The organism is Pseudomonas sp. AIG, from assembly GCF_977020205.1.
On record NZ_CDROCK010000047.1, the window covers coordinates 1 to 57,111 of the forward strand.

Annotated in this window: 50 protein-coding genes and 3 pseudogenes; 24 read left to right on the plus strand and 29 right to left on the minus strand. The window is 59.3% G+C overall.

Annotated features, from left to right (window positions below):
• The 3 genes from ACWR1S_RS23250 to ACWR1S_RS23260 form a co-directional block, all read left to right on the plus strand.
• Positions 1 to 122 (plus strand): chlorhexidine efflux transporter (locus tag ACWR1S_RS23250; protein WP_454565182.1); only part of this gene is annotated, 122 nt, incomplete at its 5' end.
• 125 nt (positions 123 to 247) lie between these two features.
• Positions 248 to 1,672: an MFS transporter gene (locus tag ACWR1S_RS23255; RefSeq protein WP_454565153.1), complete on the plus strand. Its 1,425-nt coding sequence runs from the start codon at positions 248 to 250 to the stop codon at positions 1,670 to 1,672.
• 154 nt (positions 1,673 to 1,826) lie between these two features.
• Positions 1,827 to 2,372: a hypothetical protein gene (locus tag ACWR1S_RS23260; RefSeq protein WP_454565154.1), complete on the plus strand. Its 546-nt coding sequence runs from the start codon at positions 1,827 to 1,829 to the stop codon at positions 2,370 to 2,372.
• Between the two features lie 128 nt (positions 2,373 to 2,500).
• On the opposite strand, the gene ACWR1S_RS23265 is transcribed toward ACWR1S_RS23260, so the two are convergent.
• The 6 genes and pseudogenes from ACWR1S_RS23265 to ACWR1S_RS23290 all read right to left on the minus strand — a co-directional run bounded on the left by ACWR1S_RS23265 (position 2,501) and on the right by ACWR1S_RS23290 (position 7,986).
• Positions 2,501 to 3,040: a methyl-accepting chemotaxis protein gene (locus tag ACWR1S_RS23265; RefSeq protein ID WP_224789345.1), complete on the minus strand. Its 540-nt coding sequence runs from the start codon at positions 3,038 to 3,040 to the stop codon at positions 2,501 to 2,503.
• A 3-nt stretch (positions 3,041 to 3,043) separates the two neighbouring features.
• Positions 3,044 to 3,820: pseudogene (locus ACWR1S_RS23270) on the minus strand (PAS domain-containing protein); the annotation flags it as partial.
• Between the two features lie 567 nt (positions 3,821 to 4,387).
• A complete protein-coding gene (locus ACWR1S_RS23275) occupies positions 4,388 to 5,401 on the minus strand; it encodes an ABC transporter substrate-binding protein (protein ID WP_454565155.1) in 1,014 nt (337 codons plus the stop codon).
• On the minus strand, positions 5,398 to 5,925 hold the full coding sequence (locus tag ACWR1S_RS23280) for a sigma-70 family RNA polymerase sigma factor (protein WP_454565156.1): 528 nt from the start codon (positions 5,923 to 5,925) through the stop codon (positions 5,398 to 5,400). Before ACWR1S_RS23280 ends, ACWR1S_RS23275 begins: the two co-directional genes overlap by 4 nt.
• A gap of 187 nt (positions 5,926 to 6,112) precedes the next feature.
• The gene (locus ACWR1S_RS23285; protein ID WP_454565157.1) at positions 6,113 to 6,904 is read right to left on the minus strand and encodes a phosphate/phosphite/phosphonate ABC transporter substrate-binding protein; all 792 of its coding nucleotides are present in this window, start codon (positions 6,902 to 6,904) and stop codon (positions 6,113 to 6,115) included.
• Positions 6,905 to 7,044: 140 nt separating this feature from the next.
• Positions 7,045 to 7,986, minus strand: a complete 942-nt coding sequence (locus tag ACWR1S_RS23290) for a fatty acid desaturase (RefSeq protein WP_454565158.1) — start codon at positions 7,984 to 7,986, stop codon at positions 7,045 to 7,047.
• A gap of 325 nt (positions 7,987 to 8,311) precedes the next feature.
• On the opposite strand from ACWR1S_RS23290, the gene ACWR1S_RS23295 reads away from it, so the two are divergent.
• Complete coding sequence (locus tag ACWR1S_RS23295) at positions 8,312 to 8,719, plus strand: GNAT family N-acetyltransferase (RefSeq protein ID WP_454565159.1); 408 nt, start codon at positions 8,312 to 8,314, stop codon at positions 8,717 to 8,719.
• Between the two features lie 81 nt (positions 8,720 to 8,800).
• On the opposite strand, the gene def is transcribed toward ACWR1S_RS23295, so the two are convergent.
• The 3 genes from def to ACWR1S_RS23310 form a co-directional block, all read right to left on the minus strand.
• Positions 8,801 to 9,340 carry a peptide deformylase gene (def, locus tag ACWR1S_RS23300; protein ID WP_454565160.1) on the minus strand — a complete coding sequence of 180 codons (540 nt, stop codon included), beginning with the start codon at positions 9,338 to 9,340 and terminating at the stop codon, positions 8,801 to 8,803.
• A gap of 2 nt (positions 9,341 to 9,342) precedes the next feature.
• Positions 9,343 to 10,293 carry a YihY/virulence factor BrkB family protein gene (locus ACWR1S_RS23305; RefSeq protein ID WP_077574243.1) on the minus strand — a complete coding sequence of 317 codons (951 nt, stop codon included), beginning with the start codon at positions 10,291 to 10,293 and terminating at the stop codon, positions 9,343 to 9,345.
• 164 nt (positions 10,294 to 10,457) lie between these two features.
• On the minus strand, positions 10,458 to 10,649 hold the full coding sequence (locus ACWR1S_RS23310; protein ID WP_003227408.1) for a CsbD family protein: 192 nt from the start codon (positions 10,647 to 10,649) through the stop codon (positions 10,458 to 10,460).
• A gap of 198 nt (positions 10,650 to 10,847) precedes the next feature.
• Between ACWR1S_RS23310 and ACWR1S_RS23315 the strand changes: the two genes are divergently transcribed.
• The gene (locus tag ACWR1S_RS23315) at positions 10,848 to 11,225 is read left to right on the plus strand and encodes a hypothetical protein (protein ID WP_007917843.1); all 378 of its coding nucleotides are present in this window, start codon (positions 10,848 to 10,850) and stop codon (positions 11,223 to 11,225) included.
• A gap of 187 nt (positions 11,226 to 11,412) precedes the next feature.
• Here the strand turns inward: ACWR1S_RS23315 and fadD1 are convergent, their stop codons facing one another.
• Both fadD1 and fadD2 read right to left on the minus strand, forming a co-directional pair.
• Positions 11,413 to 13,110, minus strand: coding sequence for a long-chain-fatty-acid--CoA ligase FadD1 (gene fadD1, locus ACWR1S_RS23320; protein WP_007917844.1), 1,698 nt, complete (start codon positions 13,108 to 13,110; stop codon positions 11,413 to 11,415).
• A 356-nt stretch (positions 13,111 to 13,466) separates the two neighbouring features.
• Positions 13,467 to 15,155: a long-chain-fatty-acid--CoA ligase FadD2 gene (gene fadD2 / locus ACWR1S_RS23325; RefSeq protein ID WP_454565161.1), complete on the minus strand. Its 1,689-nt coding sequence runs from the start codon at positions 15,153 to 15,155 to the stop codon at positions 13,467 to 13,469.
• 200 nt (positions 15,156 to 15,355) lie between these two features.
• On the opposite strand from fadD2, the gene ACWR1S_RS23330 reads away from it, so the two are divergent.
• Entirely contained in the window at positions 15,356 to 16,300 is a 945-nt protein-coding gene (locus ACWR1S_RS23330) for an alpha/beta hydrolase (protein WP_454565162.1), read from the plus strand.
• Positions 16,301 to 16,342: 42 nt separating this feature from the next.
• Complete coding sequence (locus ACWR1S_RS23335) at positions 16,343 to 16,813, plus strand: MaoC family dehydratase (RefSeq protein ID WP_003227420.1); 471 nt, start codon at positions 16,343 to 16,345, stop codon at positions 16,811 to 16,813.
• A gap of 265 nt (positions 16,814 to 17,078) precedes the next feature.
• Here ACWR1S_RS23335 and ACWR1S_RS23340 read toward each other — a convergent pair whose 3' ends face one another.
• On the minus strand, positions 17,079 to 17,546 hold the full coding sequence (locus ACWR1S_RS23340; protein ID WP_038369175.1) for a ferritin-like domain-containing protein: 468 nt from the start codon (positions 17,544 to 17,546) through the stop codon (positions 17,079 to 17,081).
• A 205-nt stretch (positions 17,547 to 17,751) separates the two neighbouring features.
• Here ACWR1S_RS23340 and ACWR1S_RS23345 point away from each other — a divergent pair, with 205 nt between their 5' ends.
• Both ACWR1S_RS23345 and ACWR1S_RS23350 read left to right on the plus strand, forming a co-directional pair.
• A complete protein-coding gene (locus tag ACWR1S_RS23345) occupies positions 17,752 to 17,988 on the plus strand; it encodes a DUF3820 family protein (RefSeq protein ID WP_003213031.1) in 237 nt (78 codons plus the stop codon).
• A gap of 29 nt (positions 17,989 to 18,017) precedes the next feature.
• A complete protein-coding gene (locus tag ACWR1S_RS23350; protein WP_454565163.1) occupies positions 18,018 to 19,199 on the plus strand; it encodes an aminotransferase class V-fold PLP-dependent enzyme in 1,182 nt (393 codons plus the stop codon).
• On the opposite strand, the gene ACWR1S_RS23355 is transcribed toward ACWR1S_RS23350, so the two are convergent.
• The 4 genes from ACWR1S_RS23355 to zwf all read right to left on the minus strand — a co-directional run bounded on the left by ACWR1S_RS23355 (position 19,196) and on the right by zwf (position 22,901).
• Complete coding sequence (locus tag ACWR1S_RS23355; RefSeq protein ID WP_454565164.1) at positions 19,196 to 19,771, minus strand: hypothetical protein; 576 nt, start codon at positions 19,769 to 19,771, stop codon at positions 19,196 to 19,198. The two genes, ACWR1S_RS23350 and ACWR1S_RS23355, sit on opposite strands and share 4 nt — an antisense overlap.
• 280 nt (positions 19,772 to 20,051) lie before the next feature.
• Positions 20,052 to 20,717, minus strand: coding sequence for a bifunctional 4-hydroxy-2-oxoglutarate aldolase/2-dehydro-3-deoxy-phosphogluconate aldolase (locus tag ACWR1S_RS23360; RefSeq protein WP_454565165.1), 666 nt, complete (start codon positions 20,715 to 20,717; stop codon positions 20,052 to 20,054).
• Between the two features lie 17 nt (positions 20,718 to 20,734).
• A complete protein-coding gene (pgl, locus tag ACWR1S_RS23365; protein ID WP_454565166.1) occupies positions 20,735 to 21,448 on the minus strand; it encodes a 6-phosphogluconolactonase in 714 nt (237 codons plus the stop codon).
• Positions 21,435 to 22,901, minus strand: coding sequence for a glucose-6-phosphate dehydrogenase (gene zwf / locus ACWR1S_RS23370; protein WP_077574250.1), 1,467 nt, complete (start codon positions 22,899 to 22,901; stop codon positions 21,435 to 21,437). The genes pgl and zwf overlap by 14 nt, the downstream gene beginning before the upstream one ends.
• A gap of 226 nt (positions 22,902 to 23,127) precedes the next feature.
• On the opposite strand from zwf, the gene ACWR1S_RS23375 reads away from it, so the two are divergent.
• Complete coding sequence (locus ACWR1S_RS23375) at positions 23,128 to 23,988, plus strand: MurR/RpiR family transcriptional regulator (protein ID WP_171057240.1); 861 nt, start codon at positions 23,128 to 23,130, stop codon at positions 23,986 to 23,988.
• Positions 23,989 to 24,222: 234 nt separating this feature from the next.
• Here ACWR1S_RS23375 and ACWR1S_RS23380 read toward each other — a convergent pair whose 3' ends face one another.
• The 11 genes from ACWR1S_RS23380 to edd form a co-directional block, all read right to left on the minus strand.
• Positions 24,223 to 25,077, minus strand: coding sequence for a D-hexose-6-phosphate mutarotase (locus ACWR1S_RS23380; protein ID WP_454565167.1), 855 nt, complete (start codon positions 25,075 to 25,077; stop codon positions 24,223 to 24,225).
• Positions 25,078 to 25,190: 113 nt separating this feature from the next.
• Positions 25,191 to 26,540, minus strand: a complete 1,350-nt coding sequence (locus tag ACWR1S_RS23385) for a carbohydrate porin (RefSeq protein ID WP_454565168.1) — start codon at positions 26,538 to 26,540, stop codon at positions 25,191 to 25,193.
• 192 nt (positions 26,541 to 26,732) lie between these two features.
• A complete protein-coding gene (locus ACWR1S_RS23390; protein ID WP_454565169.1) occupies positions 26,733 to 27,893 on the minus strand; it encodes an ABC transporter ATP-binding protein in 1,161 nt (386 codons plus the stop codon).
• A 2-nt stretch (positions 27,894 to 27,895) separates the two neighbouring features.
• On the minus strand, positions 27,896 to 28,741 hold the full coding sequence (locus tag ACWR1S_RS23395; protein WP_077574252.1) for a carbohydrate ABC transporter permease: 846 nt from the start codon (positions 28,739 to 28,741) through the stop codon (positions 27,896 to 27,898).
• Positions 28,734 to 29,642 (minus strand): carbohydrate ABC transporter permease, encoded by a 909-nt coding sequence (locus ACWR1S_RS23400; protein WP_007917874.1) that lies wholly within the window; start codon positions 29,640 to 29,642, stop codon positions 28,734 to 28,736. The genes ACWR1S_RS23395 and ACWR1S_RS23400 overlap by 8 nt, the downstream gene beginning before the upstream one ends.
• A gap of 71 nt (positions 29,643 to 29,713) precedes the next feature.
• Positions 29,714 to 31,015, minus strand: a complete 1,302-nt coding sequence (locus ACWR1S_RS23405; protein ID WP_016983700.1) for an ABC transporter substrate-binding protein — start codon at positions 31,013 to 31,015, stop codon at positions 29,714 to 29,716.
• 118 nt (positions 31,016 to 31,133) lie between these two features.
• Entirely contained in the window at positions 31,134 to 32,393 is a 1,260-nt protein-coding gene (locus ACWR1S_RS23410; RefSeq protein WP_454565170.1) for a D-mannose isomerase, read from the minus strand.
• Positions 32,394 to 32,701: 308 nt separating this feature from the next.
• Positions 32,702 to 34,171: an ATP-binding protein gene (locus tag ACWR1S_RS23415; RefSeq protein ID WP_454565171.1), complete on the minus strand. Its 1,470-nt coding sequence runs from the start codon at positions 34,169 to 34,171 to the stop codon at positions 32,702 to 32,704.
• Positions 34,161 to 34,892 carry a response regulator gene (locus ACWR1S_RS23420; RefSeq protein WP_007917879.1) on the minus strand — a complete coding sequence of 244 codons (732 nt, stop codon included), beginning with the start codon at positions 34,890 to 34,892 and terminating at the stop codon, positions 34,161 to 34,163. Before ACWR1S_RS23420 ends, ACWR1S_RS23415 begins: the two co-directional genes overlap by 11 nt.
• A gap of 154 nt (positions 34,893 to 35,046) precedes the next feature.
• Entirely contained in the window at positions 35,047 to 36,000 is a 954-nt protein-coding gene (locus ACWR1S_RS23425) for a glucokinase (protein ID WP_454565172.1), read from the minus strand.
• Positions 35,997 to 37,823 (minus strand): phosphogluconate dehydratase, encoded by a 1,827-nt coding sequence (gene edd / locus ACWR1S_RS23430; RefSeq protein ID WP_454565173.1) that lies wholly within the window; start codon positions 37,821 to 37,823, stop codon positions 35,997 to 35,999. The genes ACWR1S_RS23425 and edd overlap by 4 nt, the downstream gene beginning before the upstream one ends.
• Positions 37,824 to 38,043: 220 nt before the next feature.
• Here edd and gap point away from each other — a divergent pair, with 220 nt between their 5' ends.
• From gap to ACWR1S_RS23475, 9 genes and pseudogenes are all read left to right on the plus strand, one after another.
• Complete coding sequence (gene gap, locus ACWR1S_RS23435) at positions 38,044 to 39,045, plus strand: type I glyceraldehyde-3-phosphate dehydrogenase (protein ID WP_077574258.1); 1,002 nt, start codon at positions 38,044 to 38,046, stop codon at positions 39,043 to 39,045.
• A 198-nt stretch (positions 39,046 to 39,243) separates the two neighbouring features.
• Positions 39,244 to 39,762: an RNA polymerase sigma factor gene (locus ACWR1S_RS23440; protein ID WP_242208191.1), complete on the plus strand. Its 519-nt coding sequence runs from the start codon at positions 39,244 to 39,246 to the stop codon at positions 39,760 to 39,762.
• A gap of 125 nt (positions 39,763 to 39,887) precedes the next feature.
• On the plus strand, positions 39,888 to 40,853 hold the full coding sequence (locus tag ACWR1S_RS23445) for a FecR family protein (RefSeq protein WP_454565174.1): 966 nt from the start codon (positions 39,888 to 39,890) through the stop codon (positions 40,851 to 40,853).
• Positions 40,854 to 40,974: 121 nt separating this feature from the next.
• Positions 40,975 to 43,560, plus strand: a complete 2,586-nt coding sequence (locus ACWR1S_RS23450; protein WP_454565175.1) for a TonB-dependent receptor — start codon at positions 40,975 to 40,977, stop codon at positions 43,558 to 43,560.
• A 111-nt stretch (positions 43,561 to 43,671) separates the two neighbouring features.
• Positions 43,672 to 44,268 (plus strand): biliverdin-producing heme oxygenase, encoded by a 597-nt coding sequence (locus tag ACWR1S_RS23455; protein ID WP_454565176.1) that lies wholly within the window; start codon positions 43,672 to 43,674, stop codon positions 44,266 to 44,268.
• Between the two features lie 167 nt (positions 44,269 to 44,435).
• Positions 44,436 to 44,846, plus strand: a complete 411-nt coding sequence (locus ACWR1S_RS23460) for a YbaN family protein (RefSeq protein ID WP_064119128.1) — start codon at positions 44,436 to 44,438, stop codon at positions 44,844 to 44,846.
• Between the two features lie 463 nt (positions 44,847 to 45,309).
• A pseudogene (locus ACWR1S_RS23465) lies at positions 45,310 to 46,317 on the plus strand (PDC sensor domain-containing protein); the annotation flags it as partial.
• 327 nt (positions 46,318 to 46,644) lie between these two features.
• Positions 46,645 to 47,175: pseudogene (locus ACWR1S_RS23470) on the plus strand (methyl-accepting chemotaxis protein); the annotation flags it as partial.
• A 172-nt stretch (positions 47,176 to 47,347) separates the two neighbouring features.
• Positions 47,348 to 48,694: a CoA transferase gene (locus ACWR1S_RS23475; RefSeq protein ID WP_454565177.1), complete on the plus strand. Its 1,347-nt coding sequence runs from the start codon at positions 47,348 to 47,350 to the stop codon at positions 48,692 to 48,694.
• 126 nt (positions 48,695 to 48,820) lie between these two features.
• On the opposite strand, the gene ACWR1S_RS23480 is transcribed toward ACWR1S_RS23475, so the two are convergent.
• Together ACWR1S_RS23480 and arcD (ACWR1S_RS23485) are read right to left on the minus strand one after the other, a co-directional pair.
• A complete protein-coding gene (locus ACWR1S_RS23480) occupies positions 48,821 to 49,684 on the minus strand; it encodes a DNA-3-methyladenine glycosylase family protein (RefSeq protein WP_454565178.1) in 864 nt (287 codons plus the stop codon).
• Entirely contained in the window at positions 49,681 to 51,108 is a 1,428-nt protein-coding gene (gene arcD / locus ACWR1S_RS23485) for an arginine-ornithine antiporter (protein ID WP_454565179.1), read from the minus strand. Before arcD (ACWR1S_RS23485) ends, ACWR1S_RS23480 begins: the two co-directional genes overlap by 4 nt.
• A gap of 439 nt (positions 51,109 to 51,547) precedes the next feature.
• On the opposite strand from arcD (ACWR1S_RS23485), the gene arcD (ACWR1S_RS23490) reads away from it, so the two are divergent.
• From arcD (ACWR1S_RS23490) to ACWR1S_RS23510, 5 genes are all read left to right on the plus strand, one after another.
• Positions 51,548 to 52,975, plus strand: coding sequence for an arginine-ornithine antiporter (gene arcD / locus ACWR1S_RS23490; RefSeq protein ID WP_095121300.1), 1,428 nt, complete (start codon positions 51,548 to 51,550; stop codon positions 52,973 to 52,975).
• 33 nt (positions 52,976 to 53,008) lie between these two features.
• Positions 53,009 to 54,265, plus strand: a complete 1,257-nt coding sequence (arcA, locus tag ACWR1S_RS23495; RefSeq protein ID WP_150774425.1) for an arginine deiminase — start codon at positions 53,009 to 53,011, stop codon at positions 54,263 to 54,265.
• A gap of 69 nt (positions 54,266 to 54,334) precedes the next feature.
• Positions 54,335 to 55,345, plus strand: a complete 1,011-nt coding sequence (locus tag ACWR1S_RS23500) for an ornithine carbamoyltransferase (RefSeq protein WP_008086805.1) — start codon at positions 54,335 to 54,337, stop codon at positions 55,343 to 55,345.
• A 141-nt stretch (positions 55,346 to 55,486) separates the two neighbouring features.
• Positions 55,487 to 56,416, plus strand: a complete 930-nt coding sequence (gene arcC / locus ACWR1S_RS23505; protein ID WP_454565180.1) for a carbamate kinase — start codon at positions 55,487 to 55,489, stop codon at positions 56,414 to 56,416.
• A 62-nt stretch (positions 56,417 to 56,478) separates the two neighbouring features.
• A complete protein-coding gene (locus ACWR1S_RS23510) occupies positions 56,479 to 56,841 on the plus strand; it encodes a DUF5064 family protein (protein ID WP_454565181.1) in 363 nt (120 codons plus the stop codon).
• The last annotated feature ends 270 nt before the right edge of the window (positions 56,842 to 57,111 follow it).

Genomic DNA, 57,111 nt, shown 5'->3' on the forward strand with positions numbered 1-57,111 from the left:
TTCTGCTGGATCTGGCGTTGATCATTTTCATTCCGTGCTACACGTTTGCCTTCAATTGGTTGTTCGACCGGATCTTCGGCTTGCCAGCCTCTGCGCTACCAGATTCGGCGGCTGCGGCATAAATCGTTAATTCGTAAGCAGATATTGCGAGAAATCAGCGGTTTACCCGGATAAACCGCCGATATTCACAACCCGTGAACTCCGATAGCAGGCTAAGCTTTTCCATCAATAAAAAATGGATCAGCCCATGACTGCACACGCCCCCGCCGCCGCGCAAAGCGACGGCATCGACCCGATCCGCGCCGCCCACGTATCCGCCCGCATCGATCGCCTTCCGGCGGTCGCGACGATTTGGCGCTTGGTGGCGCTGCTGTCGATCGGTGGCTTCTTCGAACTCTACGACCTGTTCCAGACCGCCTACATCAGCCCCGGGCTGATTCGCGACGGCATCTTTGCCACCGGCAATCAGGGTGTGTTCGGTTTCTCCGATCAAGCGGCGTTTGCTTCGGCGACATTCCTCGGTCTGTTCCTCGGTGCCAGCCTGCTCAGCCCGTTGGCCGATCGCTTTGGCCGCCGCGCAATCTTCACTTTCGCCCTGGTCTGGTACACGGTGGCGACGGTGTTGATGGGCATTCAGAGTTCGGCGCTGGGCATCATTTGCATGCGCTTTCTGGTCGGCATCGGCTTGGGCATAGAGTTGGTGACCATCGACGCCTACCTCTCGGAACTGGTGCCCAAACGCATGCGCAGCTCGGCGTTTGCCTTCGCGTTTTTCGTGCAGTTCCTGTCGGTGCCGGCGGTGGCGCTGATGTCATGGTGGCTGGTGCCGCAAGCGCCGTTCGGGGTGTCCGGCTGGCGTTGGGTGGTGTTGGCCAGCGCGGTGTTTGCGCTGTTTATCTGGTGGCTGCGCAAGCGTCTGCCAGAGTCGCCGCGCTGGCTCGCGCAGCATGGTCGCTTTGATGAGGCCAAGCGGATTCTCGATGGCATCGAAGCACGGTGCGAAAAGGATCACGGCAAACCCTTGGATACGCCGGAAACCGTAGCGGTCGACGTCGAGGGCAAGGGCCGCTTCGCCGACATCTGGCAGCCGCCGTATCGTCGTCGCGCGCTGATGTTGATCGTCTTCCACATCTTTCAGGCGATCGGTTTCTTCGGCTTCGGCAACTGGCTGCCGGCGCTGCTGTCCGGTCAGGGTGTCAGCGTCACCCACAGTTTGATGTACGCGTTCATCATCACCCTCGCCTACCCGCTCGGGCCGCTGCTGTTCGTGAAATTCGCCAACCGTTTCGAGAACAAATGGCAGATCGTCGGTTCAGCCCTCGGCGCGATGACCTTCGGCACCTTGTTCGCCCTGCAGACCAGCGCCTTCGGGCTGATCTTCTGCGGGGTGATGATCACGTTCTGCAACGCCTGGCTGAGCTTCAGTTATCACTCGTACCAGAGCGAACTGTTCCCGACCAACATCCGCGCGCGGGCGGTGGGTTTCTGCTATTCGTTCAGTCGCTTGTCGACGGTGTTCAGCAGTTTGTTGATCGGGATGTTCCTGGATAATTTCGGCACGCCGGGTGTGTTGGCATTCATCGTCAGCAGTATGCTCATCGTGATGCTGACCATCGGCTGGTTCGGCCCGCGCACACGCAATCTGGCCCTGGAGAACATTGCCCATCGCTGAGGGAGCAACGGTCATCCTCTGCCGCTTTTCGGCAAGGGATGACCGCTGGAAGATTTCTGTCGCTGGCCACCCCGTTGAAATCAAAGGGTTCACCTGACAGGCACGGTAATTGCTCCACTACAACAGTCTGCAATTACCTACAGGTCCAATCATCATGTTGGTCAGTGCCAAACAACAGCCAATCATTCACCTGCCCAAAGCGCTGAATGACGATGCCACCACCACGGCCGCCGCCGGTCTGCAGGGTGGTCTGCACGGCGCCATGCTGCAAACCCTGCAAAACCAGACCCAGGCGCAAACCGCTGAAGCCACCGCCAAGGTGCAGGACTCGGCCACGCAGATCGCCACCCAGCAAGTCAGCGAAGCCACGCGCATCAGCGACAACGTCGACGAAGCGTTCGCCAAGACCCGCGTGAACCTGCAAGCCACCGATGCCACCACGGCCTCGGCAACATCCGCCACCGATGAATTCAAGGACTACATGAGCAAGACGCCGGAACAGCGTCTGCGCGACAGTATCCTGCAGTCGATGGGGCTGACCGAAGACGACATCAAAGCCATGCCGCCGGAGAAACAACTGGCCGTCGGCAAGGAGATCGCCGAGCGCTTGCAGGACAAGATGAAGTTGGCGCAGGCTGAGAAAGACAACGATGTGAAGGACAGCGACAAGCAGGCGGACAAGTTTCTCGCTGCGCTGTGATCTCGGGTCTAAATGAAAATCCCTTGTAGGAGTGAGCCTGCTCGCGATTGCGGCTAGTCAGTCACCGAAGATGTCACTGATATACCGCTATCGCGAGCAGGCTCACTCCTACAGGTTTGGCTGCGTTTTCAGTTCAGTTGCAGGGTTTCGTTGAACTGGCTGATCGCATCCACTACATGCCGCGATCCCTGCTGAATTTCCAGAATCACCTCCCCTGCCTCGTTCGCCAGCTCAACCCCGAGCCCGGTGCGACTCAAACTCGACTGCATGCTCGACACCGCGCTCAGTGACAGGTCGTGGTTCTTGCGTACCACATCGACAATTTCCAGGGTCGCCTGACTCGTCCTTGCCGCGAGGCTGCGCACCTCATCCGCCACCACCGCAAATCCGCGCCCGTGCTCCCCGGCCCGCGCCGCTTCAATCGCAGCGTTGAGCGCCAGCAGGTTGGTCTGATCGGCAATGCCACGAATGGTCTGGACGATGGTGCCGATGATGTCCGACTGCTTGCTCACCGCATCGATACTCGCTGCGGCTTCGTTGAGGTCGCGGGAAATGTCCTGAATGATCTGCACCGTTTGCTGCACGACTTGTGAACCTTTTTGCGCGCAGGCGTCGTTTTGTACCGAGGTGCTGTGGGCCGATTCGGCAGCGTTCTGCAACGTGGTCATTTGATGGGTAATGTCGCTGGCGAACTTGACCACTTTGTACAGCCGGCCTTTGGCATCGAATAACGGGTTGTAAGACGCTTCGAGATAAACCATCTGCCCGGATTTATTCTTGCGTTCGAAACGGTGCGAGTGATATTCGCCGCGATTGAGTGAGGCCCAGAATGCCTTGTACTGCGCAGACTCGGCTTCGGCACGATGGCAGAACAGGCTGTGGTGATGGCCAACGATTTCGTTGAGCGAGTACTGCATGGTTTGCAGAAAGTTGTCGTTGGCGGTGATGACATTGCCTTCGGGCGTGAACTCGATTACTGCCATGGAGCGACTGATCGCTGCCAACATGCTTTCTTCTTCGTGTTCTTTGTTCACCCGAGCGGTGATGTCGGCGGCCACTTTGATCACACTTCTGACTTGCTTGTCCGGGCCATACACGGGCATGTAACTGGCTTCGAGCCAGACTTCCTTGCCAGCCTTGTTCAAGCGCAGAAAAGTGCCGCTGATCGGCTCACCGCGGGCCAGGTCGCGCCACAACTTTGCGTATTCCTCACTGCGGTAAAACACCTCTTCACAAAAAATCCGATGGTGTTTGCCGCGTACTTCATCGGCGCTGTAGCCCATGGTCTTGCAGAAGTTTTCATTGGCATCCAGAACGATGCCGTCAGGGCTGAACTCGATCATTGCCATTGAACGGCTGATGGCGGCCAACTTGGCGTTGGCTTCGGTCAGGGCACAGCTGAATCGCTCGATTTCCTGCAGGTCAGCCTTGTGATGTAGGTTGAACATGGTTGTATCACCTTCCGCGCGGACTTTTGATTTGATGAAAGTTCAGTTCTTTCAAGATCCACCACTACGTTCCACAGAACAGGCACACGCATTCCTCCACGGGAGGAAGTTGTCAGGTGATAAATGATGATCAATCGGAGCGTCCATGCAGCGACGCTCTAATCAAGACATCCTTCTCTTGATAGCCCGCACGCGGGCCAGCCCTAACGCGTTGAAGAACTTCCATGTAAGCGACGCTCCTTGTTGGTTCAGTGTCGGTGCCTTGGCTTGCGCACTCTGGCAGCATGAATTCACGGACTAACGCTGTACAACCAGCCTGTTTTGACATGACGTGTCGACATAGTTAGTTACAGGAAGCATAGCCAGCGGCAAGCCTTGCGCAAGGCCACTAGTCGGCCAGTATCTGGCACTTTTTGCACAAGAAACGGTTCAGCGCGGGGAGAATTGTTGGCGGGGCGGACGTTTTCGCGAGCAAGTTAGCTCCCATAGGAGAAACGCATTCTAATGTGGGAGCGAGCCTGCTCGCGAAGGCGACATAAGAAGCACTGCAAAAACAACAGAAACGACTTACAGACTTCCAGTCACTTTGGTCGCCACCTCAGCAGGCACCCAAGGCTTCCAGACCTGCGGCTGATCACGCAAAAACGCCTCAGCCACCACTCTCGGCTGCAAACGTTTTTCGCTCATCCCGGCCAGGGTCTGGTTCAACAGATCAATCGGCAAATCGACCTTTTCAAAGAACGTCACCAGCTCCGGATACTGCGCCTTGAACGGCGCCGACACGCCAATCGCCAGGCTCGCCGGCATCGACCGGGTGCCTTTGGGATTGGGGTTGTTGGCATCGGCCAGGGTCTTCCAGGCCTCGGCATCGAACGGTGGCTCATCCAGTTTGACCAGTTTGAATCGCCCCAGCAGCGGCGTCGGTGACCAGTAGTAGAACAGCACCGGTTTACCGCGTTTGATCGACGACGCCACCTCGGCATCCAGCGCCGCGCCGGAACCGGTGCGGAAGTTGACGAAGCTGTCATTCAACGCATAAGCCTTGAGCTTCTGGCTGTTGACGATTTCCGAGGTCCAGCCAGTCGGGCTGTTGAGGAAACGCCCGCGAGACGGGTCTTCCGGGTCGCGGAACACGTCTTTGTAGCGCGGCAGGTCCGCCACCGATTTCAACTCCGGCGCCAACGCTTTGATGCCGCGCTCCGGGTCGCCCTTGATCACATATTCCGGCACCCACCAGCCTTCGGTCGCGCCTTTGACCGTGTCGCCGAGGCCAAACACCTTGCCCTCGGCAGCGGCCTTGACCCAGGCCGGACTGCGCCCGGCCCATTCTTCGCCGATCACCTGAATATCGTTTTTCGCCAGCGCCGCTTCGAGGCTGACCGTGCTGCCCGGCAGTGTATCGGTCGGGTAGCCGTAGCCTTTCTCAACGATCAGGCGCAGCACTTCGGTGATGAAACTGCCGCTTTCCCAAGTGATGTCACCGAAGTGGATCGGCGCGGTTTTCTCCGCCGCCGAGACAACGCCAACGCTCAGGCTCAGGGCCAGCAGCGACGTGCCGAGCAGGGTTTTGATCGATCTCATGCAGACCTCTTGTCTTCCAGGAATTGGTTGGCACTGTGGCGATCGCACAGCGCTTGGGAACGGCTCATGTAGACGCTGACCGAACGCTGGGAGATGCCCAGTTCGGCGGCGATTTGCGGGTAGGTCAGGCCGTCGATGCGAGCGAGCAGAAACGTCGTGCGGACCTTGCCGGGCAGACGCTGCAAGCTGTGATCGAGGCGGTTGAGGGTTTGCGACAGGTGGACGAGGTCTTCAGGCGAGGCGGCGTAATCGACATCAAGCTGCTGGCGATGGCGACGCTCCAGATCACTGCGTCGCCAGCGCTGATACAGCAAGCGTTGGGCGATAGTCGTCAACAAGGCTCGGGGTTCGCGAATGGCCCTCAGCGCCGGGGCTTCGAGCAGTTGGGCGAAGGTTTCGGCGGCGATGTCTTCGCTGCTGGCAGTGTCATGCAAATGGCCACGCAGGTAAGCACAGAGCCAGCGGTAGTGGGCGCGGAACAGACCTTCCACGGTGTGGCGATGGCAAAGCTCGGCGCCGGACATAGGGGCTCCTGGGTTAGGGGTCGCTGAATGTCCGGTGTTCCGGTGGCGCGATCGTAGCAAGGCGCCTTATTCGTTAAAAATACTTAAATTTCATTTTTATATTCTATTTTGAAATATAAAAACAAAAGATCGCAGCCTTCGGCAGCTCCTACACCGATCCCCTGGAGCTGCCGAAGGCCGCGATCTTTTAGCGCAAGCGGCCATAGCCAAATTCTTCAGCCTCACGCTGATAGTCGAGGAGGATCTGATAATCGCTCTCGCTAGCCGCAAGCACCTCAGGCAATCCCAAGGTCTCCACGACATCAGGGAGTTCGCGCAAGGTTTCATTCATTACCTGTCGGAGCTGCTCGATCTGCTCATCCGTAGCGCTACCGACGGTAATGAACGGCAGGGTCGGGCTCAGGGCACTGCGCGCGACCACCCGCAAGGCACGGACTTCTTCCGGCGCATATTGCGCCAGATAGGCGTAGGTGACGCTGTCGATGGCGGCCAGATCGGCGCAGTTTTCGCGCAGCCAACGCAGGCTCTCGCGATGGCCGCCGCTGATGCCGACCGAGGCAAAGAATTGACCGTCCTGATTCAGTGGCGCCAAGCGCTGACGCAGCAGGTTCATGCCACTGTTGGAGTCCTCACTGTTGATCACCCCGCGACTGTCGCGCAACTCCGTCAGCGTTTTACGTGGGTCGTCAGCGCGGCCGAGGATCAGGCTGCAATGATTGCCGGCGCTGGCGTCGGGGAGTTCGTAACGGGGCCGGCCGACGATGCGCACTTGCCCGCGCAATGCAGTCATCAGCGGATAGCCGCAGGTTTGTGTGAGCAGTAGATCGGGGGATAGCCAGAGCTCGGGTAAAGAAAGCTTTTTCGCATCAAGCCGCGACCGCCCCAAGCGTTCGAGAATGCGCGCAATCCAGCGCTCATTGGCCACGCGGATCGGCTCGGGGGCGACGTACATCAGGAGTTCGGTGTGGTGTTGGGTCATACACATTTTTCCCGAGTTACAAATAGCCAATGTAGGAGTGAGCCTGCTCGCGATAGCGGTGCATCAGTGACAACTTCGCTGCCTGACACACCGCTATCGCGAGCAGGCTCACTCCTACAGGGGTTTGTGGTGTTCTTGGGTTAGAGGTAAGGATGCTCGGGACTGTCGATTGGCTTCAAGCCATGGCGTCGCCAGAATTCGCCATACCCCTGAACGAGAAATCCGCCACTGCGCGCGATCCATTGCTCGCGATGCATCCGGTAAACCGTCGGCAAGTCGTACCACGAGAGCTTCGGCAAGTCGTGATGCACCAGATGAAAATTCAGATTCAGGAACAACCAGCGCCATGGCCAACCCGCTTCGTTCAACACCGTGCGCTGTTCCGGTTGCGTATGCGGGCGATGTTCGTAGTAGGAGCGGATCATTGCGATCGACAGCGCCGGCACGCTGATCAGCAGCAGGTAATGCCAGACCGGCAGCACGCTGAAACGGGCAACAAACCACAGCATCAACAATGTAAGCGCACCATGCGTCAGCCACATCAGCCAGGCCTGGCGCTGACCATTCTTCAGCCGCAGCAACTCTTCTTTGGCCAGCGCCAGCAACGCCAGCGGCGCGCCTATCAAGAAGCGTCCGAGCACGGTTTTGTTCAACCAGTGCAAGCTGCGTTCAAACAGCGAACTGCCCTGCCAGCCCGCGCGGGTCAAATAACGGCTTTCCGGATCGATGCCGGGCACGGTCAGATCCTCATCGCGGTGATGCAGCAAATGACTGTCGCGATACAACGTGTACGGATACCACACGGCAAACGGCGCGTAGCCAAGGATCTTGTTGAAGCGCACCCAGCGTGTCGGATGCCCGTGCAGCAACTCGTGCTGCACCGACAGCCACAACACCAGCAGCGGAATCAGCAGCAACGTGCTCAAGGCACGACCCAGCCAGGGACTGTTGAGCACAATGGCGAACCAGCCGCCGTAGACGCCGATCAGCAACAGCCAGGTCGGCCATTCGGTGCGGGCAGTGAAGCGTTGGCGCAGGGTTTTGATCTGCTGTCGATGGGCGGCGTCAAAGTAATGGGACATGGCATTGCTCGGAACGGGATTCTTCCCCTTCTGTGCAACGACCATGGGCAATCTTGCAGATTATTTTCAGGTGCAGGCAGGAGCCCGAGAACCGGGCTCCGGAAAGGCGTGATCAGTGACCGAAGATGTCGACCTTTTTGGCTTTCTTCTCTGCGCGTTTTTCAATCGCGGTCTTGGCCGGTTTTTTCTTCGCGGCTTTTTTTGAATCCATACCTTTGGACATGATGCGTACTCCACTCACAGGGGATGTAGGCTCAGGTATACACCTATCCTGTTGCGCGCGTTCTTTTATAATCGCCGCTTTCAGCGCCGACAGTCCGATCCCATGCCCGACACCCAATACAGCCTGCTCGACGAGTCGTTATGGCCGTTGATGAACAAGTTTTACCGCAGCCACCAGTCCTCGATGAAAGCGGTTCGCGATGCGCAGCTGTGGGTCGCGCGGCGGGGAGAAATTGTTGCCGCGCTGTGCTTGCGGCCGGTCGCGGGCGGGCATTGGTTGACCGGGTTGTTCGTAGATCCGGGCTGTCGGGATCAGGGGCTCGCCGCGCAGTTGATTGCGGCGGCGGTGCAGGATGTGAGCGAGCCGGTGTGGCTGTTCTGTCATCCGGATTTGCGTGGTTTTTATGAGCGACGCGGGTTCACGTTCGACCCGGCGCTGCCGCAAGCGATGGCAGAGCGCTTGAGTCGGTATGCGCGGAGCAAGCCGATGATTGCGATGGAACTTGTTTAAAGATCAAAAGACCGCTGCCTTCGGCAGCTCCTACACCGATCCCTGTAGGAGCTGCCGAAGGCTGCGATCTTTTGATTCTGGTTAGTCGTCAGCGGTGGGATCGAGATCCGGGAACATCACTTCAGTAAAACCGAACTTAGTGAAGTCGGTGATGCGCGACGGGTACAACCGGCCAATCAGGTGATCGCATTCATGCTGCACAACGCGTGCGTGGAAACCTGAAGCGATGCGCACAACCGGTTCACCTTTCGGATCAAACCCTTCGTAGCGAATCTGCTGATAACGATCCACCGCACCGCGCAAACCCGGGACCGACAGACAGCCTTCAAAGCCCTCTTCCGTCAGCGGACTCAGCGGGGTGATCAACGGATTGATCAGGATCGTCTGCGGCACTGCTTCAGCGTCAGGGTAACGTTCGCTGTGTTCGAAACCAAAGATCACCAGTTGCAGATCGACACCGATCTGCGGCGCCGCCAGGCCGACGCCGCCGACGCTTTCCATGGTCTGGAACATGTCGTCGATCAGTTGCCACAGCTCGGGGCTGTCGAACATTTCGGCCGGCACGGGCGGGGCGATGCGCAGCAGGCGCTCGTCGCCCATTTTCAGAATTTCACGAATCATGATCAGACTTCGTCAGTGTCCGGCTTGAGCGAATGATCGCGCCCCAGGCCCGAGACGTGTTGTTTGGGATGTTCATCGAGTTCGCCGGGGACTTTCTCACCCGCATCCTTGCCCTCGCTGGACATGTGTTCGATCACCGCGTTCATTTCGGCGCCGAGCAACAGCACCGCCGCGGAAATGTAGAAGTACAGCAACAGCACGATGATCGCCCCGATGCTGCCATACATCGCGTTGTAGTTGGCGAAGGTTTTTACGTAAAACGCGAAGCCCAACGAGGCGATGATCCACACCACCACGGCCAATACCGAACCGGGTGTGATGAAGCGGAATTCCTGTTTGACGTCGGGCATGACGTAGTAGATCAGAGCCACCGCGACCATCATCAGAATCACGATCACCGGCCAGCGCGCGATGGTCCACACCGTGACGATGAAGTCTTCCAGCCCCACCTGCGCGGCAATCCAGCCCATGACCTGCGGCCCGAGCACCATCAGCGCGGCAGCCACCAGCAGCATGCCGGCAATGCCCACGGTGTAAACAATCGACAGCGGGAAACGCTTCCAGACCGGCCGGCCTTCGACCACGTCGTACGCGGCGTTCATCGCACTCATCATCAAGCGCACACCAGCGGAGGCGGTGTACAGGGCAATAACAATACCGACGGAAAGCAGCCCACCCTTGGACTGCTGCAGTTGGTCAATCACCGGGTTGACCTGCTCCAGCGCCTGTGGCGGCAGGACCAGTTCCGATTGCAGGCGCAGCCAGGAGAAGAAGTCCGGCAGGTGCAGGAAACCGATCAGGGCAATCAGAAACAGAATGAACGGGAACAGCGAGAACAGCATCTGGTAGGCCAGTGCCGAGGCGTAGGTCGACATCTCGTCGTCGACGAATTCAGTGACCGTGCGCACCATTACCCGATGCAGGGGCAGACCTTTCATGTCCGGGAAAATCATTCGCGTCTCCTTTCGCCGCAATACAGGTTGAAGTCGTGGCGACTCAGGGGCCGTTTTTTACATCAAGGTAGCCTGTTTGGCGAACCTTGCTCGGTGTCAGCAGGATTTCGACACAAAAACGGCCATCCTTGGATGGCCGTTCGTGTCTTTCGTTCAAGGCTGAATTACGCCTTGTCGACGCCTTTCTTGATAGCGTCTTTGGCTTTGCCGACCGCTTGCTGGGCCTCGCCTTTTTTCTCTTGAACTTTGCCTTCGGCTTGCAGCTTGGTGTTGTCGGTGGCTTTGCCGACGCCTTGCTTGACGTTGCCGACCGCTTCGTTGGCCATGCCTTTTACTTTATCGCCTGTGCTACTCATGGTGTTTCTCCTTGGTGCATTAAGGGGGAAAAGTCAGTACGTAATGATTGACTGGCCGGGTTTGCGCCAAGTTTCATTTATTTTCGGGGGTTCATTTCGTCGTGGCGTGCAGGTTGGGCTTTATGTTTGTGTGCGTAGCCCCGAGAATGCGCAACATATGGGCGCTGTGCGCCAATGAACCGATCCCGCAGGAATGTTATGAAACTCGATAAAACGCAGGCCATCGCCCGACGCAATAAGGAACTGGGCGGTGCCGTGCTCGGCACCAACAACTGCCACTTCGCCGAACTGAACCGTAACCGCAACATCTGGTGGTTCGACCTGCCAGTGTCGCGTCTGGCCATCGGTCAGTACGAGTGGATTCACCTGCTGATGCACACACCGGCCACCGACGAGTTGCTGCACCTGAAAGTGCCAACGGTGTTTTTGCGTGAAAAGCTTGAAGGGCTGGTGATTCGTAACGAGGGCAAGCGTAAAGCGGCGTTGAGCCTGGAATTAAGTGCGGACAAGGATTCGTATCTGCAGGACATGCGTCCGGCGGGGACTAACGTGAATTTTGCGCCGTTTCGTCAATAACAGAAAAGCTTCGCGAACAAGCCCGCTCCCACACTGATCGTTCCCACGCTCCGCGTGGGAATGCATCCAGGGACGCTCTGCGTCCCAGCAGTGCTGGACGCGGAGCGTCCGGGGCGGCATTCCCACGCAGAGCGTGGGAACGATCCCCTCACCAACAAAAAGCCCCGCATCTGCGGGGCTTCTTGTTTTAGGCGGCGGACTTGGCCTTGATCTTCTTCAGCTCTTCATCCCGCAGCTCGCGACGCAGGATCTTGCCGACGTTGGTGGTCGGCAGCGCATCGCGGAACTCCACCGAACGCGGCACCTTGTAGCCGGTGACGTTGGCGCGCATGTGCTCCATCACCGTTTCCTTGGTCAGCGTGACGCCCGGTTTGGCGACGATGAAAATCTTGATCGCCTCACCCGACTTCTCGTCCGGCACGCCGATGGCCGCGCACTGCAACACGCCGGGCAGGGTCGCCAGCACGTCTTCCAGTTCGTTCGGATAAACGTTGAAACCGGAGACCAGGATCATGTCTTTCTTGCGATCAACGATGCGCATGTAACCGTCCGGCTGGATCAGCGCGATATCGCCAGTTTTCAGCCAGCCTTCGCTGTCGAGCATTTCATCGGTGGCTTCCTGACGCTGCCAGTAGCCCTTCATCACCTGCGGGCCCTTGACGCACAGCTCGCCGATTTCACCCAGCGGCTGCTCGACACCGGCATCGTCGATGACTTTGCACAGGGTCGATGGCACCGGAATACCGATGGTGCCGATCTGGATGTTCTGGATCGGGTTGACCGTGGCCACCGGGCTGGTTTCGGTCATGCCGTAACCTTCGCAGATAGCGCAACCGGTGACCGCTTTCCAGCGCTCGGCAGCGGCCAGTTGCAGGGCCATGCCGCCGGACAAGGTGACTTTCAGCGCCGAGAAATCCAGCTTGCGGAAACCTTCGTTGTTGCACAGCGCCACGAACAGCGTGTTCAAGCCGACGAAACCGCTGAACTTCCACTTCGACAGTTCCTTGACCATCGCCGGCAGGTCGCGCGGGTTGCTGATCAGGATGTTGTGGTTGCCGATCAGCATCATCGCCATGCAATGAAAGGTGAACGCATAGATGTGGTACAGCGGCAGCGGCGTGATCAGGATCTCGCAACCTTCATTGAGGTTGGAACCCATCAGCGCTTTGCACTGCAGCATGTTGGCGACGAGATTGCGATGGGTCAGCATCGCGCCTTTGGCCACGCCGGTGGTGCCGCCGGTGTATTGCAGCACCGCCACGTCGCCGCTGTGCGGATTGGCTTCGGCCACAGGCTGGCCCTGGCCCTTGCTCAACACGTCGTTGAACTTGACGGCTTTCGGCAGATGATAGGCCGGCACCATCTTCTTCACGTACTTGATGACGCTGTTGATCAGCAGACGCTTGATCGGCGGCAACAGATCGGCGACTTCAGTGACGATCACGTGTTTGACGCCGGTTTTCGGCACCACGGCTTCGGCCAGGTGCGCCATGTTCGCCAGGCAAACAAGAGCTTTGGCGCCGGAGTCGTTGAATTGGTGTTCCATTTCCCGCGCGGTGTACAGCGGGTTGGTGTTGACCACGATCAGCCCGGCGCGAATCGCACCAAAGACGGCCACCGGGTACTGCAGAACGTTGGGCAGTTGCACGGCGATTCGATCGCCGGGCTGCAAATCGGTATGCTGTTGCAGATACGCGGCAAACGCACCGGACAATTCGTACAATTCACCGTAGGTGATTGTCTTGCCCAGGTTGCTGAAAGCCGGTTTGTTGGCGAAGCGTTGGCAGGATTGCTTCAACACTGCCTGAATGTTCGGATACTCGTCCGGATTGATGTCGGCAGCAATTCCAGCCGGGTATTTATCCTTCCAAAAGTCTTCGATCATGGAAGCCCACTCCTCAGCAACGCGAATTCTTCACCGCATTTGATGCGATTATTATTGGTGTGTGTTTGGTATTGGTGAATCTGGCTTTTACATAGGCCGAGAAGTCACAAAGCGCGCCGAGAGTAGCAGCTTTGCCAAGGGTCGACTAGAGCCAAAAGCGGCCCCTACAGTCACTATGATGACTCAAGACTATCTAGCAGTCATTTTAGAGCAAAAATCCTATAACACCTTGAAAGCCCCTGTTTTCGGGGACATAGGCCAAAAAAATTCGCGAGCAGGCTCGCTCCCACAAGGATCACATCTTTCCCTGTGGGAGCGAGCCTGCTCGCGAATGCGCGCAGCGCAGCCGTTGATTTTTACGCGATATCGCGCAACTCACGCCGCAGAATTTTCCCGACAGGCGTCATCGGCAATGACTCACGCAATACGATGTGTTTCGGCACCTTATACGCAGTGAAATTCTCTTTGCAGTAGGCCTTGAGCTCTTCGAGGCTGACCCCGGTTTCCCGCGCCACCACGAACAGCTTCACCGCCTCGCCCGAACGCTCGTCCGGCACGCCAATGACCGCGCAGTTGGCCACTTTCGGGTGAGCCATCACCACGTCTTCGATTTCATTCGGATAAACGTTGAAACCGGAGACGATGATCATGTCCTTCTTGCGATCGACGATGCGCACGAAACCGTCCGGATCGATCACCGCAATATCGCCGGATTTGAACCAGCCCTCGGCATCCAGCACTTCGGCCGTGGCCTCAGGTTTGTGCCAGTAGCCCTTCATGATCTGCGGGCCTTTGATGCACAGCTCGCCGCGTTCGCCCATAGCCAGCTCGACGCCATCGTCATTGATGACTTTCAGCAACGTGCCCGGCACCGGCAAGCCAACCGTGCCCAGCCGCGATTGATCGCCGTACGGGTTAGTGCAGGCCACCGGTGAGGTTTCGGTGAGGCCGTAACCTTCAGTGATGCGGCACCCGGTCATCTGCTCCCAACGCTCGGCGGTGGCCTTGACCAGCGCGGTGCCACCAGAGTTGGTGAGCTTCAGGCTGGAGAAATCGAGGGTCTTGAAATCCGCGTGATCCATCAACGCCACAAACAAGGTGTTCAAGCCCAGCAGCGCCGAGAAGCGCCAGTTCTTCAGCTCCTTGATGAAACCGGCAATATCGCGCGGGTTGGTGATCAGCACGTTGTGGTTGCCGGAAACCATCATGCACATGCAGTTCGCGGTGAAGGCATAGATGTGATAGAGCGGCAGCGGCGCGATCATCACTTCCTGGCCTTCGCGCAGCAGCGGCTGGCCGTCAGGGCCGAGCTGGGCGAGACAGGCGCGCACTTGCTGCATGTTCGCCACCAGATTGCCGTGGGTGAGCATCGCGCCCTTCGCCAGCCCGGTGGTGCCGCCGGTGTATTGCAGCACGGCGATATCGTCGAGGCTGACTTTCAGTGGCTTGATGCCCAGGCCGCGACCCATGCGCAGTGCGCTCTTGAAGGAGATCGCCTGCGGCAACGAATACGCCGGGACCATTTTCTTCACTTTGCTGACCACGGTGTTGACCAGCCAGCCCTTGGCGGTGGGCATCAGGTCGCCCATCTTCGCTTCGATCAGGTATTGAATGTCGGTGTCGGGCAGCACTTCCTGGACTTTCTGGCCGAACATGTTCAGATACACTAGTGCTCGTGCGCCGGAATCCTTGAACTGATGGCGCATCTCCCGCGCGGTATAGAGCGGGTTGGTGTTGACCACGATGAGCCCGGCACGCAGTGCACCGAACACGGCAATCGGATAATGCAGGACGTTGGGCATCTGCACGGCGATGCGATCCCCCGGCACCAGATCGGTATGCGCTTGCAGGTAACCGGCGAAGGCAGCGCTCTGGCGCTCCAGTTCGGCGTAGGTCAGGGTGATGCCCATGTTGCTGAACGCCGGGCGATCCGCGAACTTCTTGCAGGAACGCTCGAACACCTCGATCACCGACTTGAACTCACCCATGTCGATGTCCAGCGGTACGCCGGCCGGGCGTTTATCGTTCCAGAAATCAGGTTGCATTATTCTTGTCCTCTTTACCTGAGCCGATCCGGGGCCGCTTTCTGTCATTTCTGAAAAAGCGGAGCTTCACGGACACTAGCAGTTATGGCCATTGAGGCAAATATGGACAAAGCCGTCATTGATCGTGTGAATCTTCCTGCCGTGGCGTGGGCTGATCAGACGCGCTATACAATGATCCGACTCTGAGCAAAGGAAGCGCCATGATCCACGACACCCTATGGCTGGACGCGAGTGACCGCAGCCGCCTGTTCGTCAATCAATGGCTGCCGGCAGCGCCGTTGAAAGCGGTGATCCTGTTGGCCCACGGCATGGCCGAACACAGCGGCCGCTACGCGCGACTGGCCGACACGTTTTGCGACAAAGGATATGGCGTGTACGCCCCGGATTTGCGCGGACATGGCAAAACCGCCAATCACGGAACACTCGGCCACTTCGCCGATGACGACGGCTGGTGCAAAGTGCTCGGCGATCTGGCCAGCCTCAATCAGCACCTCGGCCAGCAGCACCCCGGCGTGCCGATCATCCTGCTGGGGCACAGCATGGGCAGCTACATCGCCCAAGGTTATTTGCTGCATCACAGCGCCAGTCTGCACGGGGCGATTCTCAGTGGTTCCAACTTTCAGCCTGTTGCGCTGTATCGCGCTGCGCGGCAAATCGCCCGTCTGGAAAAACTGCGTCAGGGTGGCAAGGGCCGCAGTGCGCTGATCGAATGGCTGTCGTTCGGCTCGTTCAATAACAAATTCAAACCGGCACGCACACCGTTCGACTGGTTGAGCCGCGATCCGGCCGAGGTTGACCTGTACGCCAACGACCCGCTGTGTGGCTTTCGCTGCACCAATCAACTTTGGATCGACCTGCTCGGCGGCTTGCAGCAGATCAGCAAAGCGTCCAATCTCGCGCAGATCGACCCGGGCCTGCCGCTGCTGGTAATCGGCGGCGAATGTGATCCGGTGAGTGAAGGCAAGCGTCTGACAGATCTGGCCAATGCGTTGCGCACGGCCGGCAGCCAGCACCTGCAACTGCAGATCTACCCGCAGGCGCGGCACGAATTGTTCAACGAAACCAACCGCGACGAAGTGATCGCGGATGTGCTGGCCTGGATCGATCAGGCCCTGAGCCATCCGCGCCCTCAGCGCAGCGAATAATATTTTGTGGATTCACTGAATCCGTCACAGGAATCGAGACCGATGACCCAGGTTACCAACATCCCTTACGAAGCCCTCGAAGTCGGCCAGACCGCCAGCTACAGCAAGACCGTCGAAGAGCGCGACATACAGCTGTTCGCCGCGATGTCGGGCGACCACAACCCGGTGCACCTGGACGCCGAGTTCGCTGCCGCCAGCATGTTCAAGGAGCGTATCGCCCACGGTATGTTCAGCGGTGCGCTGATCAGTGCCGCCGTTGCCTGCGAGCTGCCTGGGCCCGGCACTATTTATATCGGTCAGCAGATGAGCTTTCAGAAGCCGGTGAAGATCGGTGACACGCTGACCGTGCGCCTGGAAATTCTCGAGAAGCTACCGAAGTTTCGCGTGCGTATTGCGACGCGTGTGTTCAACCAGCGTGATGAGCTGGTGGTGGATGGTGAGGCTGAAATCCTCGCACCGCGCAAGCAGCAGACGGTGACGTTGCCGACTTTGCCGGCGATCAGCATTGGCTGATTGATTGGTGGTGTGTCAAGTACAGTTTTTCCCCCTCACCCCAGCCCTCTCCCCCAGGGGGGCGAGGGGGAAAGGGAGCCGATCTTGATGCTTTTCAGAACCTGAGTTCACCCCAGATCGCTCACGTCGTTGTATCTCCAACATCCACCTCGGTCAGTCCCCTCTCCCTCCGGGAGAGGGCTAGGGTGAGGGGCCCTTGCTTTGGCTCTCTCCCAGACATAAAAAAACGCCAGACTAGCTGGCGTTTTTTGTACCCGGCGAACGCTTACGAACGAGCGCGAGCCTGATTACGCAACGCTTTCACCTGATCGTGATTACGTTGTACGCCGTGGTACTGGCGTTCAACCAGATCACGAATACCCACCAGGTTGTGCTTGTTGATTTTCTCGAGAGCTTCTTTGTAAGCCTTCAGGGCATGGTCTTCACCACGCTCGGCTTCATTCAGCACAGCTTCTTCGTCTTTGCCGGTGAACATGGCTTTGACGTCGACCCAACGACGGTGCAGATCACCGCTGACGCTGGTCGAGGTTTCAGGATCGCCGCCCAACTTGCGAACTTCGGCCTGCAGTTCAGCGGCAGCAGTGGCGCAATCGGCAGAGCGAGTGACAAACAGGGTTTTCAGTTCTGGATGCTTGATGTCTTCAGCGCAAGTCTTGAACCCTTCCTGACCGTCCTTGCTGGTTTCAATCAGGTCATTGAGTACAGAGATGGCTTCTTTATTCATGTCGGTCATTTTTCAATTCCTTGCGATCGGTGGAAGATGCAAGGGATATTGCAGTGTGCGTGCCAGCTTTTTTATTAAGTAAAAACTTTTATTTATCAACAACTTAAATATAAGTGAACTATCTGTATCACGGTTATTTGCATGATCTGTCATTTGGCCTGCATGCAGAATGCCTGTATTTTCCTGATTGTTTTGAAGCCAGACGAAAACCCTGATGAATCCCGAAAAACTCGAATTGCTGATCACCCGCGAAATGCCTTTCGGCAAGTACAAGGGCCGGATCATTGCCGACCTGCCGGGGCCATACCTGAATTGGTTTGCCCGCGAAGGTTTCCCGCATGGCGAACTCGGTGGCTTGCTCGCGCTGATGCAGGAGATCGACCATAACGGCCTGTCGGAATTGCTCGAACCGCTGCGCGCCAAACACGGCAAACCTGCCCCGCGCCATTGAAGCGCCCTCCTCTCTAGAGTCAGCCGACCATGCCCGATAACACCCGCCGCGCCCGTGACGAAGCCTTTTGGCAAACGTTCGCCGACCGTTACGACGTTCAACCCGGCCCCGTGAACCTGGAAAACGGTTACTTCGGGCGCATGTCGCGCACGGTGATCGAGGAGTACCAGCGCAATATCGAGCTGATCAACACCAGCAACTCGGTGTATGTGCGCCAGCGTTTCGAACAGCACGACAACCTCGATATCCGTGCGCAACTGGCCGAGCTGATCGGCGTGCGGGCGCAGAGCGTGGCGTTCACTCGCAATGCCACCGAAGGCTTGCAATCACTGATCCGCAACTACAATCGCCTGCAGCCAGGCGATCAAGTGCTGATCAGTGATCTGGAATACGATACGGTCAAAGGCGCCATGCGCTGGCTGGCCAGACATCGCGGCGCCGAGGTGATCGAGATTGCCCACGCGCACCCGGCGAGCTACGACAGCCTGCTGGAGACTTACCGCGAGGCGTTCGTCGGTCACCCGAAACTCAAGCTGATGGCCCTGACGCACGTCACTCACCGCACCGGTCTGGTCATGCCCGTGCAAGCCATCGCCGCGCTCGCCAAAGAGCATGGCGTCGATGTCATCCTCGACGGCGCCCATGCGCTCGGTCAGATCGAGTTTGATCTTGAAGCGCTGGGCATTTCTTTCGCTGGCTATAACCTGCACAAATGGATCGGCGCACCGCTCACCCTCGGTTTCCTCTACATCGCGCCGCAACGCTTGGCCGATATCGATCCGGACATGGACGAAATGCATTACCCGGGCAATGACATCCGGGCACGCACGTCGTACAGCACGCCCAACATTCCGGCGCTGATGACCTTGCCGCTGGTGTTCGAAGAGCATCGCTCACTCGGCGGTGCACCGGCCAAAGGCGCTCGCGTCAATTATCTGCGCAATCTGTGGGTCAGCGCGGTGCGACACTTGCCGGGCATCGAGGTAATGACGCCAGATGATCCACGGCTGTATTGCGGCATCACATCGCTGCGTTTCACCCGCCACGATGATCAACAGGCGATGGCCGAGCGTCTGCTCAACGACTACAACCTATTCACCGTGGTGCGCAATGGCGCGGCCAGCGGGCCGAGCATCCGCATTACACCGGGGCTGACCACCACCGCTGGCGACATGCAGTTGCTGGTCCGCGCGCTGAACGAGCTGCGCTAAAACACTGTGATCAGGTATTTGTCGTAGCCCGCCACGCCGATCTGCGATGACAGTGCAAAAGTGTCGACGCCGATCGTCAGGTTGCCGAAGTAGCCGTCCTCCGGACCAGCGTCCGTGATCGGGCGCAACGCCAGCCGAACGGCATCGTTATCAACGGCTGTGCAATTGCAGGCACAGGGCAAATGCAGGCGCCCCGCCCAGGCTTCCTGGTACAACTGCGGCTGTTGATCGTCATTGGCGATGGCAACGCTCAGAGCGATGCACGAAAAGGCAGTTTGCCGATCCGGGTAAAGGCTGGTGAAACGAACGATGCCTTTACTGTCGGTCGACTGACTGCCGCACAGTGTGTCAGTGCCAATGTGCTGCTCGATGCGGACCACGGCGCCGCTGACCGGCTCGCCGGTCATGGCATCAACCAGGGTCAGCCGCAATACAAGGGGCAAACCTTCGATGCCGGCGCTGATGTTGCGCACCTTGCCCCTGCTGTTGTGCCAATCGAAACTGCCAACCACGGGCAACTGCCGCGGGCGCAGAGCGTTGATTGATAAAGCGACAGATTGATGGTCGTCCATGAGGCGTTCTCTCTTCCGTAAGATGAACGCAGATTAGCGCCACGCAAACGCGGCTGTGCGGTAACTATGTATCGCGTCGTAACGGTGTCGATGTAGGAGCTGCCGAAGGCTGCGATCTTTTGATGTTGGCGCTCAAGAGCAACGTCAAAAGATCGCAGCCTCGTTTCACTCGACAGCTCCTACATAGCTTCTCCATAGCAATTTTCAGGCAAAAAAAAACGGTGCACCGACCAAGCGCACCGTAAAGCCGTAGAACACACAACGAAGTGTCTGGTAACAATCAATCCAGCAGCGCCAGTGCCTCGGCGGTGCATTCCTGAATGCGCGCCCAGTCGCCGTTCTTGATCCATTCCGGATCAAGCATCCAGCTACCGCCCACGCACATGACGTTTTTCAGCGCCATGTAGCTCTTGATATTGGCCGGACCGACGCCGCCAGTCGGGCAGAATTTCACTTCGCCGAACGGGCCACCGAGGGCCTTGATGGCTGCCACGCCACCGCTGACTTCAGCCGGGAACAGTTTGAAGCGGCGATAGCCCAGACCGTAGCCTTCCATGATGCCGGAGGCGTTGCTGATGCCCGGCAACAGTGGAATCGGGCTATCGACGCTGGCTTCCAGCAGGTCACGGGTAATACCCGGAGTGACGATGAATTGCGAACCGGCGGCTTCGGCCGCCGCAAGCATGTTGCGATCGAGCACGGTGCCGGCGCCGGTCATCAGTTCCGGACGCTGGTCGCGCAGGATCTGAATGGCCTTGAGACCGAACTGCGAACGCAGGGTCACTTCCAGTGCGGTCAGACCACCGGCGGCCAGGGCGTCGGCCAGTGGCAGCACGTCCTGTTCGCGAGCGATGGTGATCACCGGCAGGATCCGCGCCTTGGCGCAGAGGTTGTCGATCAGGGCAACTTTGTCCGCCATGGAAACGGTCGGGGATGGGGTTGTCATAGCGGCTGTTCCTTGGCTCATGGGCACCAGTAAATCTCTAACGTAGGTTGCAGAAACGCGCGCACCGGCATGGCGGCGACGTCGTCGGATGCCAGTGCGGCATTCAGGGTGGTCAGTTTCGATTGACCGGAAATCGACAGAATCTTGTGCTTGGCCGAGGCCAGCAGCGCACGGCTCATGGTCAGGCGCTGCCGCGGCACGCTCGGCGCCAGCATCGGCCAGCAACGGCGGCTGCCGTCGGCCTGCAAGGCTTCGGCGAGGTTCGGGCTGTCGGGGAACAGCGACGCGGTGTGGCCGTCATCGCCCATGCCCAACACCAGCACATCAATCGGCGGCAACTCGGCGAGCAGACGATCAGCCTGTTCCGCAGCCTGCTCGACGTTGGCCGCCGCGCTATAAAGGCTGAGGAACTGCGCCTTGGCCGCCGGGCCTTTGAGCAGATATTGCTTGAGCAGGCCGGCATTGCTGTCGGCGTGTTCAACCGGTACCCAGCGTTCATCGGCGAGGGTCACGACGACCTTCGACCAGTCCAGCTCCTGCTTGGCCAGGTGCTGGAAAAACGCCACCGGGCTACGACCGCCCGACACCACCAGCACCGCGTTGCCGCGTGCAGCAATGGCCTCGCTCAATTGCTTGGCAACGTTCAGCGCCAGACCTTCAGCCAACAACACCGGGCTGTTGAATTCGTGGGCATTTACGCCCACCGGCAGTTGCACATTAGATATCGCCATACCACGACCTCCCGTCCCGCGTGATCAATGCAATGGAGCTCATCGGCCCCCACGACCCGGCCGCATACGGCTTGGGCGCATCACCGGATTTTTTCCATCCGGCGATCAACTGGTCACACCATTTCCACGCGGCTTCGATTTCATCTTTACGGACAAACAGGTTCTGATTGCCGTTCATCACTTCCAGCAACAACCGCTCGTAGGCATCGGGGATCCGCGCGCTACGCCAGGTGTCGGAGAAATTCAGTTGCAGCGGGCCGCTGCGCAGTTGCATGCCTTTGTCCAGGCCCTGCTCTTTGGTCATCACGCGCAAGGAAATGCCTTCGTCCGGTTGCAGGCGAATGATCAGTTTGTTGCTGATCTGCAAGCGCTGCTCAGGGGCGAAGATGTAGTGCGACGGTTCCTTGAAGTGGATGACGATCTGCGACAGTTTCTGCGGCATGCGCTTGCCGGTACGCAGGTAGAACGGCACGCCGGCCCAGCGCCAGTTGCGGATATCGGCACGCAAAGCGACGAAGGTTTCGGTGTCGCTCTGGGTATTGGAATTCGGTTCTTCGAGGTAACCCGGTACCGATTTGCCTTCACTGTGGCCGGCGATGTACTGGCCGCGCACGACCTGAGTGGTGAGGCCCTCCGGGCTGATTGGCGCCAGTGCTTTGAGCACTTTTACTTTCTCGTCACGGATGCTGTCGGCGGATAGATCAGCCGGCGGGTCCATGGCGATCAGGCAGAGCAACTGCAACAGGTGATTCTGGATCATGTCGCGCAGTTGGCCGGCCTTGTCGAAGTAGCCCCAACGGCCTTCGATGCCGACCTTCTCGGCCACGGTGATTTCCACGTGGGAGATGTAATTCTGGTTCCACTGGGTTTCGAAAAGACTGTTGGCGAAACGCAGGGCGATCAGGTTCTGAACGGTTTCTTTGCCCAAATAGTGATCGATGCGGTAGGTGCGGTTCTCCGGGAAGAACTGCGCCACGGCGTCATTCACTTTGCGCGACGATTCGAGGTCGGAACCGATCGGTTTTTCCAGCACCACGCGGGTGTTTTCCGCCAGACCGACTTTCGCCAGGTTCTCGCAAATCGCGCCGTACACCGCGGCCGGTGTGGCGAAGTAGGCAATCATGCGTTGCGTGCTGCCAGCCAGTTCGGCCAGCGCCACATAATCTTCGGATTTGAGGAAGTCGACGTGCAGGTAGGTCAGGCGTGCGAGAAAACGCTCGGCGACGGCCTCGTCCAGCTCTTTGCCTACATAGCGGCGCAGTTCGGCGGCAATGAACGCCATGTGCTGTTGCTGGGAACCTTCTTCACGGGCCAGCGCGATGATCCGCGTGTCCTCGTGCAGCAGGTCGGCGCCATCAAGATGATAAAGGGCAGGAAACAGCTTGCGCAGGGCCAGATCGCCAAGCGCGCCGAACAAGGCAAAGGTGCACGGTTCAACCGTAATCGAAGGCATGATGTTTGTTCTTTTATCAAGTTAAGCTACAAATACCTTTTTTCAAGGCATCACTCAAGGGAAAATGTAGTAATAACCACAACATTTTCGCAAAATACAGATTCCGAGTGGTGGTCGGTCGGAGCCATCAGTAGGATAGGCCACCGTTACGGGCCATTTCAAAGGCCCAATTTGCATAGCCCGGCGCACCTTTGCGCAGGTGAATTAGGAATTCCATATGGACCGCGTGCGAAATTTACTGGAACAGATCCAGAGTCGCCTTGAAGACCTGAACAAGGCCGAACGCAAAGTCGCCGAGGTGATCCTGCTCAACCCGCAGCAGGCCACCCGCTTCAGCATCGCCGCCCTCGCCCAGGCCGCCTCGGTGAGCGAACCGACGGTCAACCGTTTCTGCCGTTCGTTCGGCGTCAGCGGCTATCCCGAACTCAAGCTGCAACTGGCGCAGAGCCTGGCCAGCGGCGCGGCATACGTCAGCCGCGCGGTCGAAGCCGATGACAATCCCGAGGCGTACACGCAAAAGATTTTCGGCAGCGCCATCGCCTCGCTGGACAGCGCTTGTCAGGCGCTGGACCCGAATCTGATCAGCCGCGCCGTCGACCTGTTGATTCAGGCGCGGCAGATCCACTTCTTCGGCCTCGGGGCTTCGGCACCGGTGGCGCTGGATGCGCAGCACAAGTTCTTCCGTTTCAACCTGGCGGTCACGGCGCATGCCGATGTGTTGATGCAGCGGATGATTGCATCGGTGGCGCACACCGGTGAGTTGTTCGTGATTATTTCCTACACCGGCCGTACCCGTGAGCTGGTGGAAGTGGCGCGCATTGCCCGCGAGAACGGTGCTTCCGTGCTGGGCCTGACGGCGGAAAATTCGCCACTCGCCAAGGCGAGTACCTTGAGCCTGAATATTCCGCTGCCGGAAGACACCGACATCTATATGCCGATGACGTCGCGGATCATTCAGTTGACCGTGCTGGATGTGTTGGCGACGGGGATGACCTTGCGTCGTGGCGTGGACTTCCAGCCGCATTTGCGCAAGATCAAAGAGAGTTTGAATGCCAGCCGGTATCCGGTGGGTGACGAGTTCAATTGAGGCGTTAAAAGCGAAAAGCCAACCCTCACCCCAGCCCTCTCCCGGAGGGAGAGGGGGCCGACCGAGGTGCTCTCAGGAGTTACATCGACCTGAACGTTCAAACCGACCTCAGGTTTGGCCAAGCCAAGATCACCGTTGTAGTCGCAAGTCGGTGGACATAGCCAATCCAACTCGGTAAGTCCCCTCTCCCTCCGGGAGAGGGCTAGGGTGAGGGTAGCGGTGTACTTGACACACTCAAGCCGCCGCCCACGCCTGCAAACTCAAATGCGCCTTCTCCCCCGGCGCCAAGTGCAAGCTGTCAGTCCCACCCGCCGCCGCTTCAACACAGACAAACTCCAACACCTCGTCCCAACTCACGCCCAACAACGGCCGTGCCCCGGGATGCCACACCACCGTGTCGGCGCTGTCACCGGTATCAATGCACAACTCACGCTGCCAGGCATGATCTTTCAGCTGCAATTCGCCGTCATGCTGGAACACCCGCTGACAACCGCCATCCACCCGCAACTCGCCTTCCTGCTGGCAAACCTGGCGATTCAACTGGTCATAACCCTGCGCCCCTTCGAGCCCAGACAGCGCTATCTCACCGACATCGCCAATACGCCAGTAAGCATGCAAAGCCTGGCTCAACTGGCACGGCATGTCGTCCTGATGCTCGGTGCTCAGGCGTAACTCCATGCGTTCGCCCAAATGCGCATGCAGGTCGACCTGCCAGTCGCACAGCTGTAACTGCCAGTGCAAGCGCACGCCGTCGTCAGCAGTGCTGCTGTCGAGCAATTTCCAGTCGAGCAACCGCGCCCAGCCATGCGATGGCCAAGCGTTTTCGCTCGGATGACGGCCGTACCACGGCCAGCACACCGGCACCCCGCCACGGATCGCACCGACATGCGGCCACTTCGCCGCACACCACAACCACGGCTTTTGCCCACGTGGCTGAAAGTGCAGCAACTGCGCACCCTGGCGACTGAACACCGCCTGACACAGCGGATGATCGATCACCAACACGTCGCGCATCTGATAGCGCTCCCAGGCGAACACCGGTTGTTCACGCAGGGATTTGAAGAAGCGTTGCAGCGGATGCTCATGCATTGGCCACGGTTCCGAATTCAACTGTCACGGGGATTACTGCCCCTCAAAAAAAAGCGGACAGCCTGGGCTGTCCGCAAATATGCGCACATAGAGAGGAGCTTATCGCAGACGCGTTAGAACGTAGACTGAATTTTCAGGCCAGCGACCAATGCGTTGTCCACTTCATCCACACCACCCGGGTGAGTGATGTATTGCAGGTTAGGACGTACGGTCAGCCAGTTGGTGACGTGGAAGCCGTAGTTGATCTCGTAGTTGTATTCGGTTTCACGAATCGGCGAGAACACCGGATTGTCGTAATCCGACACACCGTTGGAAACGTTCAGCAGCTCGGCGTTTTTCTTCACGTCATCGTTGACGTGGATACGTGCCGCGCCGATACCGACGTCATCCTTCGGACGCGCGTCGAACGGGCCTTTGTAGACAAACATCACCGACTGATAGTTGTCGATGAAGTTGGTGTCTTTGTCGTGGAAGGTGGCGTTGGCCGCAATGTTCAGGCCGCGAGAAGCATCACCGTTGTGGCTGGTGAGTTGCTGTTGCGCGACGAACCAGTAGCCGCTTTTGCTGCTGTGGGTCTTGTACGCGTCGCCCGTGGTAGCAGCGTCGAAACCGTTGACGTCTTCACGAACGTCGCTGGCATCAGCCGTGCTCTTGTAGTAACCGACGCGGTATTCGCCCGGCAGGCTGTTGACCTTCGGCGACCAGACCAACTCGACCGGCAACACAGTACCGGCGGTGCCGCTGCCGCTGAGTTTGAAGCCGTTGCCGTGTTCCAGCTGCGACGGGTTCTGGTTGTACGCACCGATCTGCGCGTAGAGCTCGTCGTTGATGTTGTACTTCACGCGGATCGCGGCCTGGCTGACGGGCCAGTTGTACCAGATGTTGGTCGCCCAGTTACCCACTTGGGAACCGCAGAACGCCAGGTTCTGGAAGTCGCACGGGAAGGTGTTGAAGTCTTCGCCTTCACCGAAGTAACCGGCCTTGACGTCGAGTTTGTTGTCGAAGAACTGGTGCTGAATCCACAACTGGGTCAGACGCACCATGTGGCCACGGCCGTAGACTTCTTGCGAGGAACTCAAGGTGCCGGCACGCGGATCGCCAACGCGGTCGTTGGAGATGTTGTAGCCGTTACGGTTGGTCAGCTGGATCTTCGCCTGAGTGTTATCCCAGCCCCACAGCTTTTGCAGATCGAGTGCCACGCCCAGACCGAACTGGTCAGCGTAACGCGCGGTCTTGTCGTCGTTGTAGCCACCGTGCAGGTTGCCACCGACTTCCCCAACGTAGTCGGCCTTGATGTCGATACCCTGCTCGATCAGCTTGGTACGCTCGCCACCCCAGTCACCGGTCATCCATTTCGAATCGGAACTGAAGGCATCCGCCGCCATGGCGTTACCGGCCAGCACCAAGGCCGCCGCAGCCGACACTTGGCAGATCAACCGGGCATTGACGTGTTTCTTTTTCATCCCTACATCCTCGTCTTTATTGTTATTAACTGTTTTTATCTAACGCGGTTTACATAAAGTGCGATGGATAACAGGCCATCCACCGCGTGCTCCTTTGTGGGAGCGAGCCTGCTCGCGAATGCGGTGTATCAGGCGACATCAATGTGGATGTCAGACCGCTTTCGCGAGCAGGCTCGCTCCTACATTTGTTCCTCAGCGGCCTTTGAATTGCGCCACGTTCGCAGACCGCGCATCGGTCTGTGGTTGCCCGGCAGTGCCCAGTCGCTCGCCCGTGTTGGCATCGAACAACAACACTTTCGACGGATCGAATTGCAGCGTCAGGCTCTCGCCCACCTGCGGTGCCACGTCTGGCGCCAGACGGCAGCAGACCTTGGTTTGATTCAGATTGACGAACACCAAGGTGTCCGGACCGGTCGGCTCGGTGACCTGCACTTCGGCACGAATGCTTGGCAAGCCATTGCCTTCGCCGTTCGACAGAACGATCTGTTCCGGGCGCAGGCCGAGGATCACTTCGCGATCTTCAAGGCCGGCATCCTGCATGCTCATCGGCAATTCGCAACGGGCCTGGCCGCTGTCGAGCAGCGCCAGCAGACGACCGTCCTTGCGTTGCAAACGCAGCGGAATGAAGTTCATCGGCGGCGAACCGATGAAGCTCGCGACGAACAGGTTGGCCGGATCGTTGTAGATCTCTTTCGGCGTACCGAACTGCTGAATGATGCCGTCCTTCATTACCGCAACCTTGTCGCCCAAGGTCATCGCTTCGATCTGGTCGTGGGTCACGTAGACCGTGGTGGTTTTCAGGCGCTGGTGCATCAGTTTCATTTCGGTGCGCATCTCGACGCGCAGCTTGGCGTCGAGGTTGGACAGTGGTTCGTCGAACAGATAGATCTTCGGCCGACGCGCCAGCGCACGGCCCATCGCCACGCGCTGTTGCTGACCACCGGAAAGCTGACCCGGCTTGCGATTGAGCAAGTGTTCGATCTGCAGCAGTTTGGCCACGCGCGCGACTTCTTCGTCGATCGCCGCCTGAGGCATCTTGCGAATCTTCAAGCCGAATTCGATGTTCTCGCGCACGCTCATGGTCGGGTACAGCGCATAGGACTGGAACACCATGGCGATGTCGCGATCTTTCGGGCTCATGCCGCTGACGTCTTGATCACCGATCATGATCGCGCCGCCGGTGATGGTTTCCAGACCGGCGATGCAGTTCATCAACGTCGATTTGCCGCAGCCCGACGGGCCGACGAGGATCAGGAATTCGCCTTCCTTGATCGACAGTTCGATGTTCTTCAGGGTGTCCGGCAGGCCGGCACCGTAGGTCTTGTTTACGTTGCGAAGTTCGAGCGTTGCCATGATTACCCCTTGACTGCGCCGGCCGTCAGCCCGCGCACGAAATACTTGCCTGCGACCACATAGACCAGCAGGGTCGGCAGGCCGGCGATCATCGCCGCTGCCATATCAACGTTGTATTCCTTGGCGCCGGTGCTGGTGTTGACCAGGTTGTTCAGCGCTACCGTGATCGGCTGCGAATCACCACTGGAGAACACCACACCGAACAGGAAGTCGTTCCAGATCTGGGTGAACTGCCAGATCAGGCAGACCATGATGATCGGCGTCGACATCGGCAGAATGATGCGGCGGAAAATCGTGAAGAAACCCGCGCCATCCAGGCGTGCGGCTTTCACCAGCGCATCCGGAATGCTCACGTAGTAGTTACGGAAGAACAGCGTAGTAAACGCCAGACCGTAAACCACGTGGATAAACACCAGGCCGGTGGTGGTGCTCGCCAGGCCCATTTTGCCGAGGGTGAACGAGGCCGGCAGCAGCACGGTCTGGAACGGCAGGAAGCAGCCGAACAACAACAGACCGAAGAACAACTGCGAACCGCGGAAGCGCCAGAACGACAGCACATAACCGTTCAATGCGCCGATGCCGGTAGAGATGATCACAGCCGGCACGGTGATCTTGATCGAGTTCCAGAAGTAACCGTCAACCGTGGCCCAGGCCTTGACCCAGCCGATGCCGCTGACCACGGTCGGCCAGCTCAGCAGGTTGCCGGTGCTGATGTCTTCCGGGGTCTTGAAGCTGGTCAGCAACATCACCACCAGCGGCACCAGATACAGCAGTACGGCGAGGATCAGCACCGCGTAGATCGCGATGCGACTCAGGCTGATCGCAGGTTTGGCAGCGAGACTAGTCATTGCGCTTGGTCCTCAGCTCGGAATACAGGTAAGGCACGATGATCGCGAGGATCGCACCGAGCATCAGAATTGCACTGGCCGAGCCCATGCCCATCTGGCCGCGACTGAAGGTGAAGGAATACATGAACATCGCCGGCAGGTCGGAGGAGTAACCCGGACCACCAGCGGTCATCGCCGCGACGAGGTCGAAGCTCTTGATCGCGATATGCGCCAGAATCATCACCGCACTGAAGAACACCGGACGCAGGCTGGGCAGCACCACTTTCCAGTAGATCGTCGGCATGCTCGCGCCGTCGATCTGTGCAGCGCGGATAATCGATTGATCAACGCCACGCAGGCCGGCGAGGAACATCGCCATGATGAAGCCCGAGGCTTGCCAGACAGCGGCGATCACCAGGCAATACACCACACGATCCGGGTCGATCAGCCAGTCGAGACGGAAGCCTTCCCAGCCCCAGTCACGCAACAATTTGTCCAGGCCCATGCCCGGGTTGAGCAGCCATTTCCACGCGGTACCGGTGACGATCATCGAGAGCGCCATCGGGTACAGGTAAATGGTGCGGATAAAGCCTTCGCGACGGATGCGCTGGTCGAGGAACACCGCCAGCAACACGCCGATCACCAGGGTGATGCCGATGAACATGCCGCCGAACACCGCGAGGTTTTTACTCGCGACCCACCAGCGGTCGTTGTCGAACAACCGCGCGTATTGCGCCAGGCCGGCCCACTTGTAGTTGGGCAGGAAAGTCGAGGTGGTGAACGACAGCACGAACGTCCACAGGATGTAGCCATAGAAGCCCACCAGCACGATGAACATGCTCGGCGCCAGCACCAGTTTGGGTAGCCAGCGTTGCAATGCATCGAACGGCGAGGCCTTGCTGAACACAGCAACAGAACTCATGGGGAAATCCAGTACAGGGAATAAAAACTACAGTGATATCCCTTGTGGGAGCGAGCCTGCGCTAACGACGCTTATTTGGACGACTTGATCGCTGCACCCAGTTTCTTGGCAGTGTCGGCCGGGTCGGCTTTCGGGTCGTTGATGTAGTTGGTCACGACATCAAAGAACGCGCCTTGCACGGCCAGCGTGGTCGCCATGTTGTGCGCCATGCTTGGCTGCAGCCCGCCGGACTTGGCGTCCGCCAGGAAGTCTTTGGCAGCGGTTTGCGCGCAAGAGTCGAAGCCGAGCTTGTCCATGTTGTTCAACATGTCGTTGCGCACCGGGATCGAACCTTTGTTGATGCTGAAGACTTTCTGGAAGTTTTCACCCAGCACGACTTTGGCGATGTCCTGCTGACCGGCCGCAGTGCCGGCGTCCTTCTGCTTGAACACGGCCAGCGAATCGATGTTGTAGGTGAACGCCTTGTCGGTGCCCGGGAAGGCGACGCACTCGTAGTCCTTGCCAGCGACTTTCTTGGCGGCGGTCCATTCGGACTTGGCCCAGTCACCCATGATCTGCATGCCGGCCTTGCCATTGATGACTTTGGCCGCTTCCAGGTTCCAGTCCTGACCTTTGCCATCGGCGTCCATGTAGGTCGCGACTTTCTTCAGCTCGGTCAGCGCCTTGACCATTTCCGGGCCGGTCAGCGCGGCGTTGTCCAGATCAACCAGGGCTTTCTTGTAACCATCGACACCCATGACCGAGAGCACCACGGCTTCGAACACGGTGCTGTCCTGCCAAGGCTGACCGCCGTGGGCCAGCGGAATGAAGCCCGCAGCCTTGAGCTTGTCGCCAGCGGCATAGAATTCTTCGAGGGTGGTCGGGTTCTTGGTGATCCCGGCTTTCTTGAACACTTCCGGGTTGATCCACAGCCAGTTCACGCGGTGAATGTTCACCGGTACGGCCACGTAATCACCGTCGTACTTCACGGTATCGGAGACTTTCTTGTCGAGCAGGCTGTCCCACTTTTCCGACTTGGCGACGTCTTTCAACACGTCGGTGTCGAGCAGACCGGTCGACGCCCATTCCTGAATGTCCGGGCCTTTGATCTGAGCAACGCCAGGCGGGTTGCCGGCAACGGCACGGCTTTTCAGCACGGTCATGGCAGTGGCACCGCCACCACCGGCGACAGCGCCGTCTTTCCAGGTGAAACCGTCTTTTTCGACTTGCGCCTTGAGCACATCAACGGCAGCTTTTTCACCACCGGACGTCCACCAGTGCACGACTTCGACCGAACCTTTGGATTCGGCAGCGGAAACACTGAGAGGCAGAATTGCGAGCGGGAACAGGGAGGCGACAGAAATGACAGTAGCGAGGCGAGAAATCGCATTCATCTGAGATGTACCTTTCTTGTTGTTATGCATGCAAGTCTGGTGCTTGCGCTGCACAGGAGTTTAAACAGGACGTTTCCCTTCGCAGGTAACGAAGGGACGCGCGAATGTCACCACATGGTTACACAGGACTGCTCTGGGACAAGTGCGCCAGCGCAGTCGCCATACTGGGTGACAAGGGTAGACGAGGGATCAGCACGGCTTGCCAGGCGTGATACAGATCGGGTTTGCCCGCCCAGATATCGGCACTCGGGACGTTTTGCGGGTTGAGTTCGTGGTGCCAACTGCCGTCGCAACGATCGATGAAATACGTTTCGCAGAATTCCCAGAACAGCCGGTACCAGGTTTCGTATTGCTCATCGCCGCTGCGTTTGAGCAAGGCACTGGCGGCGGCGCTGGCTTCGGCGTGCGTCCAGTGCAGGCGATGGCGGACCACGGCTTTGTTGTCCCAGTCGAGGGTGTAAACGATGCCCGGCAAACCATCGACGTTCCAGCCGTTGCGGCAATTGTTTTCGAAGAGTTTCTGCGCATCGGTCGCCAGCCAGCCGGGCGTGAGCATGCCGGCCTGCACCCGCGCCGCTTCGAGGTGCAGCAACAGCCGCGCCCACTCGAAACCGTGGCCCGGCGTAGTGCCGTAGGGGCGGAAACCATCGGCAGGATTGTCGTGGTTGTATTCGCGCAGTGGTTGCCAGTCGCGGTCAAAGTGTTCGATGACCATATAACCGTTGGCGGCAGCATGACCGTGGATCACCCGCTCGACGATGCGTTGCGCACGCACCAGCCAGCGCGGATCTTCAGTGACATCGGCCAGCGCGAGGAACGCCTCGGTCGCGTGCATGTTGCTGTTGGCGCCGCGATAGGCTTCTTCTTCGCTCCAGTCGCGGTTGAAGAATTCGCGCATGGCGCCCTCTTCTTCGCTCCAGAAATACGTGTCGATGATGTCGATGGCGTCATCCAGCAACGCTTGCGCGCCGGGACGCTGCGCGACTACCGCGGAACTGGCCGCCAGTGCGACAAAGGCATGCAGATAGGCATTCTTGCCGGTGTTGTCATCGCGGTGTTCAGCGACAGCAAACCAGCCGCCGTGCAGTGCATCACGCAACGGCCCGCGCAGGGCGGCGATGCCGTGATCGACCAGTTCGGCGAAACCCGGCAGGCCCTGAATATGGGCCATGGCGAAGCTGTGGGTCATGCGCGCGGTGTTCATGGTTTCGGCTTGCGCGTTCGCTGGCAGACGGCCGCGTTCGTCGAGGTTGCCGAAGCCTTCAGGCAGTTTTGACGCCTTGGCGAAACTCAGCAGGCGCAGGCCTTCGGCGGCGAGCCATTGCTGGTGGGCAGGGGCGTTCAGCCAACTGCTGAAGCCGGGTTGGAAGAGATCCATGGGTGGCCTTTTTTGTTGTTATGACTGCGGGGAGTCTAAACAACGGGTCGGGGTGGGCTTGTAACGAAGGGGGCGGGGTTTGTCACTGAGCGGTGACAAAGAGCTACCCTCACCCCAGCCCTCCCGAAACGTCGGACCGCCCGTAGGGAGAGGGGGCCGACCGAGGTGTAATGAGTTATCCGCCGACCTGATACATCGAGTCGATTATGGATTCGCTACCGGACTTCCAGGTCGGCGTATCTCTTCAACATCCCCCGATCAGTCCCCTCTACCTCTGGGAGAGGGCTAGGGTGAGGGAAGCTTTTGATTCAATCCACCGAACGCGGCAATTGCAAGGTCACCCGCAACCCACCCTCACGCAGATTCTGCAACGTCACTTCCCCACCATGGCTGTGGGCAATATTGCGCGCGATGCCCAACCCCAAGCCATACCCCTGCTGCTGCCCCGCCAGCCGGAAGTGCGGCTCAAACACCTGTTCCAGCCGCTGCTCCGGCACCCCCGGCCCCTCATCATCAACGTGCAAGACAAACGCGCTGTCATCGTCATCAATGTGCAGATGCGCGTTCTGCCCGTACTTCAAGGCGTTGTCGATCAGGTTGCCAATACAGCGCTTCAAAGCCAAAGGTTTACCCGGATACGCCGCCAACGCCCGACCATGCTGAGTCACGCGACCATTACCATTCGGTGCCAGATACGGCTCGACCAGACAATCAAGCACATGATTGAGGTCCACCGGTTCGATATTCTCGTGGATGTCAGTGTCTTTCACGCATTGCAGCGCGCCTTTGACCAGCAGCTCCAGTTCATCCAGATCGCGGCCGAATTTGGCTTGCAGCTTCTCGTCTTCAAGCAATTCGACGCGCAAACGCAAACGCGTGATCGGTGTACGCAGATCATGGGAGATCGCGCTGAACAACTGGCTGCGTTCGGTCAGGTAGCGGCTGATGCGTTCGCGCATGGTGTTGAACGCACGCCCCACTTCAACCACTTCGCTGCCGCCGCCCTCGGCCACCGGCTCGACGTCGGCGCCCAGCGACAGATCCCGCGCTGCCCGCGCCAGACGTTTGAGCGGCCGGCTCTGCCAGTGCACCAGCAGGCCGATGAACAGCAGCAGGAATCCGCTGGTGAGGACGATGAACCACACCTGCTGCGAGGGCAGGCCTTGCTCTTCAAGACTGGTGTACGGCTCTGGCAGCAGCGAGGCGATGTATAGCCATTCGCCCGGGGCCATCTGAATCTGTGTGACCAAAACGGGCGGATTGACCGGTTCCAGCGTTAGCGCGTAATGCGCCCACGAGCGTGGCAATTCATCGAGTTTCAGCCCCGCGTTGAAGATCCGCAGATCTTCGGGACTGACAAAGGTCACCGAAATATCCGTGTCATTGCCGAGGGTCTGGCGCAGCACTTCGTCGACCGCTTTCATCACCGCCGCTTTACGCGGCGTGACCGGCAGCACATCCATGCCCAGCGGTTTGTCGTTGAGGGTCACGACGAAGCGGGTGCCACCCATGCTGCGTAATTGATCGAGCACCAACGGTCGATAAGCCACCGGCAGCGAGCGGAAGTAACTGACGCTGGCGGTCATCGAATGAGCGAGGCTGCGGGCGCTGGTGACCAGGCCTTCGAGCTGCGTGGCGCGCAGTTGCGAGACCCAGATCACGCTCGACAACGTCTGCGCGAACAACACGGCAAGTAAGGTCAGCAGCAACATCCGCCCAAGCAGCGAACGCGGCACCGGCACCTTGGCGGCGAGTTTGCGCAGTGACTCAGTGAGCATTGCCGGCAACCACGTTGGCTGCCAGTTGATAGCCACTGCCGCGCACGGTGCGAATCAGTCGTGGCGGTTTTTCGGTGTCGCGCAGACGTTGGCGCAAACGGCTGACGGCCATGTCGACGATGCGATCGAGCGGCATCAGGTCGCGGCCACGGGTGGCGTTGCCGATGGTGTCGCGGTCGAGGATTTCCTGCGGGTGATCGAGGAACAGTTTCAGCAGGGCGAAGTCGGCACCTGAGAGAATCACTTCTTCGCCATCGGTGTGAAACAGGCGATGGCTGACCATGTCCAGGCGCCATTCATCAAAGGCCAGCACGTCGCTGCCACTGCGCTCCTGACCGAATTGCGCACGGCGCAGCAATGCCTTGATGCGCGCTTGCAGTTCGCGGGGGCTGAAGGGTTTGCCGAGGTAATCGTCGGCGCCGAGTTCCAGACCGATCACGCGGTCGGCTTCGTCGGAACTGGCGGTGAGCATGATGATCGGCACCTGCGCCTGACGCGGATGCTGACGCACCCAACGGCAGAGGCTGAAGCCGTCTTCGTCGGGCAGCATGACATCGAGGATCACCAGATCACTCGGCGCCTCGTTGAGCGCCTGACGGAAACTGGCACCGTCGGCGGTGGCCCGTACCTGAAACCCGGCGCGGGTCAGGTAGGTTTCCAGCAACTCGCGTATTTCCTGATCGTCATCGACCAACAATATCGACTTGTTGACTGAGCTCACTTCGAAGGCATCCTTGTTGTTGGAATTGGGGCGGATTATGCCTGATGAACCGATCGTTCCCACGCTCTGCGTGGGAATGCCTCTGGGGACGCTCCGCGTCCAGTGACGCGGAGCGTCACGGGCTGCATTCCCACGCAGAGCGTGGGAACGATCCTCAGCCAGCTTGTTCGAGGGCCACACCGGCGCCCACCAGGCCGGAATACGGCGCTGTCACCAGCCACACCGGGATGCCTTTGAAGTAATCGCTCATGCAGCCTTTGTCAGCAAAGCTGCGGGCAAAGCCGCTTTCGAGGAAGAAGTTGGCAAAGCGTGGAATCACCCCGCCAACGATATACACCCCGCCACGCCCACCCGTGGTCAACACGTTGTTGCCGGCCACGCGGCCGAGCCAGCAGCAGAACTGCTCGAGCACTTCCAGGGCAATCGGATCACCGGCCAGGCCAGCAGCCGTAATCGCTTCCGGTGTGTCGAGTTTCGGCTCATGCCCATCGACCGCACAGATCGCCCGGTAAACCCTAGGCAATCCACCACCGCTCAACGCGGTTTCCGCGCTGACATGGCCGATCTCGTTGTGGATGTGCTGCCATAGCTGGGTTTCACGCGGGCTGCCCAGCGGTAGATCGACGTGACCGCCCTCGCCCGGCAATGCCGCAAAACGACCTTCACCGAGATCCAGCAAAGTACCGACGCCAAGGCCAGTGCCCGGACCGATCACCACCGCCGGGCGCAACGGCTCCGGCGTGCCCTCGCAGACCACGCGAAATTCGCCCGGCTGCAAACGGGTCATGCCCAGCGCCATCGCCGAGAAGTCGTTGACCAGCAACAACTGCTCGACCTGCAAGGTTTTGCAGAACGCGGTGCGGCTCAGGCGCCAGTGGTTGTTGGTGAACTTGAATTCATCACCGCTGACCGGGCCGGCCACCGACAGGCACACCGAACCGATCGAACCCGGCGCCAGACCGAGCCCACTCAGGTACAGGCTGATCGCCTCTTCCGGGCTGGCATGGTCGGCAGTGGCCAAGACCTGAACCGATTCCAGTTGCTGGTTTTTCCACAACGCAAACCGCGCGTTGGTGCCTCCGATGTCACCGACCAAAGCCAGTTTCAATTAAGCGTCTCCAGGGCAGAAGTGAAGGCGCTGGCGCCCTGCTCCGCCGAGCTGAAGGCCAAACGCATAAAGCCAAACAGTTCGCGACCGCTGCCGATGTTGTTGCCCAACAGGCCTTTGGCGGGTTCGCGCGTTGCAAATTCGGCGGCGTCGACCTTGAGTTCCAAGGTGCCTTTGACGCCATCGACGCGGATGATATCGCCCTCTTGCACGCGCGCCAAAGCGCCACCGACATAAGCTTCGGGGCTGACGTGAATCGCTGCCGGGATTTTCCCCGAAGCACCGGACATACGCCCGTCAGTCACCAGCGCGACTTTGAAGCCGCGATCCTGCAGCACGCCGAGGAACGGCGTCATCTTGTGCAACTCGGGCATGCCGTTGGAGCGCGGGCCCTGGAAGCGCATGACCGCGACGAAATCTTTTTCCAGCAGACCGGCCTTGAACGCATCGGCCAAATCTTGTTGATCCTGGAACACCATCGCTGGTGCTTCGACGATCTGGTTTTCCAGGGCGACGGCGGACACCTTCATCACACCGCGACCGAGGTTGCCTTCCATCACACGCAAACCACCCTCCGCCGAGAAGGCACGGGCGACCGGGCGCAGGATGTTTTCGTCGAGGCTGTCGACCGGGCCTTCACGCCAGACCAACTCGCCGTTATCAAGGAACGGTTCCTTGGTGTATTTGCTCAAGCCATGGCCGAGCACGGTGTTGACGTCTTCGTGCAGCAGGCCGGCGCCGAGCAGTTCGCGGATCAGGAACGACATGCCGCCCGCTGCCTGGAAGTGGTTGATGTCGGCTTTGCCGTTCGGGTAGACGTGGCTCAGGGTCGGCACGACTTCGGAGAGGTCGGCCATGTCCTGCCAGGTCAGTTGAATGCCCGCCGCCATGGCGATGGCCGGCATGTGCAGGGTGTGGTTGGTCGAGCCGCCGGTGGCGTGCAGCGCGACGATCGAGTTGACCAGCGATTTCTCGTCGACGATTTCGCCGATCGGCATGAAGTTGCCGTTCTGCTTGGTCAGGCGCGTCACTTGGTGCGCGGCTTCGCGGGTCAGCGCATCACGCAGCGGCGTGTTCGGATTGACGAAAGAGGCGCCCGGCAAGTGCAGGCCCATGACTTCCATCAGCAGCTGGTTGGTGTTGGCGGTGCCGTAGAAGGTGCAGGTGCCCGGGCTGTGGTAGGACTTCATCTCCGATTCCAGCAGCTCTTCGCGCGTGGCTTTGCCTTCGGCGTACTTCTGGCGCACGTCGGCTTTTTCCTTGTTGGAAATCCCCGAGACCATCGGCCCGCCCGGAACGAAAATCGTCGGCAGGTGGCCGAAACGCAGCGAACCCATCATCAGACCCGGGACGATTTTGTCGCAGATGCCGAGCATCAGTGCGCCGTCGAACATGTTGTGAGAGAGCGCCACAGCGGTCGACATGGCAATGACTTCGCGGCTCGGCAGGCTCAGTTCCATGCCCGGTTCACCCTGGGTGACGCCGTCGCACATCGCTGGAGTGCCGCCGGCAAACTGGCCGACCGAGCCGATTTCGCGCAGGGCATTCTTGATTTGTTCCGGGAAGACTTCGTACGGCTGGTGCGCCGAGAGCATGTCGTTATACGAAGAAACAATGGCGATGTTCGCCGAGTTCATCATCCGCAGGCTGTGCTTGTCTTCGCTGCCGCACCCGGCCACGCCATGGGCGAAGTTGGCGCATTGCAGCTTGCCGCGCATCGGCCCGTCAGTGGCGGCGCCGCGAATCAGTGCAAGGTAAGCCTGACGCGTGGCGCGGCTGCGGGCGATAAGCCGTTCGGTGACCTCAAGGACGCGGGGATGCATGTGTAGAACTCCAGGCTAACGGATGTGGCGACCTGATTGTCTATGCTGATCAAACGCCGTTGTTGTTGGAATGACAGACGGCTTTTTTGACCATTCGGACCAGTTGATTCAGGTCACTCGTTGTAGATAAAACAAAATATTGCCATTAAAAAGGCTTGTTTTCTATTTTTATGCGAATAATCTTGTAATTCCAACAACAAAACGACGGCGGCGCTGTTCCATGACTCTTCGAATCGCAATCAATGGTTTTGGCCGTATCGGCCGTAATGTCCTGCGCGCACTGTATACCCAAGGCTATCGACAGGATTTGCAGATCGTCGCCATCAACGATCTGGGCGACAGCTCGATCAATGCCCATCTGCTCAAATACGACACCGTTCACGGCACGTTCGACGCTCAGGTCGAGCATGACAATGAAAGTCTGACCGTTAACGGCGACCGCATCGCGGTCAGCGCCATTCGCAACCCGGCCGAGCTGCCATGGGCGGCGGAAAAGATTGATGTGGTGTTCGAATGCACCGGTCTCTTTACCGACCGCGCCAAAGCCGCCGCGCATATTACTGCCGGCGCCCGCAAAGTGATCATCTCTGCCCCGGCAAAAGGCGCCGACGCCACTGTCGTTTATGGTGTGAACCACGACATTCTGCGCCAGTCGCACCAGATCATCTCCAACGCTTCGTGCACCACCAACTGCCTGGCGCCGGTGGCGCAAGTGCTGCACCGTGAGCTGGGGATCGAAAGCGGCCTGATGACCACCATTCATGCCTACACCAACGATCAAAATCTGACCGACGTCTATCACACCGACCCGTACCGCGCGCGTTCGGCCACGCAGAACATGATCCCGAGCAAGACCGGCGCCGCTGAAGCGGTAGGCCTGGTGCTGCCGGAACTGGCCGGCAAACTGACTGGCATGGCCGTGCGGGTGCCGGTGATCAATGTGTCGCTGGTGGATTTGACCGTGCAGCTGAAAAAAGAAGCCAGCGCCGAGGAAGTCAACGCGCTGCTCAAGGCTGCAAGCCAGCATTCGAAGATTTTGGGATACAACACGTTGCCGCTGGTTTCCAGCGACTTCAACCACAACCCGCTGTCGTCGATCTTCGACGCCAACCACACCAAATCCAGCGGCAAACTGCTGAAAGTGCTGGCCTGGTATGACAACGAGTGGGGCTTCTCCAACCGCATGCTGGATAACTGCCTGGCGTTGTGCAACGCCGAGTAACCTCAAGTAATCCCCTATCCCTGTGGGAGCGAGCTTGCTCGCGAAAGCGGTATGTCAGTCACTATTTGAATAGCCTGACACTACGCCTTCGCGAGCAAGCTCGCTCCCACAGGTTTCGATTTCAATTTGAAATCAACACTTGACCATTCGACTAGATGATAAGCATTATCATTCGCTTGAAATCGATCAGGTCCTCCCGTGAGTCAATCGCGCTTCAACCACGTCTTCCTCACCCAGCGCACCTCGCTGCTGCGTACGCTGGAACGGATGGTCAACAATCACAGCACCGCTGAAGACCTGTTGCAGGAGACCTACCTGCGCGTGACGCGGGCGTTGAGCGAGCGGGCCATCGATCACCTCGAACCCTTTGTCTTCCAGACCGCGCGCAATCTGGCGCTGGATCATTTGCGCGCGCGCAAGATCCACTCGCGAACCATGGTCGATGATGTGCCGCAAGATATCGTGCACAGCGTCGCCGCCCCCGCCAGCAGCGCCGAAGATGCCGCACACGCCGAACAGATGCTGGAGCGCCTGAACGTGAGCCTCAGTCAACTCAGCCCGCGTCAGCAGCAGATTTTCATCCTCAGCCGTTTGCACGGGAACAGTTATCAGGAAATCGCTGATGAACTGAACGTCTCCCTCAGCACCGTACAAAAAGAATTGAAGCTGATCATGAGCATTTGCATCGGCGTCGCTGAACGTCTGAATGGCGACTGAGATCGTAGGCCTTTTCTGTAAGTGCCAGGATCGCCTGCACGGATCATCGCGCTTTGTTACCCTTGCCCGACTTTTACGCTTCACTTGAAAAAACAGCCGTGCGCAGACACTGCCGAGGAAACACCGTGACGGACACCCACCGCTCGCCTTCGCCGGATTCGGTGCAGGACGCTGCAAACGCAATGGACCAGGCTTTGGACTGGCTCATCGTGCTCGGCAGCCCGGACGAGGAGCAGACCCGGCAGTTTCATGCCTGGCTCGCGGCCGATCCGCTGAATGCCGAAGCGTTCGCCAAGGCCCAGGCGATCTGGGACGGCCCGCAAGTCGCCCAGTGCGCGCAAAGCCTGGCGGCCAAACCTGCGAAAGTCACCTTCTTAAAGCGTCTGCGTCCGCACTGGAAACCACTGGCCACTGCCGCCGTGCTGATCCTCGGTTTGTTCAGTTTCAGCAATTTGCCGATGCGCCTTCAGGCAGATCACCTCACGGTGGTTGGCGAGCGCCAGCGTCTGCAACTGGAGGACGGCTCGAAAGTCCTGCTCAATACCAATTCTGCATTCTCCAGCACCATCAACGATCAGCAGCGCGTTGCCCGGCTGTTTCAGGGCGAGGCGTTTTTCGAAATTGCCAGCGGCCGCAGTCAACCGCTGGAAATCGATGCCGGCCCAGTCACGGCCAGCGTGCGCGATACCGCGTTCGCCGTGCGTTATCTCGATGGCGTCGCGCAGGTCAATGTGCAGCGCGGCGACGTTGATCTGCGTGCCACCCATAACGATGCCCGCGTGCGCCTGACTGCCGGCGAAAGTATTCGCATCGGCCCCAACGGCTTCGACCGCCCGGCCAAACTCGACGCCAACACGGATCTGGCCTGGATCCAGGGCCGACTGGTGTTCGAGAACTGCCCGTTGAATCAGGTGCTGGCCGAATTGCGCCGCTACTATCCAGGCTGGATCATCAACACCAACGAGCAGTTGGCCGACGTTGCCGTGACCGGCAATTACCGTCTCGACCAGCCGCTCGACGTGGTTCGTTCCCTCGCTCAGATCACCTCGGCGCAACTGAAAGAATTCCCCGCGCTGGTGATTTTGAACTAAATGAGAATTATTTTTACTCGATAGCCAACGTCGGTACGTCTCGTTATAGCCAATGCAATTGATTCGCAACACGCGAGTCAATCAGCACCTATAAAGATTCGTGCGACACGGAGCGCTATCGATGTCCTCACGCCTTACCCGCCAGACTTCCTCCCCTTCCCGCGTATTGTCACTGCTGACCGCAGCGATCCTGATGGCCGGCACTGCGCCACTGATGGCTGCCACTGAGCAACCGACGCGCAACATGGGCGATTACTCGTTCGCCATCGGCCAGCAGCCGCTGGTGTCGGCACTCAACGCCTTCACCGCCGTGACCGGTTGGCAGGTCGGTTTGCCTGCAGAGTTGGGTCAGGGCGTGTCGTCACCGGGCGTGCGTGGCTCGCTGCCACCGGAAAAAGCCCTGGAGCGCCTGTTGGTGGGGACCAACCTGAGCTTCCGCAAAATCAGCAACAACAACGTGGTGCTGGAAAAGCGCAACGCCAGCGGCACGCTCAATCTGGATCAGGTGACCATCAGCGCCACCCGCCAGGAGCAGTCGGTCACTAGCGTGCCGGCCACCGTTACCGTACAGACCCGTCAGGATCTGGACCGCAACAACGTCAACACCATCAAGGATCTGGTGCGTTATGAGCCGGGCGTGTCCGTCGGCGGCGCCGGCACCCGTGGCGGCATCAGCGGCTACAACATCCGTGGTATCGACGGCGACCGCATCCTGACTCAGGTTGACGGCGTCGAAGTGCCGGACGGTTTCTTCAACGGCCCGTATGCCAAGACCCAACGCAACTACGTTGACCCGGAAATCGTCAAACGCGTGGAAATCCTCCGTGGCCCGGCCTCGGTGCTGTACGGCAGCAACGCCATCGGCGGCGCCGTCAGCTATTACACCCTCGATGCCGACGACATCATCAAGCCGGGCAAAGACGTCGGTGCGCGCCTGAAAACCGGTTACAGCTCCGCCGATGACAGCTGGCTGAAGTCCGCTACCGTCGCCGGTCGCGCCGAGCAGTTCGACGGTTTGCTGCACTACAGCCAACGCGACGGCCACGAGACCGATTCCTACGGCAGCAACAATGGCACTGGCCTTGAACGCACCGCCGCCAACCCGGAAGACGTCAACGCCTACAACGTGCTGGCCAAGATCGGCTGGAACTACAACGACGATTCGCGTCTGGGCCTGACCTACGAAAAGTACAAGGATAATCGCGACACCGATCAGAAAAGTGCTTACGGCGGCCCGTACTTCAACGGCGCCCCGACCATCCCCGACAGCGTACTGCCCGGCGGCATGTATCAGTGGCGCACCGGCAACGACACCATCACCCGTGAACGTATCGGCATCGAACACTCGTTCGCCCTCGACAGCCTGCTGGTCGACAACGTGAAGTGGAGCCTCAACCACCAGATCGCCAAGACTGACCAGAGCACCAGCGAGTTCTACTACCCGATCACCCGTAAAGTGCTGCGTACTCGCGACACCATTTACGAAGAGAAACAGTGGGTCTTCGATGCGCAACTGGACAAGGCGTTCGCCATCGGCGCCACCGATCACGTGCTGACTTACGGCACCACCATCAAGCAGCAGAAAGTCACCGGTTCGCGCAGCGGCGATGGCACTTGCCTGGCCGTCGGTCGTGGCTGCACCGCCATTGATGCGACCAGCACCGCTGACGTGTTGGCCAAAGCCACCGACTTCCCGGACCCGACCATCAACACCTACAGCGTGTTCGCTCAGGACCAGATCAGCTGGAACAACTGGACCTTCCTGCCGGGCCTGCGCTACGACTACACCCAGCTCAAGCCACACATCACCCAGGAATTCCTCAACACCGTGGCGGCTGACGGCCAAGGCACGGTCAGCGACGAGAACAAGACCTGGCACAAAGTCTCGCCGAAATTCGGCCTGACCTACGCCCTGACCGAGAACTACACCTGGTACGGTCAGTACGCCGAAGGCTTCCGCACCCCGACCGCGAAAGCCCTGTACGGCCGCTTCGAAAACACCACCACCGGCTACAGCGTGGCGCCGAACCCGGACCTCGAACCGGAGAAGAGCAAAAGCTATGAAACCGGTCTGCGCGGCAACTTCGAACACGGTTCGTTCGACGTGGCAGTGTTCTATAACAAGTATCGCGACTTCATCAACGAAGATGCTGTGACCCCGGGCCGCAACGAGCTGACCTTCCAGTCGGCCAACATCAAGCACGCCACCATCAAGGGCGCGGAAGTCAAAGGTCGCCTGAATCTGGATGCGTTCGGCGCGCCGCAAGGCCTCTACACCCAAGGCTCGATCGCCTACGCCTACGGTCGCAACAACGACAACGGCGAGCCGATCAACAGCGTCAACCCGCTGACCGGCGTGTTCGGTCTGGGTTACGACCAGGACAGCTACGGTGGCCTGCTGAGCTGGACCGTGGTGAAGAAAAAGGATCGCGTCGACGACAGCAACTTCAAGTCGCCGGATGGCGTCAGCAGCCAATTCAAAACCCCAGGCTTCGGCATTCTTGATCTGGCCGGTTATTACAAAGTCACCGACGACGTCACCGTCAGCGGCGGCATCTACAACCTGACCGACAAGAAATACTGGCTGTGGGATGACGTGCGCGGTTACGACAGCGTCGGCGAAGCCTCAGTGACACAGCCGGCCAACCTCGATCGCCTGACCCAACCGGGCCGCAACTTCGCGATCAATCTGATCTGGGACATCTGATCCGGCCGACCTCACTGCGCGTGTTCAGGCACCGCGCCGTGAGGTTTTTTTACGCTTGCACGTCGCCTTGTTCGTCTCGTTATCAAGCGCCTCTTTTATCAAGGACATGTCATGACCACTTCGGAAAAAGCCCTGCGTTCACAACGCCTGAACCAGATCACCCATGAGCCGCACAGCAAGCTCGACGCGTTGGTGAAGGCACACGCGCCGTTCGAGACCCGCGCCAATTTCGCCCGTTTCGTCGTCGCGCAGTACCTGTTCCAGTCGGAACTGGTCGAGCTGTACAACGATGCCGAACTGACCGCCATCGTCCCGGACCTGCCGGTCCGTTGCCGTGCCGAAGCGGCCAAGGCTGACCTCGCGGATCTCGACACGGAAGTGCCGGCGCCGGTCGCAGGCGCGGTGAAAAACCCGAGCAAGGCCCGTGCGCTGGGCTGGATCTTTGTTTCCGAAGGCTCGAAGCTCGGCGCGGCGTTCCTGATCAAACGCGCGGTGGCGCTGGAGCTGAGCGAAACCTTTGGTGCCCGTCACCTGGGCGAGCCTGAAGGTGGTCGTGCCGAAGGCTGGAAGAGCTTCGTGCGTACTCTTGATTCGCTGCAGTTCACTGCCGAGGAAGAAGCCGACGTCGAGCAAGGCGCGATCGACGCGTTCAACCGCTTCACCGTGCTGCTGGAACAGGCTTACGCCACAGAAGCCGAACCGGCCTGATTCCCGACACACCACAAAACCCTGTGGGAGCGAGCTTGCTCGCGAAGACGGCGGCACATTCAACACAGATGTGACCGACATACCGCTTTCGCGAGCAAGCTCGCTCCCACATGGGAACAACGCAAGTCTGTAGAATCCCCATCTCGCCTCACAGCAATCCCGAGCCCATGCCGCAACCCGCCTCCTCCAAACTCGCCCGTGTGCTGTTCGGCCTGCTGGCCTACGTCAGCCTCGGCATTGGCCTGATCGCCATCGTCGTGCCCGGTCTGCCGACCACCGAGTTCATCCTCCTCGCCGCCTGGGCCGCGACCCGCAGTTCGCCGCGCCTGAGTGCCTGGCTGGAAAACCATCGGCTGTTCGGGCCGATCCTCAGCAACTGGCGTAACGGCAAGATCATCGCGCGCAAGGCCAAAGTCAGCGCTACGGTGAGCATGTTGCTTTGCGCAACCCTGATGCTGGTGATGCTCGATCATGGCTGGCCGGTCTATCTGGCGATTGCCGGGATGAGCCTGGGCAATCTGTGGATCTGGTCGCGTCCGGAATCCATCCGGGTCTGCACTGACCCGTCATCGCACTGAAACATCCCTGTAATTAATCGCTTTTTCAGCACTTTCCCCTGCGCAAACGTTTAGCGCTGACCGTCCGTCGGCACGCGCCTCATGACCTCTGCTTTCACGCCGATGAGCATTGAATGGCGCTGAATGGACTTGGCGAACCGGGTAGTTCCTGCCCGAATGCCACCCGTTTATTCATTCGCGAGATCGCCCCATGTTCGACGCTCTGTCCATTCGCCTGAAAATCGTTCTGCTCTCCGGTCTGTGCCTGCTCGGTGTGGTTGCGCTGATCGTTGGCATGAACATCTACCAGACCAATCAGAACGACGAACTGGTCAGTGACTCCAGCAACAAGCTGCTCACCGCCAGCGTCGAGAATCTGCTGCAAGCCAAAGCCGCCGAGCAAGCCGTGCGGGTGCAGAAAACCTTTGGCGAAAGCCTGACGGTGATCACTGCCGTAGCGGATCAGATCAAGGACATGCGCGTCATGGCCGCCAAGCGTTCGCTAGACGCCGGCGCCTTGCGCGAAGAGTTGAACCTGAGCCTGAAAACCGCCTTCGAGCGCAACGACAAAGTGCTCGGCATTTGGCTCGCTTTCGAACCGAACGCTCTCGACGGCAAGGACAGCGAGTTCGTCAACGACGCCGCTCGCCAGTCCAACGAAGCCGGACGTTTTGCCACCTATTGGAGCCGCGCCGCCGGCGCCTCGCTGAACACCATCATGGTCGAAGAAGACCTGACCAAAACCACCCTCAGCGTCAGCGGCACACCGTACAACAGCTGGTACACCTGCCCTCGTGATGCCAAACACACCTGCCTGCTCGATCCGTATGCCGACACTGTCGGCGGCAAGGAAATGCTCATGACGACCATTTCCGTACCGCTGATTGTCGACGGCAAAGCCATCGGCGTGGTCGGTGTCGACATCGCCCTCGACGCCCTGCAAGCGGCGGCCGTGGACTCCCAGCGCAACCTGTTCAACAACGCCGGGCACATGCTGATTGTCTCTGGCAGCGGCGTGCTCGGTGCCGACAGTTCCGACTCGACCAAGGTCGGCAAGAAAATCAGCGACACCCTCGGCGCCGATGGCAAGGACGTGCTGCAACTGCTGACCTCCGGCACACCGAAGATTCTTGAACAGGGCGACCTGATTCGTGCCGTTTACCCGGTCGACCCGATCGGCAACTCGCGCGCCTGGGGCGTGGTCATCGACCTGCCGAAAAAAGTCCTGCTGGCTGATTCGGTCAAGCTGCAAGCGGTACTCGACGATGCTCAGGAAACCGGCGTGCTCACCGCGCTGCTGGTTGCCGTGGTCGCCGGTCTGGTTGGCCTGTTGCTGATCTGGCTGACCGCGTCCGGCGTCACCCGGCCGATCAACAGCGTCGCCGAGATGCTGAAGAACATCGCCAGCGGCGAAGGTGATCTGACCCAACGCCTGAACTACAGCAAGCAGGATGAACTGGGCGAACTGGTGAACTGGTTCAACCGCTTCCTCGACAAGCTGCAACCGACCATCGCGCAGATCAAACAGAGCATCACCGAAGCGCGCGGCACCGCCGACCAGTCTTCGGAAATCGCCCGCCAGACCAGCGAAGGCATGCAGGTGCAGTTCCGCGAGATCGACCAGGTCGCCACCGCCTCCAACGAAATGAGCGCCACCGCCCACGACGTCGCCAACAGCGCATCGAACGCGGCCAATGCCGCGAAAGGGGCCGATCAGTCGGCCAGGGACGGGATGTCGATCATCGAGCGCAGCACCCGCGACATCAATCAACTGGCCGAGGAAGTCAGTAAAGCAGTGACCGAGGTTGAAGCGCTGGCAGTCAACAGCGAGCAGATCGGGTCGGTGCTGGAAGTGATCCGCAGCATCGCCGAACAAACCAACCTGCTGGCGCTCAACGCGGCGATTGAAGCGGCCCGTGCCGGTGAGAGCGGCCGTGGTTTTGCCGTGGTCGCCGACGAAGTGCGCAACCTCGCCAAGCGCACGCAGGATTCGGTGGAAGAGATTCGCGTGGTCATCGAGCGGATTCAGACTGGCACCCGTGGCGTGGTCGCGACCATGCATTCGAGCCAGACTCAGGCGCATAACAACGCCGGACAGATTCGTCAGGCGGTGGATGCGCTGGGCAAGATCAGCGATGCGGTGACGGTGATCAGCGACATGAACCTGCAAATTGCCAGTGCGGCTGAGCAGCAAAGTGCGGTGGCTGAAGAAGTGAATCGCAACGTTTCGGCGATTCGTACCGTGACTGAAACGCTGACCGAGCAGGCCACTGAGTCGGCGGCGATCAGCAGCCAGCTCAATGCCCTGGCCAGTCAGCAGATGAAATTGATGGATCAGTTCCGCGTCTGACGCGAAGAGATCGTTCCCACGCTCTGCGTGGGAATGCAGCCCGGGACGCTCCGCGTCCCAATCGGAAGCTGGAACGCGGTGCGTCCCTTGATGCATTCCCACGCGGAGCGTGGGAACGATCCTGCTCGTGCTTTTTGCACTATCATCGCCCTCTCGCTCCGGAGGGCCTTCGATGACTGATTTACTCACGTCCATTCAAGCCGCACTCGGCTTGCCTCGCACGCCGATTGCGTTTACCGACCGTGGTGCCCTGCCCTCGGCGTTCGCCGTCACTGACCTTGCCTGCGCCAGCATGGCCGCAGCCGGTCAGGCTGTCAGCCAATTGATCGAGCAACAGACCGGTCACTTGCCCGCTGTAGAAGTCGACCGACGCCTGGCCTCGCTCTGGCTTTCGACCTCGCTGCGCCCGATGGGCTGGCAAGTACCACCGCTGTGGGACCCGATCGCCGGCGACTACGCAACCCGCGATGGCTGGATCCGCCTGCACACCAACGCCCCGCATCATCGCGCCGCCGCTGAAAGCGTGCTCGGTGCCTGCGCCGACCGCGCGGCGATGGCGGCGAAAGTCGCGCAATGGGCGAGCACGGATCTGGAGCAAGCGGTGGTTGACGCCAACGGTTGTGCCGCCGAGATGCGCAGTTGGGCGCAGTGGCAAAAGCATCCGCAGGGGTTGGCGGTGAATGCCGAACCGCTGGTGCATTTCATCGATTCGCCGGATGAACACGCGCAAGCGTGGCAAGGCTCGGTGGCGCAGCCGTTGGCCGGGATCAAGGTACTGGATCTGACGCGCGTGCTCGCTGGCCCCACTGCCAGTCGTTTTCTCTCTGGCCTTGGCGCCGATGTATTGCGCATCGATTCACCGAACTGGAACGAGCCCGGTGTCGTCCCGGAAATGACCCTCGGCAAACGTTGCGCGCGGTTGAACCTGCATGATCCGGCCGATCGCGCGGTGTTTGAAGGTTTGCTGAAAGAGGTCGACATTCTGCTGCACGGGTACCGCGCCGACGCACTGGAACATCTCGGTTTCGGCGCGGAACGTTGCCGGCAAATGGCACCGGGCCTGATCGATGTCGGCCTCAACGCCTACGGCTGGAGCGGCCCGTGGCAGAACCGCCGCGGCTTCGACAGTCTGGTGCAGATGAGCAGCGGTATCGCCGAGGCCGGGCAGCGCTGGCAGCAGGCCGATAAACCGACACCGTTACCGGTGCAGGCGCTGGATCATGCGACCGGGTATTTGATGGCGGCGAGTGCTATTCGACTTTTGACCGAGCGCTTAAAGGCGGGTCGGGGTGGCTCGGCGCGATTGTCGCTGGCGCGGACGGCGAAGTTGTTGATTGAATCTGGGCCGGGTAGGAGTGAGGTATTGCGGGCGGAAGATGAGCGGGATCAGGGTTCATTTCTGGAACAGACCCCGTGGGGGCCGGCGCATCGCTTGCAGGTGCCAGTGAAGATCAGCGGTACACCGATTCAATGGGCGTTGCCGGCTACAGAACTGGGTTCGCACCGACCACAGTGGTGAATCTGAAACCGCTATCGCGAGCAGGCTCACTCCTACAGTTGACCGCGTTTCTACTGATGGAACGCGGTCAACTGTAGGAGTGAGACTGCTCGCGATGAGGCCTGAATTGACCAAGCGACATTCGGATCATTCCGAGCGGCTCAAAGATGTCCACAAAAGCTGCGCCGCATACCCTCGATAAGGCCGCCAGGCCTCGGCCCGTAAAGACAATTCCCGCGCTGCCGGCCGCTCGCCTTCCAGCACCTCCAACGCGCGCAACAACCCGACATCGCCATGGGGAAACCCATCCAGATCGCGCAACTGCCGCAGCGCAATGTACTGCGCCGTCCACTCACCTATCCCGTGCAACGCCAGTAGCCGTGCCACGCCGCCCTGGCGATTCGGCTCAAACAATGACGGTTCTTCCAACAACGCCTGCCCCACCCCCGACAGCGTCCGCCCGCGACTCTTCGGCATGCCCAGCGCCGCCAGATCTGCCGCCGCCAATACGTGCGCCTCGGGAAACACATGCGTCAATCCGGGCACTGTGGAATCCAGCGGCGCGCCATATTGCGCCACCAGTTTCCCCGCCAGACGAATCGCCGCGACCACCGTAATCTGCTGCCCAAGCACCGCGCGAAACGCCAATTCCAACCCGTCCCACGCTCCGGGAATGCGCAACCCCGGACGCTCGGCGATCAACCGCGCCAGCAGCGGATCATTCACCAAATGCCCGTGCATCCGCGCCAGATCCGCATCCAGATCAAACATCCGCCGCAACCTGACAACGATCTCGGGCACCGCTGCCGGATCAGCAAAGTCCAGCTCGACCTCCAGCGCATCCGCCGCCCCAAGCCAGACCGAAACCGTGCCGTGAACACCGTTCAACCCGATGCTGCGCGAGTACACCCCCTCAACCACGACCTCCATCCCGACCACCGCCCGCGCCGCAAGAAACCCCAACATCGCGTTCCAGTCATAGGGCGGCTGATAAGCCAGCGACAACCTCACAACGACAGTACACCGCTGTACAACCCATACGCCGCCAGCCCCGCGCCGATCACCACGCAGGTGAAAATGCCTTTCTCGACATGGGTAAACAACGGCTCGCCCTGTTCATGCTTGGCCTTGGCAAACAGGATCACCCCCGGCGCATACAGCAACGCCGACAGCAGCAAATACTTCACCCCACCGGCGTACAACAGCCACACCGCATAACCGAGGGCGATGCCGCCGATCAGCAGGTCCTTGGTGCGTTCGGCCGAGGCGTGTTCGTAGGTTTCGCCGCGCCCACTGAGCAGCACCGCGTACGCCGCCGACCACAGGTACGGCACCAAAATCATCGACGAGGCCAGATAAATCAGGCTGGTGTAGGTGCCGGCCGAAAACAGCGTGATCAACAGGAAAATCTGGATCATCGCGTTGGTCAGCCACAACGCGTTGACCGGCACATGGTTGTTGTTTTCCTTTTTCAGGAACGCCGGCATGGTCTTGTCCTTGGCCGTGGCGAAGAGGATTTCCGCACACAGCAATGCCCAGGACAGCAACGCACCGAGCAGTGAAATCGCCAGGCCAATGCTGATCAACAGTGCGCCCCACGGCCCGACGATGTGCTCGAGCACCGCCGCCAGCGACGGGTTCTGCAAATTCGCCAGTTCCGGCTGGCTCATGATCCCCAGCGACAACACGTTGACCAGCACCAGCAGCGCCAGCACGCCGACAAAACCGATCACCGTGGCGCGACCGACATCGCTGCGTTTCTCCGCCCGCGCCGAGTACACGCTGGCGCCTTCGATGCCGATGAACACGAACACGGTGACCAGCATCATGTTGCGCACCTGATCCATCACCCCGCCGAAATTCGGGTTGCTGGTGCCCCAGATATCGCGAGTGAAAATGTCAGCCTTGAATGCGACCGCCGCGATGACGATGAACATGATCAGCGGCACGACTTTGGCCACCGTGGTCAGCTGATTGATCAGCGCCGCCTCCTTGATCCCGCGCATCACCAGAAAATGCACGGCCCACAGCAGCACCGAGGCGCAGCCGATAGCAATCGGTGTGTTGCCCTGACCAAACACAGGAAAGAAGTAGCCGAGCGTGCTGAACAGCAGGACGAAATAACCGACGTTGCCCAGCCAGGCACTGATCCAGTAACCCCAGGCGGACGAGAAGCCCATGTAGTCGCCAAACCCGGCCTTGGCGTAGGCGTACACGCCGGAATCCAGTTCCGGCTTGCGGTTGGCCAGCGTCTGAAACACGAACGCCAGGGTCAGCATGCCAATCGCGGTAATCCCCCAGCCGATCAGAATCGCCCCGGCATCGGCGCGTGCTGCCATGTTCTGCGGCAGCGAGAAAATCCCCCCGCCAATCATTGAACCCACCACCAGGGCGATCAACGCGCCTAATCGCAGCTTTTGCGTCGGTTGCGACATTTCAGTTTCCCTTTGAAGTGTGGTGAGAGTTTATTTTTCACAACTATTAACTAAACGGATAAAGGTAGATGACGTTTATCAGGTAACGCCAATTAACGCCCATTTTTATATAGCCGATGACGCTAACGCCCTAGCACGCTAAGTCGGTTTTGTGCGCTGATCCCGATAATTCAATTCTGTACTGAAAACAGAGGCGGAAAATTTGCCAAAAGCTGAAAAAGAACTAGCGTGATAATTCGAAAGTAATAATAGCCATTCCCAAAGATGTAGCCACAACGCCTCTAGGACGGGCCTTGCGGGCAGGAGCTTTATGCCTTCAGCCGAAGCCTAAGTCATTCATTAACAATGGAATGTGACCATGCACTGATCTAAGTCAGCTGTTTGAACAGACAACAGAACTACGCTGTGATCTCTTCTCTCCTGCAATGGAGTCATGCAAATGTCTGAAGCTCCTGGAAAACTACGACTAGGTGCACTGGTTGCATTGGTAGTCGGTTCAATGATCGGTGGCGGGATATTCTCCTTGCCGCAAAACATGGCCGCCAGCGCCGACGTCGGTGCGGTACTGATCGGTTGGGCCATCACCGCTGTCGGCATGCTCACCCTCGCTTTTGTCTTCCAGACCCTCGCCAATCGCAAGCCTGACCTGGACGGCGGCGTCTACGCCTACGCCAAGGCCGGATTTGGCGATTACATGGGTTTCTCGTCCGCTTGGGGTTACTGGATCAGTGCCTGGCTGGGCAACGTCGGTTACTTCGTTCTGCTGTTCAGCACCCTCGGCTATTTCTTTCCGGTTTTCGGTGAGGGCAACACCGTTGCTGCGGTGATTGGCGCCTCGGTGCTGTTGTGGGCGGTGCACTTTCTGGTGCTGCGCGGGATCAAGGAAGCGGCGTTCATCAACCTGGTGACCACGGTCGCCAAGGTCGTACCGCTGCTGCTGTTCGTGTTGATCGCGGTGTTCGCCTTCAAACTGGACATCTTCACCGCCGACATCTGGGGCATCAAAAACCCGGATCTGGGCAGCGTGATGAACCAGGTGCGCAAGATGATGCTGGTCACCGTGTGGGTGTTCATCGGCATCGAGGGCGCGAGCATCTTCTCCGCCCGTGCGGAAAAACGCTCGGACGTCGGTAAAGCCACCGTGATCGGTTTCATCACCGTGCTGCTGTTTCTGGTGCTGGTGAACGTGCTGTCGCTGGGCATCATGACCCAACCGGAACTGGCGAAACTGCAGAACCCGTCGATGGCCGCCGTGCTTGAGCACGTAGTCGGTCACTGGGGCGCGGTGCTGATCAGCGTCGGTCTGATCATTTCGCTGTTGGGTGCGCTGCTGTCGTGGGTGCTGCTGTGTGCGGAGATCATGTTCGCCGCCGCCAAAGACCACACCATGCCCGAGTTCCTGCGCAAGGAAAACGCCAACCACGTACCGGTCAACGCCCTGTGGCTGACCAACGCGATGGTGCAGATTTTCCTGATCATCACGCTGTTCTCGGCCAGCACTTACCTGTCGCTGATCTACCTCGCCACTTCGATGATTCTGGTGCCGTACCTGTGGTCGGCAGCCTATGCCCTGCTGCTGGCGGTGCGCGGTGAAAGTTACGAAGGCTTCGCGGCCGAACGGCGCAAGGATCTGATTATCGGCGGCATCGCCCTGATCTATGCGGTGTGGCTGCTGTATGCCGGCGGGGTCAAGTACTTGCTGCTCTCGGCCCTGCTCTACGCACCCGGCGCGATCCTGTTCGCCAAGGCCAAGCTGGAACTCAAACAACCGATTTTCACTAACGTCGAGAAGCTGATTTTCGCCGCAGTGGTCGTGGGTGCCCTGGTGGCGGCCTACGGTCTCTACGACGGCTTCCTGACTCTGTAACCCCTGATTGTTTTGTTATCTGGAGGATCTGAAATGACCACGGAAAAAGTTAAGTACGGCGTCCATTCCGAAGCCGGCAAACTGCGCAAAGTCATGGTGTGCTCCCCAGGTCTGGCCCATCAGCGGCTGACCCCGAACAACTGCGATGAACTGCTGTTCGACGATGTGCTCTGGGTGGCTCAGGCCAAGCGCGACCACTTCGACTTCGTGACCAAGATGCGCGAGCGCGGTATCGACGTGCTGGAAATGCACAACCTGCTGACCGATATCGTCGCTAACCCTGAGGCACTGGACTGGATCCTGGAGCGCAAGGTCACCGCCGATTCGGTGGGCCTCGGTCTGATCAACGAAGTGAAATCCTGGCTGAAAAGCCTCGAGCCACGGCACATCGCCGAGTTCCTGATTGGTGGCGTGTCCGCTGATGATCTGCCGGACAGCTTCGGTGGCAAGACCATCCAGATGTTCCGCGACTTCCTCGGCCACTCCAGCTTCATTCTGCCGCCGCTGCCAAACACTCAGTTCACCCGCGACACCACCTGCTGGATCTACGGCGGCGTGACGCTGAACCCGATGTACTGGCCGGCGCGCCGTCAGGAAACCCTGCTGGCCACCGCCATCTACAAATTCCACCCACAGTTCACCAACGCCGAATTCGAAATCTGGTACGGCGATCCGGACAAGGAACACGGCAGCTCGACGCTTGAAGGCGGCGACGTCATGCCAATCGGCAACGGCGTGGTGCTGATCGGTATGGGCGAACGTTCGTCCCGCCAGGCCATCGGCCAACTGGCGCTGAACCTGTTCAAGAACAAAGCCGTGGAAAAAGTCATCGTCGCCGGCCTGCCGAAATCCCGCGCCGCGATGCACCTGGACACCGTGTTCAGCTTCTGCGACCGCGACCTGGTGACGATTTTCCCTGAGGTGGTCAATCAGATTGTCGCCTTCACCCTGCGCCCTGACGAAAGCAAACAGGGCGGCATCGACATCCGCCGCGAAGAAGGCACCTTCCTCGACACCGTGGCCAAAGCCCTCAACCTGCCGAAACTGCGCGTGGTGGAAACCGGCGGCAACAGCTTCGCCGCCGAACGCGAGCAATGGGACGACGGTAACAACGTGGTGGCCGTAGAGCCGGGCGTGGTCATCGGCTACGACCGCAACACCTACACCAACACCCTGCTGCGCAAGGCCGGCGTGGAAGTCATCACCATCAGCGCCGGTGAACTGGGCCGAGGCCGTGGCGGTGGCCACTGCATGACCTGCCCGATCATCCGCGACCCTATCGATTACTAAACGACCATCTCCCCGGCCGCACCCATCCCGTAGCGGCCGGGCCGATTACCGAATCCAAGGAGAATCATCATGGCGTTCAACATTCACAACCGTAACCTGCTCAGCCTGGAGCACCACACCCCACGTGAGCTGCGTTACCTGCTCGACCTGTCCCGCGACCTGAAGCGCGCGAAATACACCGGCACCGAGCAACAACACCTGAAGGGCAACAACATCGCCCTGATCTTCGAAAAAACCTCGACCCGCACCCGTTGCGCCTTCGAAGTGGCGGCCTATGACCAAGGCGCCAACGTCACCTACATCGACCCGAACTCGTCGCAGATCGGCCACAAAGAAAGCATGAAGGACACCGCCCGCGTGCTGGGGCGCATGTACGACGCCATCGAATACCGTGGCTTCAAACAGGAAATCGTCGAAGAGCTGGCCAAGTTCGCCGGCGTGCCAGTGTTCAACGGTCTGACCGATGAATATCACCCGACTCAGATGATCGCCGACGTGCTGACCATGCGTGAACACGCCGACAAGCCGATCCATGAAATCAGCTACGCCTACCTCGGCGATGCGCGCAACAACATGGGCAACTCGCTGCTGCTGGTCGGCGCCAAACTCGGCATGGACGTGCGCATCTGCGCGCCGAAAGCCCTGTGGCCACTGGATGATCTGGTCGAGCGTTGCCACAAATATGCCGAAGAAAGCGGTGCGCGCATCACCCTGACTGAAGACCCGAAAGCCGCGGTCAAAGGCGTCGACTTCATTCACACCGACGTCTGGGTATCGATGGGCGAGCCGGTTGAAGCCTGGGCCGAGCGGATCCAGCAACTGCTGCCGTATCAGGTCAACGCTGAACTGATGAAAGCCAGCGGCAACCCGCGCACCAAGTTCATGCATTGCCTGCCGGCGTTCCACAATAGCGATACCAAAGTCGGCAAACAGATTGCCGAGCAGTATCCGCACCTGAAAAACGGCATCGAAGTGACTGACGACGTGTTCGAGTCGCCTGCCTGCATCGCCTTCGAGCAAGCGGAAAACCGCATGCACACGATCAAGGCGATTCTGGTCTCGACCCTGGCTGATCTGTAACCACTGCTTATCCATGATCGTTCCCACGCTCCCGCGTGGGAATGCATCCCGTGACGCTCTGCGTCACAGCGGACGCGGAGCGTCCGTGGCGGCATTCCCACGCAGAGCGTGGGAACGATCACTACGAAAAGGACATGCATTATGCGTATCGTCGTAGCGCTGGGCGGTAACGCCCTGCTCCGCCGTGGTGAACCGATGACCGCTGACAATCAGCGCGCCAACATCCGCATCGCCACCGAGCAAATCGCCAAGATCCATCCCGGCAACCAACTGGTCATCGCCCACGGCAATGGCCCGCAAGTCGGCCTGCTGTCGTTGCAAGCGGCGGCCTATACCTCCGTCACCCCTTATCCGCTGGACGTGCTCGGTGCCGAAACCGAAGGCATGATCGGCTACATCATCGAACAGGAACTGGGCAACCTGCTCGATTTCGAAGTGCCGTTTGCCACCCTGCTCACTCAGGTTGAAGTCGACGCCAAGGATCCGGCCTTCCAGAACCCGACCAAGCCGATCGGTCCGGTTTACGACAAGGCCGAAGCAGAAAAACTCGCCGCGGAAAAAGGCTGGGCGATTGCTCCGGACGGCGACAAGTACCGTCGTGTGGTTGCCAGCCCTCGACCCAAACGCATCTTCGAAATCCGCCCGATCAAGTGGTTGCTGGACAAGGGCAGCATCGTGATTTGCGCCGGTGGTGGCGGGATTCCGACCATGTATGACGAGAACCGTAATCTCAAAGGCATCGAGGCGGTGATCGACAAGGACCTCTGCTCGTCGCTGCTCGCCGAGCAACTGGAAGCCGACCTGCTGGTGATCGCCACGGACGTCAACGCGGCGTTCATCGATTACGGCAAACCGACGCAGAAAGCCATCGCCGAAGCGCACCCCGATGAACTCGAACGCCTCGGTTTCGCCGCCGGCTCGATGGGGCCGAAGGTGCAGGCAGCCTGCGAATTCGCGCGCCATACTGGCAAGGTCGCGGTGATCGGTTCGTTGGCGGACATCGAAGCCATCGTTCAGGGCACTGCCGGTACGCGCGTGACTACCGCCAAGCCGGGCATCACTTACCGATAATCAGAAACTCCGGGGGCAGGCCCGAGGTCTGCCCTTCTCCCATGCCTTGAAAGGAGAAAACCATGGCCCAATTCGAACCTGGTCATTTGCATATCGAGCGGCACGCGTTGACCGACGATGACGTCAATTACAACGTGCACCTCGACTATGAAGTGTTTACCGACCCGAAAAAAGGCAAAGGGATACAGTTCACCCTGCATGGCAATATGCAGGGCAAAGACATGAAGGAAACGTTTTTCCTGCCCAAGGAAGAGGCTTACAACTTCGCCCGCGACGTGACGCGGATTGCCGAAAAATACGGGATTCCCAAAACGCACAGCCAGATCGGCTCGGTGCACAAACATTACGACTTGATGTTTGAAGACATCCGCAAGCAGCTGAATATGCAATCCGGGGATCCGGTCAATCTTGAGCATTTCGAGTAACCCGCAAAAGCCCCTCACCCTAGCCCTCTCCCAGAGGGAGAGGGGACTGACTGGGGGATGCTGGAGAGTTACGCCGACCTGATCCAGCTCTACCGAATCCATAATCGACTGGCTACTTCAGGTCAATGTCAAACCCAAGACACCTCGGTCGGCCCCCTCTCCCTCCGGGAGAGGGCTGGGGTGAGGGGACTGATTGGGAGATGCTTCGGAGTTAAGCCGACCTGAGCCTGCTTTACCGAATCCATAATCGACTGGTTGTTTCAGGTCGAT

What these genes read in the sequence shown, in the direction of transcription:
- ACWR1S_RS23255 (WP_454565153.1), top strand. Translation starts at nt 248, where the DNA reads ATGACTGCACACGCCCCCGCCGCCGCGCAAAGCGACGGCATCGACCCG.
- ACWR1S_RS23260 (WP_454565154.1), top strand. Translation starts at nt 1,827, where the DNA reads ATGTTGGTCAGTGCCAAACAACAGCCAATCATTCACCTGCCCAAAGCG.
- ACWR1S_RS23265 (WP_224789345.1), bottom strand. Translation starts at nt 3,040, where the DNA reads ATGACCACGTTGCAGAACGCTGCCGAATCGGCCCACAGCACCTCGGTA.
- ACWR1S_RS23275 (WP_454565155.1), bottom strand. Translation starts at nt 5,401, where the DNA reads ATGAGATCGATCAAAACCCTGCTCGGCACGTCGCTGCTGGCCCTGAGC.
- ACWR1S_RS23280 (WP_454565156.1), bottom strand. Translation starts at nt 5,925, where the DNA reads ATGTCCGGCGCCGAGCTTTGCCATCGCCACACCGTGGAAGGTCTGTTC.
- ACWR1S_RS23285 (WP_454565157.1), bottom strand. Translation starts at nt 6,904, where the DNA reads ATGACCCAACACCACACCGAACTCCTGATGTACGTCGCCCCCGAGCCG.
- ACWR1S_RS23290 (WP_454565158.1), bottom strand. Translation starts at nt 7,986, where the DNA reads ATGTCCCATTACTTTGACGCCGCCCATCGACAGCAGATCAAAACCCTG.
- ACWR1S_RS23295 (WP_454565159.1), top strand. Translation starts at nt 8,312, where the DNA reads ATGCCCGACACCCAATACAGCCTGCTCGACGAGTCGTTATGGCCGTTG.
- def (WP_454565160.1), bottom strand. Translation starts at nt 9,340, where the DNA reads ATGATTCGTGAAATTCTGAAAATGGGCGACGAGCGCCTGCTGCGCATC.
- ACWR1S_RS23305 (WP_077574243.1), bottom strand. Translation starts at nt 10,293, where the DNA reads ATGATTTTCCCGGACATGAAAGGTCTGCCCCTGCATCGGGTAATGGTG.
- ACWR1S_RS23310 (WP_003227408.1), bottom strand. Translation starts at nt 10,649, where the DNA reads ATGAGTAGCACAGGCGATAAAGTAAAAGGCATGGCCAACGAAGCGGTC.
- ACWR1S_RS23315 (WP_007917843.1), top strand. Translation starts at nt 10,848, where the DNA reads ATGAAACTCGATAAAACGCAGGCCATCGCCCGACGCAATAAGGAACTG.
- fadD1 (WP_007917844.1), bottom strand. Translation starts at nt 13,110, where the DNA reads ATGATCGAAGACTTTTGGAAGGATAAATACCCGGCTGGAATTGCTGCC.
- fadD2 (WP_454565161.1), bottom strand. Translation starts at nt 15,155, where the DNA reads ATGCAACCTGATTTCTGGAACGATAAACGCCCGGCCGGCGTACCGCTG.
- ACWR1S_RS23330 (WP_454565162.1), top strand. Translation starts at nt 15,356, where the DNA reads ATGATCCACGACACCCTATGGCTGGACGCGAGTGACCGCAGCCGCCTG.
- ACWR1S_RS23335 (WP_003227420.1), top strand. Translation starts at nt 16,343, where the DNA reads ATGACCCAGGTTACCAACATCCCTTACGAAGCCCTCGAAGTCGGCCAG.
- ACWR1S_RS23340 (WP_038369175.1), bottom strand. Translation starts at nt 17,546, where the DNA reads ATGACCGACATGAATAAAGAAGCCATCTCTGTACTCAATGACCTGATT.
- ACWR1S_RS23345 (WP_003213031.1), top strand. Translation starts at nt 17,752, where the DNA reads ATGAATCCCGAAAAACTCGAATTGCTGATCACCCGCGAAATGCCTTTC.
- ACWR1S_RS23350 (WP_454565163.1), top strand. Translation starts at nt 18,018, where the DNA reads ATGCCCGATAACACCCGCCGCGCCCGTGACGAAGCCTTTTGGCAAACG.
- ACWR1S_RS23355 (WP_454565164.1), bottom strand. Translation starts at nt 19,771, where the DNA reads ATGGACGACCATCAATCTGTCGCTTTATCAATCAACGCTCTGCGCCCG.
- ACWR1S_RS23360 (WP_454565165.1), bottom strand. Translation starts at nt 20,717, where the DNA reads ATGACAACCCCATCCCCGACCGTTTCCATGGCGGACAAAGTTGCCCTG.
- pgl (WP_454565166.1), bottom strand. Translation starts at nt 21,448, where the DNA reads ATGGCGATATCTAATGTGCAACTGCCGGTGGGCGTAAATGCCCACGAA.
- zwf (WP_077574250.1), bottom strand. Translation starts at nt 22,901, where the DNA reads ATGCCTTCGATTACGGTTGAACCGTGCACCTTTGCCTTGTTCGGCGCG.
- ACWR1S_RS23380 (WP_454565167.1), bottom strand. Translation starts at nt 25,077, where the DNA reads ATGCATGAGCATCCGCTGCAACGCTTCTTCAAATCCCTGCGTGAACAA.
- ACWR1S_RS23385 (WP_454565168.1), bottom strand. Translation starts at nt 26,540, where the DNA reads ATGAAAAAGAAACACGTCAATGCCCGGTTGATCTGCCAAGTGTCGGCT.
- ACWR1S_RS23390 (WP_454565169.1), bottom strand. Translation starts at nt 27,893, where the DNA reads ATGGCAACGCTCGAACTTCGCAACGTAAACAAGACCTACGGTGCCGGC.
- ACWR1S_RS23395 (WP_077574252.1), bottom strand. Translation starts at nt 28,741, where the DNA reads ATGACTAGTCTCGCTGCCAAACCTGCGATCAGCCTGAGTCGCATCGCG.
- ACWR1S_RS23400 (WP_007917874.1), bottom strand. Translation starts at nt 29,642, where the DNA reads ATGAGTTCTGTTGCTGTGTTCAGCAAGGCCTCGCCGTTCGATGCATTG.
- ACWR1S_RS23405 (WP_016983700.1), bottom strand. Translation starts at nt 31,015, where the DNA reads ATGAATGCGATTTCTCGCCTCGCTACTGTCATTTCTGTCGCCTCCCTG.
- ACWR1S_RS23410 (WP_454565170.1), bottom strand. Translation starts at nt 32,393, where the DNA reads ATGGATCTCTTCCAACCCGGCTTCAGCAGTTGGCTGAACGCCCCTGCC.
- ACWR1S_RS23415 (WP_454565171.1), bottom strand. Translation starts at nt 34,171, where the DNA reads ATGCTCACTGAGTCACTGCGCAAACTCGCCGCCAAGGTGCCGGTGCCG.
- edd (WP_454565173.1), bottom strand. Translation starts at nt 37,823, where the DNA reads ATGCATCCCCGCGTCCTTGAGGTCACCGAACGGCTTATCGCCCGCAGC.
- gap (WP_077574258.1), top strand. Translation starts at nt 38,044, where the DNA reads ATGACTCTTCGAATCGCAATCAATGGTTTTGGCCGTATCGGCCGTAAT.
- ACWR1S_RS23450 (WP_454565175.1), top strand. Translation starts at nt 40,975, where the DNA reads ATGTCCTCACGCCTTACCCGCCAGACTTCCTCCCCTTCCCGCGTATTG.
- ACWR1S_RS23455 (WP_454565176.1), top strand. Translation starts at nt 43,672, where the DNA reads ATGACCACTTCGGAAAAAGCCCTGCGTTCACAACGCCTGAACCAGATC.
- ACWR1S_RS23460 (WP_064119128.1), top strand. Translation starts at nt 44,436, where the DNA reads ATGCCGCAACCCGCCTCCTCCAAACTCGCCCGTGTGCTGTTCGGCCTG.
- ACWR1S_RS23475 (WP_454565177.1), top strand. Translation starts at nt 47,348, where the DNA reads ATGACTGATTTACTCACGTCCATTCAAGCCGCACTCGGCTTGCCTCGC.
- arcD (WP_454565179.1), bottom strand. Translation starts at nt 51,108, where the DNA reads ATGTCGCAACCGACGCAAAAGCTGCGATTAGGCGCGTTGATCGCCCTG.
- arcD (WP_095121300.1), top strand. Translation starts at nt 51,548, where the DNA reads ATGTCTGAAGCTCCTGGAAAACTACGACTAGGTGCACTGGTTGCATTG.
- arcA (WP_150774425.1), top strand. Translation starts at nt 53,009, where the DNA reads ATGACCACGGAAAAAGTTAAGTACGGCGTCCATTCCGAAGCCGGCAAA.
- ACWR1S_RS23500 (WP_008086805.1), top strand. Translation starts at nt 54,335, where the DNA reads ATGGCGTTCAACATTCACAACCGTAACCTGCTCAGCCTGGAGCACCAC.
- arcC (WP_454565180.1), top strand. Translation starts at nt 55,487, where the DNA reads ATGCGTATCGTCGTAGCGCTGGGCGGTAACGCCCTGCTCCGCCGTGGT.
- ACWR1S_RS23510 (WP_454565181.1), top strand. Translation starts at nt 56,479, where the DNA reads ATGGCCCAATTCGAACCTGGTCATTTGCATATCGAGCGGCACGCGTTG.